Annotated in this window: 59 protein-coding genes, 1 tRNA gene, 2 pseudogenes and 1 riboswitch (2 of these 63 only partly in view); of the genes and pseudogenes, 31 read left to right on the top strand and 31 right to left on the bottom strand. The window is 63.8% G+C overall.

The window, feature by feature from the left end; genetic code table 11:
• From pcaF to J0I42_RS15425, 6 genes are all read right to left on the bottom strand, one after another.
• Positions 1-66, bottom strand: partial view of a 3-oxoadipyl-CoA thiolase gene (pcaF, locus tag J0I42_RS15450; RefSeq protein ID WP_291655991.1) — the 5' portion only. 1,143 nt of this gene lie to the left of the window's left edge; the window shows 66 of its 1,209 coding nt (coding positions 1-66); it begins with the start codon at positions 64-66; the stop codon falls past the left edge of the window.
• 68 nt (positions 67-134) lie between these two features.
• Positions 135-1,493 carry an aspartate aminotransferase family protein gene (locus tag J0I42_RS15445; protein ID WP_291655990.1) on the bottom strand — a complete coding sequence of 453 codons (1,359 nt, stop codon included), beginning with the start codon at positions 1,491-1,493 and terminating at the stop codon, positions 135-137.
• Between the two features lie 61 nt (positions 1,494-1,554).
• Positions 1,555-2,610, bottom strand: a complete 1,056-nt coding sequence (locus tag J0I42_RS15440) for an ABC transporter substrate-binding protein (protein WP_291655988.1) — start codon at positions 2,608-2,610, stop codon at positions 1,555-1,557.
• A gap of 39 nt (positions 2,611-2,649) precedes the next feature.
• On the bottom strand, positions 2,650-3,417 hold the full coding sequence (locus J0I42_RS15435) for an enoyl-CoA hydratase/isomerase family protein (protein WP_291655987.1): 768 nt from the start codon (positions 3,415-3,417) through the stop codon (positions 2,650-2,652).
• Between the two features lie 7 nt (positions 3,418-3,424).
• Positions 3,425-5,008 (bottom strand): aldehyde dehydrogenase family protein, encoded by a 1,584-nt coding sequence (locus J0I42_RS15430; RefSeq protein WP_291655985.1) that lies wholly within the window; start codon positions 5,006-5,008, stop codon positions 3,425-3,427.
• Between the two features lie 154 nt (positions 5,009-5,162).
• Positions 5,163-5,990: an IclR family transcriptional regulator gene (locus tag J0I42_RS15425; RefSeq protein ID WP_291655984.1), complete on the bottom strand. Its 828-nt coding sequence runs from the start codon at positions 5,988-5,990 to the stop codon at positions 5,163-5,165.
• A gap of 133 nt (positions 5,991-6,123) precedes the next feature.
• Between J0I42_RS15425 and J0I42_RS15420 the strand changes: the two genes are divergently transcribed.
• The 5 genes from J0I42_RS15420 to J0I42_RS15400 are packed head-to-tail and all read left to right on the top strand — an operon-like array spanning position 6,124 to position 12,757.
• Entirely contained in the window at positions 6,124-7,185 is a 1,062-nt protein-coding gene (locus tag J0I42_RS15420) for an ABC transporter ATP-binding protein (RefSeq protein ID WP_291655982.1), read from the top strand.
• A complete protein-coding gene (locus tag J0I42_RS15415; RefSeq protein WP_291655981.1) occupies positions 7,182-8,930 on the top strand; it encodes an ABC transporter permease subunit in 1,749 nt (582 codons plus the stop codon). Before J0I42_RS15420 ends, J0I42_RS15415 begins: the two co-directional genes overlap by 4 nt.
• Positions 8,931-8,944: 14 nt before the next feature.
• Complete coding sequence (locus tag J0I42_RS15410; RefSeq protein ID WP_291655979.1) at positions 8,945-10,507, top strand: class I adenylate-forming enzyme family protein; 1,563 nt, start codon at positions 8,945-8,947, stop codon at positions 10,505-10,507.
• Entirely contained in the window at positions 10,504-11,799 is a 1,296-nt protein-coding gene (locus J0I42_RS15405) for an NAD(P)/FAD-dependent oxidoreductase (RefSeq protein WP_291655977.1), read from the top strand. The genes J0I42_RS15410 and J0I42_RS15405 overlap by 4 nt, the downstream gene beginning before the upstream one ends.
• Before the next feature lie 13 nt (positions 11,800-11,812).
• The gene (locus J0I42_RS15400; protein ID WP_291655974.1) at positions 11,813-12,757 is read left to right on the top strand and encodes a hypothetical protein; all 945 of its coding nucleotides are present in this window, start codon (positions 11,813-11,815) and stop codon (positions 12,755-12,757) included.
• A 267-nt stretch (positions 12,758-13,024) separates the two neighbouring features.
• Here the strand turns inward: J0I42_RS15400 and J0I42_RS15395 are convergent, their stop codons facing one another.
• The 9 genes from J0I42_RS15395 to J0I42_RS15355 all read right to left on the bottom strand — a co-directional run bounded on the left by J0I42_RS15395 (position 13,025) and on the right by J0I42_RS15355 (position 23,682).
• The gene (locus J0I42_RS15395; protein WP_291655972.1) at positions 13,025-13,819 is read right to left on the bottom strand and encodes an ABC transporter ATP-binding protein; all 795 of its coding nucleotides are present in this window, start codon (positions 13,817-13,819) and stop codon (positions 13,025-13,027) included.
• Positions 13,816-14,859, bottom strand: a complete 1,044-nt coding sequence (locus tag J0I42_RS15390; RefSeq protein WP_291655970.1) for a FecCD family ABC transporter permease — start codon at positions 14,857-14,859, stop codon at positions 13,816-13,818. Before J0I42_RS15390 ends, J0I42_RS15395 begins: the two co-directional genes overlap by 4 nt.
• Positions 14,856-15,893 carry an ABC transporter substrate-binding protein gene (locus J0I42_RS15385; protein ID WP_291655968.1) on the bottom strand — a complete coding sequence of 346 codons (1,038 nt, stop codon included), beginning with the start codon at positions 15,891-15,893 and terminating at the stop codon, positions 14,856-14,858. Before J0I42_RS15385 ends, J0I42_RS15390 begins: the two co-directional genes overlap by 4 nt.
• Before the next feature lie 215 nt (positions 15,894-16,108).
• A riboswitch (cobalamin riboswitch) is annotated at positions 16,109-16,320 on the bottom strand.
• A 35-nt stretch (positions 16,321-16,355) separates the two neighbouring features.
• Positions 16,356-17,534 carry a mandelate racemase/muconate lactonizing enzyme family protein gene (locus J0I42_RS15380; RefSeq protein ID WP_291655967.1) on the bottom strand — a complete coding sequence of 393 codons (1,179 nt, stop codon included), beginning with the start codon at positions 17,532-17,534 and terminating at the stop codon, positions 16,356-16,358.
• Between the two features lie 11 nt (positions 17,535-17,545).
• Positions 17,546-19,033 carry a M81 family metallopeptidase gene (locus tag J0I42_RS15375; protein ID WP_291655966.1) on the bottom strand — a complete coding sequence of 496 codons (1,488 nt, stop codon included), beginning with the start codon at positions 19,031-19,033 and terminating at the stop codon, positions 17,546-17,548.
• A gap of 18 nt (positions 19,034-19,051) precedes the next feature.
• Entirely contained in the window at positions 19,052-19,900 is an 849-nt protein-coding gene (locus J0I42_RS15370; protein WP_291655964.1) for an ABC transporter permease, read from the bottom strand.
• Positions 19,900-20,844, bottom strand: coding sequence for an ABC transporter permease (locus tag J0I42_RS15365; protein ID WP_291655962.1), 945 nt, complete (start codon positions 20,842-20,844; stop codon positions 19,900-19,902). Before J0I42_RS15365 ends, J0I42_RS15370 begins: the two co-directional genes overlap by 1 nt.
• Positions 20,845-21,054: 210 nt before the next feature.
• Positions 21,055-22,593, bottom strand: a complete 1,539-nt coding sequence (locus tag J0I42_RS15360) for an ABC transporter substrate-binding protein (RefSeq protein WP_291655960.1) — start codon at positions 22,591-22,593, stop codon at positions 21,055-21,057.
• 57 nt (positions 22,594-22,650) lie between these two features.
• Positions 22,651-23,682, bottom strand: a complete 1,032-nt coding sequence (locus J0I42_RS15355) for a succinylglutamate desuccinylase/aspartoacylase family protein (protein WP_291655959.1) — start codon at positions 23,680-23,682, stop codon at positions 22,651-22,653.
• A 79-nt stretch (positions 23,683-23,761) separates the two neighbouring features.
• Here J0I42_RS15355 and J0I42_RS15350 point away from each other — a divergent pair, with 79 nt between their 5' ends.
• Positions 23,762-24,520: a GntR family transcriptional regulator gene (locus J0I42_RS15350; protein ID WP_291655958.1), complete on the top strand. Its 759-nt coding sequence runs from the start codon at positions 23,762-23,764 to the stop codon at positions 24,518-24,520.
• Positions 24,517-25,713: a mandelate racemase/muconate lactonizing enzyme family protein gene (locus tag J0I42_RS15345; protein ID WP_291655956.1), complete on the top strand. Its 1,197-nt coding sequence runs from the start codon at positions 24,517-24,519 to the stop codon at positions 25,711-25,713. Before J0I42_RS15350 ends, J0I42_RS15345 begins: the two co-directional genes overlap by 4 nt.
• Before the next feature lie 105 nt (positions 25,714-25,818).
• On the opposite strand, the gene J0I42_RS15340 is transcribed toward J0I42_RS15345, so the two are convergent.
• The gene (locus tag J0I42_RS15340) at positions 25,819-26,547 is read right to left on the bottom strand and encodes a class I SAM-dependent methyltransferase (protein ID WP_291655955.1); all 729 of its coding nucleotides are present in this window, start codon (positions 26,545-26,547) and stop codon (positions 25,819-25,821) included.
• A 541-nt stretch (positions 26,548-27,088) separates the two neighbouring features.
• On the opposite strand from J0I42_RS15340, the gene fdnG reads away from it, so the two are divergent.
• The 9 genes and pseudogenes from fdnG (at position 27,089) to J0I42_RS15295 (ending at position 37,404) form a co-directional block, all read left to right on the top strand.
• Positions 27,089-30,172 carry a formate dehydrogenase-N subunit alpha gene (gene fdnG / locus J0I42_RS15335; protein WP_291655954.1) on the top strand — a complete coding sequence of 1,028 codons (3,084 nt, stop codon included), beginning with the start codon at positions 27,089-27,091 and terminating at the stop codon, positions 30,170-30,172.
• A 10-nt stretch (positions 30,173-30,182) separates the two neighbouring features.
• Positions 30,183-31,103, top strand: coding sequence for a formate dehydrogenase subunit beta (gene fdxH / locus J0I42_RS15330; protein ID WP_291655953.1), 921 nt, complete (start codon positions 30,183-30,185; stop codon positions 31,101-31,103).
• Positions 31,087-31,782, top strand: coding sequence for a formate dehydrogenase subunit gamma (locus J0I42_RS15325; RefSeq protein ID WP_291655952.1), 696 nt, complete (start codon positions 31,087-31,089; stop codon positions 31,780-31,782). The genes fdxH and J0I42_RS15325 overlap by 17 nt, the downstream gene beginning before the upstream one ends.
• Before the next feature lie 64 nt (positions 31,783-31,846).
• Entirely contained in the window at positions 31,847-32,767 is a 921-nt protein-coding gene (gene fdhE, locus J0I42_RS15320; protein ID WP_291655951.1) for a formate dehydrogenase accessory protein FdhE, read from the top strand.
• Positions 32,768-32,792: 25 nt separating this feature from the next.
• Positions 32,793-34,196 (top strand): L-seryl-tRNA(Sec) selenium transferase, encoded by a 1,404-nt coding sequence (gene selA / locus J0I42_RS15315; RefSeq protein WP_291655950.1) that lies wholly within the window; start codon positions 32,793-32,795, stop codon positions 34,194-34,196.
• A complete protein-coding gene (locus J0I42_RS15310; protein WP_291655949.1) occupies positions 34,183-34,932 on the top strand; it encodes a tetratricopeptide repeat protein in 750 nt (249 codons plus the stop codon). The genes selA and J0I42_RS15310 overlap by 14 nt, the downstream gene beginning before the upstream one ends.
• Positions 34,929-36,743 (top strand): annotated as a pseudogene (selB, locus tag J0I42_RS15305) (selenocysteine-specific translation elongation factor); the annotation flags it as partial. The gene J0I42_RS15310 and the pseudogene selB, both read left to right, overlap by 4 nt.
• A 105-nt stretch (positions 36,744-36,848) precedes the next feature.
• A tRNA-Sec gene (locus J0I42_RS15300) sits at positions 36,849-36,944 on the top strand.
• Positions 36,945-37,020: 76 nt separating this feature from the next.
• On the top strand, positions 37,021-37,404 hold the full coding sequence (locus J0I42_RS15295) for a hypothetical protein (protein WP_291655948.1): 384 nt from the start codon (positions 37,021-37,023) through the stop codon (positions 37,402-37,404).
• Between the two features lie 6 nt (positions 37,405-37,410).
• On the opposite strand, the gene selD is transcribed toward J0I42_RS15295, so the two are convergent.
• Entirely contained in the window at positions 37,411-38,487 is a 1,077-nt protein-coding gene (gene selD, locus J0I42_RS15290; RefSeq protein WP_291655947.1) for a selenide, water dikinase SelD, read from the bottom strand.
• 511 nt (positions 38,488-38,998) lie between these two features.
• A pseudogene (locus tag J0I42_RS15285) lies at positions 38,999-39,542 on the bottom strand (IS3 family transposase); the annotation flags it as partial.
• 1,031 nt (positions 39,543-40,573) lie between these two features.
• Here J0I42_RS15285 and J0I42_RS15280 point away from each other — a divergent pair.
• From J0I42_RS15280 to J0I42_RS15230, 11 genes are all read left to right on the top strand, one after another.
• On the top strand, positions 40,574-41,008 hold the full coding sequence (locus J0I42_RS15280) for a DUF4326 domain-containing protein (protein ID WP_465247685.1): 435 nt from the start codon (positions 40,574-40,576) through the stop codon (positions 41,006-41,008).
• Positions 41,008-41,655 (top strand): hypothetical protein, encoded by a 648-nt coding sequence (locus tag J0I42_RS15275; RefSeq protein WP_291655945.1) that lies wholly within the window; start codon positions 41,008-41,010, stop codon positions 41,653-41,655. Before J0I42_RS15280 ends, J0I42_RS15275 begins: the two co-directional genes overlap by 1 nt.
• Positions 41,652-42,068, top strand: a complete 417-nt coding sequence (locus J0I42_RS15270) for a hypothetical protein (RefSeq protein ID WP_291655943.1) — start codon at positions 41,652-41,654, stop codon at positions 42,066-42,068. Before J0I42_RS15275 ends, J0I42_RS15270 begins: the two co-directional genes overlap by 4 nt.
• Entirely contained in the window at positions 42,061-42,990 is a 930-nt protein-coding gene (locus J0I42_RS15265; protein ID WP_291655942.1) for a hypothetical protein, read from the top strand. The genes J0I42_RS15270 and J0I42_RS15265 overlap by 8 nt, the downstream gene beginning before the upstream one ends.
• Complete coding sequence (locus tag J0I42_RS15260; protein WP_291655940.1) at positions 42,983-43,552, top strand: HD domain-containing protein; 570 nt, start codon at positions 42,983-42,985, stop codon at positions 43,550-43,552. The genes J0I42_RS15265 and J0I42_RS15260 overlap by 8 nt, the downstream gene beginning before the upstream one ends.
• Positions 43,549-44,241 (top strand): DNA-methyltransferase, encoded by a 693-nt coding sequence (locus tag J0I42_RS15255; RefSeq protein WP_291655939.1) that lies wholly within the window; start codon positions 43,549-43,551, stop codon positions 44,239-44,241. The genes J0I42_RS15260 and J0I42_RS15255 overlap by 4 nt, the downstream gene beginning before the upstream one ends.
• Entirely contained in the window at positions 44,238-45,026 is a 789-nt protein-coding gene (locus tag J0I42_RS15250) for a hypothetical protein (RefSeq protein ID WP_291655937.1), read from the top strand. Before J0I42_RS15255 ends, J0I42_RS15250 begins: the two co-directional genes overlap by 4 nt.
• A gap of 17 nt (positions 45,027-45,043) precedes the next feature.
• Complete coding sequence (locus tag J0I42_RS15245; protein WP_291656000.1) at positions 45,044-45,478, top strand: DUF4326 domain-containing protein; 435 nt, start codon at positions 45,044-45,046, stop codon at positions 45,476-45,478.
• Entirely contained in the window at positions 45,471-45,680 is a 210-nt protein-coding gene (locus J0I42_RS15240; RefSeq protein ID WP_291655936.1) for a hypothetical protein, read from the top strand. Before J0I42_RS15245 ends, J0I42_RS15240 begins: the two co-directional genes overlap by 8 nt.
• Entirely contained in the window at positions 45,673-46,137 is a 465-nt protein-coding gene (locus J0I42_RS15235) for a hypothetical protein (RefSeq protein ID WP_291655934.1), read from the top strand. The genes J0I42_RS15240 and J0I42_RS15235 overlap by 8 nt, the downstream gene beginning before the upstream one ends.
• A gap of 304 nt (positions 46,138-46,441) precedes the next feature.
• Complete coding sequence (locus tag J0I42_RS15230) at positions 46,442-46,726, top strand: hypothetical protein (RefSeq protein ID WP_291655933.1); 285 nt, start codon at positions 46,442-46,444, stop codon at positions 46,724-46,726.
• 36 nt (positions 46,727-46,762) lie between these two features.
• Here the strand turns inward: J0I42_RS15230 and J0I42_RS15225 are convergent, their stop codons facing one another.
• From J0I42_RS15225 to J0I42_RS15210, 4 genes are all read right to left on the bottom strand, one after another.
• Positions 46,763-47,494: an SOS response-associated peptidase gene (locus J0I42_RS15225; protein WP_291655932.1), complete on the bottom strand. Its 732-nt coding sequence runs from the start codon at positions 47,492-47,494 to the stop codon at positions 46,763-46,765.
• Between the two features lie 9 nt (positions 47,495-47,503).
• Positions 47,504-47,869, bottom strand: coding sequence for a hypothetical protein (locus J0I42_RS15220; RefSeq protein ID WP_291655931.1), 366 nt, complete (start codon positions 47,867-47,869; stop codon positions 47,504-47,506).
• Complete coding sequence (locus tag J0I42_RS15215) at positions 47,805-48,086, bottom strand: hypothetical protein (RefSeq protein ID WP_291655929.1); 282 nt, start codon at positions 48,084-48,086, stop codon at positions 47,805-47,807. Before J0I42_RS15215 ends, J0I42_RS15220 begins: the two co-directional genes overlap by 65 nt.
• A 99-nt stretch (positions 48,087-48,185) precedes the next feature.
• Complete coding sequence (locus tag J0I42_RS15210; protein ID WP_291655928.1) at positions 48,186-48,413, bottom strand: hypothetical protein; 228 nt, start codon at positions 48,411-48,413, stop codon at positions 48,186-48,188.
• 59 nt (positions 48,414-48,472) lie between these two features.
• Between J0I42_RS15210 and J0I42_RS15205 the strand changes: the two genes are divergently transcribed.
• Positions 48,473-48,727: a hypothetical protein gene (locus tag J0I42_RS15205; protein WP_291655926.1), complete on the top strand. Its 255-nt coding sequence runs from the start codon at positions 48,473-48,475 to the stop codon at positions 48,725-48,727.
• Between the two features lie 285 nt (positions 48,728-49,012).
• Here J0I42_RS15205 and J0I42_RS15200 read toward each other — a convergent pair whose 3' ends face one another.
• Positions 49,013-49,252, bottom strand: coding sequence for a hypothetical protein (locus J0I42_RS15200; RefSeq protein WP_291655925.1), 240 nt, complete (start codon positions 49,250-49,252; stop codon positions 49,013-49,015).
• A gap of 108 nt (positions 49,253-49,360) precedes the next feature.
• Between J0I42_RS15200 and J0I42_RS15195 the strand changes: the two genes are divergently transcribed.
• The 3 genes from J0I42_RS15195 (at position 49,361) to J0I42_RS15185 (ending at position 50,326) form a co-directional block, all read left to right on the top strand.
• Positions 49,361-49,606: a DUF7696 family protein gene (locus J0I42_RS15195; protein ID WP_291655923.1), complete on the top strand. Its 246-nt coding sequence runs from the start codon at positions 49,361-49,363 to the stop codon at positions 49,604-49,606.
• Positions 49,607-49,783: 177 nt separating this feature from the next.
• Positions 49,784-50,086, top strand: coding sequence for a hypothetical protein (locus J0I42_RS15190; RefSeq protein WP_291655921.1), 303 nt, complete (start codon positions 49,784-49,786; stop codon positions 50,084-50,086).
• 30 nt (positions 50,087-50,116) lie between these two features.
• Positions 50,117-50,326, top strand: a complete 210-nt coding sequence (locus J0I42_RS15185) for a hypothetical protein (protein ID WP_291655920.1) — start codon at positions 50,117-50,119, stop codon at positions 50,324-50,326.
• A 715-nt stretch (positions 50,327-51,041) separates the two neighbouring features.
• On the opposite strand, the gene J0I42_RS15180 is transcribed toward J0I42_RS15185, so the two are convergent.
• From J0I42_RS15180 to J0I42_RS15145, 8 genes are all read right to left on the bottom strand, one after another.
• On the bottom strand, positions 51,042-51,404 hold the full coding sequence (locus tag J0I42_RS15180; protein WP_291655919.1) for a hypothetical protein: 363 nt from the start codon (positions 51,402-51,404) through the stop codon (positions 51,042-51,044).
• Positions 51,394-51,873: a hypothetical protein gene (locus J0I42_RS15175; RefSeq protein ID WP_291655918.1), complete on the bottom strand. Its 480-nt coding sequence runs from the start codon at positions 51,871-51,873 to the stop codon at positions 51,394-51,396. The genes J0I42_RS15180 and J0I42_RS15175 overlap by 11 nt, the downstream gene beginning before the upstream one ends.
• A gap of 10 nt (positions 51,874-51,883) precedes the next feature.
• Positions 51,884-52,156 carry a Pam3-gp28 family putative phage holin gene (locus J0I42_RS15170; RefSeq protein WP_291655917.1) on the bottom strand — a complete coding sequence of 91 codons (273 nt, stop codon included), beginning with the start codon at positions 52,154-52,156 and terminating at the stop codon, positions 51,884-51,886.
• Between the two features lie 3 nt (positions 52,157-52,159).
• Positions 52,160-52,570: a hypothetical protein gene (locus tag J0I42_RS15165; RefSeq protein WP_291655915.1), complete on the bottom strand. Its 411-nt coding sequence runs from the start codon at positions 52,568-52,570 to the stop codon at positions 52,160-52,162.
• Positions 52,571-52,622: 52 nt separating this feature from the next.
• Complete coding sequence (locus J0I42_RS15160) at positions 52,623-53,264, bottom strand: peptidoglycan recognition protein family protein (RefSeq protein WP_291655913.1); 642 nt, start codon at positions 53,262-53,264, stop codon at positions 52,623-52,625.
• A 155-nt stretch (positions 53,265-53,419) separates the two neighbouring features.
• On the bottom strand, positions 53,420-53,635 hold the full coding sequence (locus J0I42_RS15155; RefSeq protein WP_291655912.1) for a hypothetical protein: 216 nt from the start codon (positions 53,633-53,635) through the stop codon (positions 53,420-53,422).
• A gap of 358 nt (positions 53,636-53,993) precedes the next feature.
• Entirely contained in the window at positions 53,994-54,647 is a 654-nt protein-coding gene (locus J0I42_RS15150) for a PEPxxWA-CTERM sorting domain-containing protein (protein ID WP_291655911.1), read from the bottom strand.
• A gap of 358 nt (positions 54,648-55,005) precedes the next feature.
• Positions 55,006-55,389, bottom strand: the final stretch of a protein-coding gene (locus tag J0I42_RS15145; protein WP_291655910.1) for a hypothetical protein. The gene runs 2,112 nt beyond the window's last position; 384 of the gene's 2,496 nt are visible here — the last part of the coding sequence; its start codon lies beyond the right edge, outside the window; it ends in the stop codon at positions 55,006-55,008.

The following is a 55,389-nucleotide window of genomic DNA, read 5'->3' as shown; positions in this document are numbered from 1 at the left end:
GGACAGCGAGCCGCCGAAGCGCCCGATCGGCGTGCGGACATAGGCGCAGATGAAGGCTTCGGTCATGAAATATCCTCGCGCGCAAAGGGGACCTTTGGCGATCCAGGTTTTCCGGGCGGCGTAATGCGGGCTGCCTAGTCTTTCGCCAATTGGGCGAGGGGAACGTCCGAAATCGCCAAGCGCAAACGCTCGACGATCTCGGCGACCTCATCGGCCGAGACCGTTAGTGCCGGTGCGAGAAGAATATGATCGCCACGCGTCCCGTCGATGCAGCCACCCCCTGGATAGACCAGAAGACCGCGTTCGATCGCCGCCTGTTTCAGCTTCGCGTGAACTGCATGTGCGGGATTGAAGGGGTTCTTTGACGCGCGGTCCGCAACGAGCTCCAGGCCAAGAAACAGTCCCCTGCCCCGAACATCACCGATATATGGATGGTCTTGAAACGCCTGCAGAAGCGCGGTTCGAAGCTCGCCTCCTCTGATCCGTGCAGCCGCCGTTAAGTCGTGTGCGGCGATGTACTGCTGGACAGCCAATCCCGCCGCGCAGGCAACGGGGTGAGCCATATAGGTGAAACCATGCTTCAGCTCGCCACTGCCGTCCGCCAGCGCTGCCTCAACACGGCTGCTAACGACCACAGCGCCCACCGGCTGAAATCCGCCGCCAAGGCCCTTCGCGATTGTGATCAGATCCGGGGAGACCCCATCCTCCGCGCAGGCGAAATGCCAGCCAGTCCGACTGACGCCACACATGATCTCGTCAAGGATCATGAGAATGCCGTAGTGATCGCAGATCGCTCGTATCTTCTTCAGATATCCGGGCGCTGCCGGCACGGCGCCAAGCGTCGCGCCCACGACCGGCTCGCAAATGAAGGCAGCGACATTCTCGGGGCCGAGTTCCAGAATTGCTGTTTCGAGTTCCGAAGCCGCCCGCTCGCCGTAACTTGTGATGTCCTCGCCGGGTTGGCGCAAACGATACTCGTAGCAAGGCTCGATGAAATGGGCGTTGAAAAGCAGCGGCGCATATACCTCACGCCGCTTCATGTTGCCGCCGACCGAAAGCGCGCCGAGGGTGGCGCCATGGTAGCTCTGGCGGCGCGAAATAATCCTGGAGCGGGAAGGCTCTCCTCGTTCCACCCAGTACTGGCGAGCCAGCTTCAAGGCAGCTTCAACAGCCTCGGAACCGCCCGAGCAGAACAACACCCGAGAGAGGCCTTCCGGTGCATTTTCCATCAATGCATCGGCGAGACGTTCTGCCGGCTCAGAGGTAAAAAAGGACGTGTGGTAGAAGGGTAATTCCGCCAACTGCGTCTTGATCGCGTCTTCTACTTCTTCGTTTCCATGCCCAAGGCATGAAACAGCGGCGCCTCCCGAAACCGCATCCAGAAACTCTCGACCGTCACCGGTCCAAACCCGCAGGCCTTTGCCACGGACAAGCGTAGGCGGCAGCGATCCCGGCTTACGGTGAAGGACGTGCCCGGTGTTGGAGGAAGCCATCTGATACCGCGAACTCTAGAGTAGAGAGAGGCCGCCAGCCATGCTGGCGGCCTTCAATGCGTCAGGTGAGAAGCCAGGTGTTGAAGCGCTCAAGAGCGTTAGCCCTATGCTGCCCCCACCACTTCTCATCCTGCTTGACCATGCTCTTCAAATTCTCCGGGCTGGACGGAAGCATGGCAGCTCGTTCCTTGGGAATGAACTTATAGGCGTCGGTGTTGGTCGGGCCATAGCTCAGGAACTGGGTGTAGGCCGCCTGCCTCTCGGCATTCGCGCAGAACTTGATGAACTGACGAACGGCCGCAACCCGAGGTCCACCCTTCGGAATGGAGAACCCCTCGACAGAGTAGATGCCCTGATTCCAAACGAGCTTGATCGGCGCGCCCCCGTCCAGCACAGACTGTGCCCGGCCATTCCAGATGGCGACCATGTCGACTTCGCCGGATTGAATGATCTGCGCCGACTGCGCGCCACCCGTCCACCAGACCGCCACATGCGACTTGATGCGATCGAGGCTCTTGAACGCGCGATCCAGATCGAGGGGATAGAGCTTGTCCACCGGAACCCCGTCGGCAAGGAGTGCCTGTTCCAGGGTATCGATCGGGCTCTTCGAAAGGCTTCTGCGGCCCGGGAACCGCTTGACGTCCCAGAAATCGGCCCAGCTCTGCGGGGCTTCACCTTTGAACTTGTCGGTGCGGTAGGCGAACAAGGTCGCGTACATGTCCGTCCCGAGCCAGTACGGCGTAACCGCCTCGGGAAGCATGCCGGCAGTGTCAGCGGGCGCGACATCGATCGTGTCGAGAAGATTCTGCCCTTGCAGGATGTCGCGAGCGGCCATCGTGAGAATGGAAGCGTCCCAAGTATAGGACTTCGTCTCGACGATCGCCTTGATCTGCGCGGTGGGCTCGGCCTCGCGCGCAACATTGATAACCCGAATGCCGGTCGCCTTTTCGAACGGATCGTAGAATGCCTTCCGGAAGGCTTCGCCATACGCTCCGCCTGGATCGGCCACGATGATCTGCTTGATCTGGGCATGACCTGTCCCGGGCACGAAAGCGGCTGGTCCTGCGACACCGACGGCGGCTGCTCCCTGCAGCACATTGCGACGTGATAAATTCATGTTCTTCCCCTTCTTGTAGAAATCACCAGCCCCTTCGGCTCAGGCGCGAGCGCGCCGCTGCCGGAAGAACTCTTCCATCATCCGAGCGGGCTCTCCTGAGCCGTAGGATTCCTTCTGCATGACCTCACCGGCCCGCAGCGCGTCGATGAATCCGGCTTCGGTCACCTCGCGGAACCGCGCCTTGTTCAGCCGCATCGCGACGGGAGGCTTGGCAGCAAGTTCACGCGCCAGTTCAAGAGCTCGCGGCAGCACACGCTGCTGATCGACGATCTCGGAGATCAGGCCGATGCGGTGACATTCGTCCGCATTCATCATTCGACCCGTGAGGGTGAGCTCGATGGTGCGCGACAGACCGAGCATCTCGCGCATGATCCAAGGACCGAGCGTGCTGGCGATGCCGGAATTGATCTCTGGCTGGCCCATCTTCACACCGGCGTGCGCGATCCGGATATCGGTCAGCAAGGAGAACTGGAATGCCGAACCCGCGGCCACGCCATTCAGTGCCGCAATGAAAGGCTTCGAAAGCGAGCGAACCAAGCCGTAGAGGGTCTCCCACTCTGCAATCCAGGCTTTCCCGTCATCGCCGGAGAATTTTTTTGTCTCGTTCAGATCCTGCCCGGCGCTGAAGGCGCGATCTCCAGCACCGGTGACAACGATTGCGCGAACCGTCTCGTCGCTTTCCAAACGACGCAACGTCGCAAGGAGAACCGAACGCATCGGTGCGTCCCAGGCATTGAGCACGTTGGGCCGGTTGAGAGTGATGAGACCTACACCATCATCGATCGAGGAAAGAACTGTATCGCTCATAGTCTTGTCACTCCGCCGCTGCGCTGGTGCGCATGATTGTGCGGCTCTGCTCGCGCATGAACTGCTGGACGTAGTACGGCCCGAGCGCGCCTTTGCCGGCTACACCTGAACCCTTCCAGCCGCAGAAGGTCTGGACTCCCGGCCAGGCGCCAGTGGTCGCACCGCTTGCGCGATTGGCGTAGAGAGCTCCCGCCTCGGCCTTGTCGAGGAAAAGATTGAGCTCGGCCTCGTCGCGTGCGTAGGCACCGGCGGTGAGGCCGTAGGCGATGTCATTGCCGTCCCGGATCGCCATCTCCAGATCATCGAAGACTTGGACGGAGAGAAACGGAAGGAACAGCTCGTCCTTGTTCAGTCGATGCTCGGCCGCCAGACCCTCCACAATGGTCGGCGCGACATAAAAGCCGCCGTCATATTCCCCGCCCTCGAGGCGCTCACCGCCGTGAACGATACGGCCATCCCGGCGAGCTTGATCGCAGGCCTGGGCGAAACGCTGGAACGCCGCTTCATTGATCAGCGGCCCCATGAAAGTCGCCGCCGACCGCGGGGCACCGATCTTGATCGCCCTGGACTTCGCGACCAGCTTGTCCATGAACTCCGCGTAGACCCGACGGTCGACATAGACCTTGGAGCAAGACGAGCACTTCTGCCCCTGCAGCCCGAATGCCGAGCGCATGACGCCCTCGGCGGCAACGTCGAGATCGGCGCTAGCCGTGACGTAGCAGGGGTTCTTTCCACCCATTTCGATGATGACCGGGCGATTGTAGCCGCCTGCTGCAACGCTGCGCAGGATGCGCGTCCCAACCGCGTGGGATCCGATGAAGGCGTAGCCGGCAACGCCTGAATGATCGACCAGAGCCTGCCCGACTTCGGCACCTCCACAAAGCAGGTTGACGACGCCTCCCGGGATACCCGCCTCCTCGCAAAGACGGGCCAGCCAGTGGCCGGTCAGGCCTGCCTGAGGGCTTGGCTTGAGCACGACGGCATTCCCGCCGAGAAGAGCGCCCGCAAGCATGCCGATCCCAAGAGCGACCGGGAAGTTGAACGGGACGATGACGGCGAAAACGCCATAAGGGCGTAGCACGTCCGAGGTTTCTTCGATCGGAACCGCTCGCGACAGGGGGCGATAGAAGCCATCATTGGCCTCAAGCTGGTCGCTGTAATAGCGCACCAGGTCGATCGCTTCCTCGACCTCGCCCATGGCTTCGCCGAAGGACTTACCGACCTCACGAATGCAAGCGGCGGCGACTTCGTATTTATGGTCCGAGAGGCGGTCGGCGACCCGACGCACGAGCGCCACGCGCTCCTTCCAGGGACGCGAGCCCCATTCCCGGAAAGCAGCACTCGCGGCCGAAATCGCACGATCGACCTCACCCTGCCCGGCTTCGAAAAATGAGCCGATCTCCGAACCATCGATCGGGCTTCTAGCGATATAGCGAGCGCCAGCCTCGTCAGGCTTGCCACCGATCAGATTGGGGAATGCGCGAGCCGGGGCAGCGGCGTCTTGCTCAAGCTGCTTTTGCAGCAGGCCGAATACACCTGAGAAATCGGTACCGATGTTTGAATAGGTGACCCGTGGCAATGCTTGATTCATGCGAACGCCGTCCCGTGCTCCGACTTAAACGCCCCTCAGTCTGGCGCGAGAGGCAACGGAGCACATGGCAATGGGGCATGTCAAACATAAAGAAACAAAGTATTACATTGTCATACTTGATCATGAAATTGATGCGCTGCAGCGATTCCGGTTTTTATCCACGAGAGATCGGAATTTGCGGTGTCGAGTTTGAGATTGATCGAGCAGCCGCAACGACGAGCGACGAGAAGCGCGCCTCCGCCTCCTGAGGCGTAAAGCGAACCCTCGAAACGGAGACCGTCACCGCTGCTAACGGCAGTCCAGCATCGAAGATCGGCGCCGATATTGACAGGTCGTCGTGGTAAAACTCCTCAAACGCCGTTGCGTAGCCGCGGGAGCCACTGACATCGAGTTTTGCTTCCAGCGCCTCCATTTCCCAGGTCGTATTCTCGGTGATCTTCCGCCGATCACACTGTTCCAGGAGTGAGATGGCTTCGGCACGGGGCAGTTTCGACAGCATCGCAATCCCCGGCGCCGTGCAGTAAACAGGCATGCGCGTACCGATGGTTACATCGGTATTGAACAAGTGTCTGCTCATGAAACGTGACACGAATACGATCTCTGCGCCATCTCGCATCGTGATGTTGATAGTCTCCTCCGTCTCGCGGCTGAGATGTATAAGATACGGCATCGCACGATTTAGCAAAGTATTCGCGTGAAGGAAACCGTAACCTAGATCAAGCACCTTTATTCCCAGATCAAAGTGCTTCGTCGCCGGATTTCTTTTAAGATAACCAAGCCGTTCAAGCGTATGAGAGAATCTTTGCGCAGTGCTTTTATCTACTCCGAGTTCGGCGGCGAGCGCCGTCAAGCTCAAGCTATGCCCGCATCGAACGAAGACATCGAGAACTTTAAGCGCCTTCTCGACTGATCTGACCATAAGCGGATTATCATCGACGCTCACCGTCTTCTTCGACACTTTCGCCGCCGCGGTCTTATTCATCAGTTTCGCTCTTTCTATCCGGCGCCTATGCGCCGCCTTGCCAACCTAGAGGCATTGACATGGGAATGGAAGGGACCGTAAGGTACTAAAAAGTATTATAATACAATACTCATTATGATCAAGGGAACAGCTGATGGGTGAGTGCGCAGACAAACTGCAAGTCCGGGGAATCGCCAAGCGATATGGCGAAATCGACGCACTGCTTCCCACCGACCTGACCATCTCCAGCGGTGAATTCCTCACGCTCCTGGGCCCCTCCGGCTCCGGCAAGACAACGTTGCTGCAGATGATCTGCGGCCTCGTTCCCCCGAGCCAAGGCCGGGTCATCATCGACGGGCAGGATCAAACAGACACGCCAGTTCACAAGCGGGACATTGGCCTGGTTTTTCAACATTACGCCCTGTTCCCGCATCTCACCGTCGCCGAAAACATCGCATTCCCACTGGAAATGCGGGGGCTGAGATCGGCCGACGTCCGTACGAAGGTCAACGACGCGCTTGAGCTGGTGCGGCTCAGCGAATTGGGCACCCGCTTTCCGCGAGAGCTGTCCGGTGGCCAGCAGCAACGCGTCGCGCTTGCTCGCTGCTTCGTCTACCAGCCCTCCGTCATTCTGATGGACGAGCCTCTCGGTGCTCTTGATCGCAAACTGCGCGAGCACCTTCAGGTCGAAATCAAGCAGCTGCATCGCAAAACCGGGGCGACGATCATCTATGTCACCCATGATCAGGAAGAGGCGCTGGCGATGTCCGATCGCATCTGCCTGATGAACCAGGCACGCGTGGAGCAGGTCGCCAGTCCGAGAGACATATATGCCCGGCCGGAGACTTCCTTCGCCGCTCGCTTCATCGGTACGTCGAACGTCCTGGCAGGCAAGGCCGAAGGGAAAGAGCAGGGACCAAGCGTTCGCTGTGGAAGCCGCTCCTTCGGCACGCAGGCCCATCGCTTCGTCGAGGGTGAGGACGTCGCTCTCGTCGTCCGTCCCGAGGCGATCAGCCTGCGGGGCGAAGGCGAGAACCGCCTCAAAGGCCGCGTGATCGAGACGATCTTTGGCGGCGCTGATGTCAGCGTCCTCGCCGAAATGGAAGAGTACGGAACGCTCATTTGCCGCGTGAATGCGACCTCAACCACACCAGCCCTTGGTGAGGTTGTCGAATTCAGCTGGCCCAGCTCGGCAGCTGTGGTGGTCCGGCGATGATGCACCTCACGCAACTGCCCGCCCAGAATCGGTTTCGACCGTCGGCAATCTGGATGATCGTGCCGGCGATCGGGCTGCTGGCCTTCTTCTTCCTTTGGCCCGTTCTGCAGCTGCTGACCCTTAGCATTTATGATCAGAATGGCGCGCTCAGCGGAGACAATTACGCTCGCATCGTCTCCACACCGCTCTACCTGCGGGTGCTGACGGTAACGTTGCGGATATCCGCCATCACGGCCTGCCTTTCGGTTCTGCTTGGATTTCCCCTCGCATACTGGATGGCCGGGCTTTCGCCCCGAGCTCGCAGCCGTGTTCTGATTTTTGTGCTTATCCCGTTCTGGACGAGCTATCTCGTGAAGACCTTCGCCTGGATGTTGGTGATGGGCCGAACGGGCGTCATCAATCAGATCGTGGGAGCGGCCGGAGGCGAACCACTTTCGATGCTCCAGGGTGAAGGCGCAGTCATCGTCGGAATGGTGCATGGCATGCTGCCTCTAGCAGTGCTGACCATGCTACCGGTCGTGACCTCGGTCGATATGCGTCTGCTCCAGGCTTCTCAGACATTGGGTGCTCACCCGGCGAAGGGCTTCTGGCTGACTTTCGTTCCGCTTTCCCTGCCAGGGCTCACTTCCGCTTGGCTACTGACCTTCATCACCTCATTGGGCTTCTTCATCGTGCCTGCGCTGCTCGGCGGGCCCCAGCAGACCTTCCTGGCCCAGCTGATCATTTCCCAAATTCAGCAGCTTCTGAACTTCGCCTTCGCCAGCACGCTTTCCGTGCTCCTTCTGGGCGCCACGTTCATAGCCTGGCTGGCTTATGACCGTCTTTTCGGAATGTCATCGCTTTCCGGAGGAGCAACCGTACCGCGGTCCCAGAGTAACGTGCTGCGCCTTGTTGGCCGAAAGATCCTCAGCGTCTGCGCAGCCGTTTCGCAAATGATCGCCTCTGCTGCCGAGTGGATCTTGCCCGCGGGTATCATGAGCCGGCTGGCTCCGATGTACTGTGGGCTCGTTCTCTTCTTCCTGGCGGCACCGACGCTGGTGGTCGTGCCGGTTGCGTTCACGAGCTCCAGCTTCCTCGACTTCCCGCCGGCAGGCTACAGCCTGCGATGGTTCGACCTCTATCTAAACTCTCCCCTCTGGATCAATGCGACGCTGAACTCGTTCGTCATCGGATTTGCGAGTGCCGCGATCGCCACGATCGTGGGCGGACTGGCCGCTCTGGGCCTCGCCAAGACCGATATGCGGTGGAAGGGCGCGATATTCGCTCTCATGCTGTCGCCGATGATCGTGCCTCGCATCGTCTATGGTGTCGGTCTCATGTATTTGTTCGCAGGACTGGGGCTGATCGGGACCCGGGCCGGCCTGATCATCGGTCACGTGATCCTGGCTTTGCCGTTCACATTCGTGACGATCGCCGCTGTCCTCAAAAACTACGACTGGCGCCTCGATCAGGCTGCCGCAACGCTCGGAGCTGCAAGGCTCAAAGTTCTCGCCCGAGTGACCGTTCCGCTAACCAAGGGCGCGCTCATCGCGGCTTTCCTCTTCGCCTTCATCACCTCCTTCGACGAGCTCACCTTGGCGATTTTCGTCTCCGGCGGGATCATGACGACGCTGCCCAAGCAGATGTGGGACGACATGTTCCTGCAACTGAACCCCACGATCGCAGCTGCGTCCGTCGTCGTGTTCGCACTCGCGCTTCTCCTCCTCCTCGTCGCCGAACGCGTCGGCGGGAAAAAGACCGCCTAGCTTTGGAACCTGAGATGACGATCGACAATCGGGGCTTCCTCGACCTTCTCCATGCGCGCTGCCAGGCAATGCCCGAAGCTGAGTTCATGAAATTCGGCGCGCAAACCCTTACATTCGCTGACCTGGAGCGAAGCTCTCGCGCCGTGGCCGTCGCCCTGAAACGCAAAGGCCTCGTATCCGGTGATCGCGTCGCGGTCATGATGGCCAATCGGCCGGAGGTTGCAGCACTGCTCTATGGGCTAGCTCGTTCTGGTCTGGTCTGGATCCCGGTAAATCCCCAGCAGCGCGGTGTAGGCCTGAAATACCTGGTTGAACATTCCAGCCCGAAGGTGATCCTCGTCGACGAGGACAAGATCTCCAGCCTCAAGGAATGCGGCGCCGATCTTGGACAGACCGATATCATCTCGTTCAGCGGCACAAACGAGACGATTGGTGATCTCCTCGGTGCACGGGGTGACTGGAGCGAACACCCGACGGACGCCGCGACGCTCTTTGCCATCATGTATACGTCGGGCACGACCGGGCATCCGAAGGGCGTGCTCGTAACGCACGGCATGATGCGCTTCGCTGCCGAGGCGGCCGCTCTTCTGGCCGACGCCCGAGATGGCGACCGCCTTCACATGTGGGAGCCGATGTATCACGTCGGCGGAGCTCAGGTGCTGCTGATGCCGCTGCTGCGCCGCATCTCCATCCAGCTCGTCGAGAAGCTTAGCGTGTCCAACTTCTGGGAACAGGTTCAGACGCTCGGCTGCACCCATGTCCATTACCTAGGCGGCATCCTGCAGATGCTGCTGAAGCGCCCCGCAAGCCAAATCGATCGCAGTCATGGCGCCCGTGTCGGCTGGGGAGCCGGTGCTCGCGCAGACAACTGGAACACGATCCAGGACCGTTTCGGCATCTCTCTACGCGAGGCCTACGGGATGACCGAAACAGCCAGCATAGCGACCTTCAACGGCGACGGCACACCGGGCAGCGTCGGACGCTCTGTACCGTGGTTCAAGGTCGAGGTTCTGGACGAGATGGGGGCTCCCGTCCCAGCCCATACACGAGGCGAAATCGTCGTTACTGCCAATGTGCCTCATGCGCTTTTCTCCGGCTACTTCCGGAATGAAGAAGCAACACGCAGTGCCCTCCGTGACGGCAAGATGTTCACTAACGACATCGGCTCGTTCGACGAGGCCGGCCGGCTGTTCTTCCACGGCAGAAAGACCGACAGCATACGGTGCCGGGGCGAGAACGTATCTGCGATGGAAGTCGAGCAAGTCGTGATCCTGCATCCTGCGGTAGCCGACAGTGCGGCAGTGGGTGTGGAGGCCGAGATCGGAGAGCAGGAGATCAAGCTCTTCGTCGAGCTCAAGCCGGGCTTTGTTGTTTCGGAAACCGAACTCTCTGCATGGCTCAGTAAGCGACTGGCCCCCTACCAGAACCCTCGATACGTCGCTTTCGTTTCGAGTTTTGAACGCACTCCCAGCGAGCGGATCATGAAGCACAAGCTCGACAAGTCGGTTGAGGCGACCTGGGACCGAAACCAAGGACCGGAGCGGCAGGCTTCCTTGAATGCAGGAGCCGCTCGATGACCGACGCCCTCTCCGAGCGCTTCTCAACCGAGCCTTACTGGACCGAGAGCCTCCCCCCTCTTCCGAGGACATCAAGGGAGCTGCCGAACAATGTCGACGTCATCGTCGTCGGCGGCGGCTACGCCGGTTTGTCGACGGCCTTGACGCTCGCCCGAGCCAACAAGTCCGTGATCGTCTTTGAGGCAGGCCGCGTTGGCGAGGGAGCATCCTCCCGCTCGGCCGGATCCCTCGGAAATTTGCCGAAGGCGAAGCTTGCCCAAATCACCGCCCGTTACGGCGCAGACGTCGCGCGAGAGGTTTATCGCGAGGCCCGGCTAGCGCGCGAATATGTCGAACGTATCATCGTCGACGAGAACATAGACTGTAACCTCCAGACCCGAGGACGGGTGGTGGCGGCGCACAGCGAACGCGCCTACGCCAAGCTCGAGGCCTCTCTTCCTACGTTCCGGCAAACAATGGGCGAAGTCGAGCTGCTGAACTCGGCGCGGCAGTCTGCCGAAATTGGCTCCGACGCCTTCCACGGCGTTCTCGTGGTCAAGTCGTCTGCAACCCTGCAGCCAGCTCTCTTTCATCGCGGATTGGCTCATGCCGCGCTGGGAGCGGGTGTATTCCTCGCTGAACAACGACGTGTCACCGACATCAGCCGAACGAACTACGGCTTCGAAGTTGTTGCTGGCGGGCACAGGTACACGAGTTCCGAGGTGATCGTCGCGACCAATGCCGAGACGGGTCGCGACACCTCGATCATGCGCACCCTTCGTCGGCGATTGACGATCGTCCCGGCCTTCGCGCTCGTGACGGAGGAAATGCCAGCGGATCAAATGAGGGCGGTTCTGCCGCACCTCAGGTCGTTCAGCGATACATTACAGATCCTGCATTACATGGCGCCAGCCGGCGACAAGCGCTTAGTCGTGAGCGGGCGCGCTGGACGATCGGATCGGGACTTGCGCACAAAGGCCCGTCGCCTTTTCGGCTTCTTTCAGACGCGTTTTCCGGCTTTACGCGATGCCCGTGTGAGCCACTGCTGGTCGGGGACCTTTGCCCTTACGGATGATTGGATCCCACATATCGGTGTCGAGGAAGGCGTTCACTATATGCTCGGTTGCTGCGGCGTCGGGGTCCCGATGTCCACCTATCTTGGCCATCGAATTGGCCTGAAGATACTGGGCGAGGAAACGCAGGCCAGCGCATACGATCGTCCCCTCCCCTCGATCCCCTATTGGCCTGCCAACAACATTTTCCTGCCCGCAGCTGTCCGCGCTCTTGCGCTGCGCGACCGCCTATTCCGTTGAGGCTGAACCGACAATGACGCGAACCATTAGCCGTGCCGAGGTGGAAGCTCTGGCAATCCCGTTGGACGACATTGCCCGGAACGTTGCGGATGCATTCTGTGCCGGCGCTACGGGGGACATCGTCTGGAAGCCCAAGACGATGCTCGCAAGCGAGGGCGGGGCCTTTCAGATGTCGACCTTCGCCGCTTGGCGGCGGCGCGATCTATCCCTGTTCCATATGCTGGTGGGGCCGACCTCGGAGGCCGTTGAAGGCGGAGCTCCGGGATATCTCAGCCGGCAGCTTGTCTTCGAACGAGCGTCGGGATCTCCGATCGCCCTTCTCGACGGAACCTACACCTCCAACGTGCTGCCAGTCGCAATCGGACGCACGCTGGCCAAGCTGTTGGCCCGCCCGAGAACCGGGGTCGCAACGATCATCGGGGCTGGAGTACAAGCGCGTATGAATCTCGAAGCCCTCGACGGCGTTCTGCCGATCGAAGAGGTTCGCATCATCACCCGAACTGCGAAATCCGCGGAATCTTTCTGCGAGTTCATTCGTCAGCGGGGTCAAAAGCCTGTGATCGTGGAGGTCGGCCCTCAGGCGCTGAAAGGCGCCGACATCGTCATATCGACCATCCCCGCAAGCCCAGGACTGAAGCCCTTCCTCGATCCCGAATGGGTCGAGCCAGGCACGTTCGTGAACGTGGTAGACCTCGGGCGAAGCTGGAAGAACAGCTTCTCGAAGTTCGATCGCGTCATCGTCGATGACCGGATTCAGGCTGAGCAACAGCACAAGGATGGCCGTCTACTGCACGGGGGCCCGTTCGATAGCGAGATCGCGGACGTTCTGACGGGGACAAAGCCGGGCCGCGTGGCGGAAAGCGAGCGTATCGTTCTTATCCATCCTGGCAATGTGGTTGGGGTCATGGGCGTGACGACAGCGGTTCTATCCGCCTTCCGAGCTTGCGGCGCGGTCTAGCTGTACCGCGCCAAGACGCTTCTGCCGCGGTACGTTCGTCAGTGCTAACCGGCACTATCGCATCGACGAGATCGCGGCGCGGCGCTTCTTCCAGACGGCGGACAGGGCCGGCATGCCGAAGGCGATCGCTCAGCTCGAAACCGAACTGCCCGCTGGGTTTCCACAGGGCTGCATGGAACCGCTAAAGCCGGCACTCTGTCCCGCCTGCGGGTCCTGGAAGCGGGCCTCGGTGCCTAGCAGGATCTCGCCGCTGCCAGCCATGCGATCTCAATCGCCGCCAGCCACGTCCTTCCGCGACTCGCCGTCGACCAGATACTCGATGTGTCGGCGCCCGGAAGCTCCCGGACGAATCGAGACCGCGACGCCGAAGATGCGCTGGATCGCCTCGGCGGTCAGGACCTCCTCCGGCGCACCGGCGGCCTGAAGGCGCCCGTCATGCAACAATGCGATCTCGTCGCAGAACATGGCGGCAAGGTTGAGATCGTGCAGCGCCATGATGCAGGTGATGCCGAGGCGGCGGACGAGGCTCAGGATCGAGAGCTGGTGCTGGATGTCGAGATGGTTGGTCGGCTCGTCCAGGATGAGCTCGCTCGGCTCCTGCGCGAGCGCACGGGCGATATGGACGCGCTGGCGTTCCCCTCCCGAAAGCGTGTGCCATAACTGATCGTGGCGCTCGGTGAGCCCGACCCGCGCCAGCGCCTCGTTCACGGCGCCCTCGTCGGCTTCGCTCCACGAGGCCAGCGCCGCACGATGCGGCGTACGGCCGAGGCGGACGACATCGCAGACGGAGAGCTGAATCTCGGTCGTCGCCTGCTGCTCGACGAAGGCGAGGCGGCGGGCGAGTTCGCGGCGGGGCACGCCGGCGATGTCGTTGCCGTCGAGCGTGACGACGCCGCTCGCGACATTGCGCAGGCGGCAGAGCAACCGAAGCAGGCTCGACTTGCCGGAGCCGTTGGGGCCGATCAGGCCGAGCACCCGGCCGGGCGCCGCTTCCAGCGTCACGCCATCGACGATCATCCGGCCGCCGGCACCCCAGCGGACCTCGCGGGTCGCGAGCGTCATGCCGGCCTCCGGGCTCGGTAGAGGATCAGGGCGAAGACCGGCGCGCCGAACAGGGCCGTCACCACGCCGATCGGCAGGATCTGCTGCGGGATCAGGACGCGGGAGAGGATATCGGCGAGGATCATGAAGATCGCGCCGACGACGAGGCATGCCGGCAGCAAACGAGCGTGGCCGGAGCCGACGAGGAAGCGCGCGGCATGGGGGATGATCAGCCCGACGAAACCGACCGTGCCGACGATCGAGACCATCACCGCCGTCATCACCGCCGTGGTCGCGAACAGAACGACCTTCACCCGCGTCACGGCGACACCCAGCGAAGCCGCGGCATCGACGCCGAAGGCGAAGGCGTCGAGCGCCTTGGCGTGCAGCATGCAGATGCCGAAGCCGATGAAGGCCACGGGCGCCGCCATCCAGATGTCGGGCCAGCGCACGCCGCCGAAATTGCCGAGCAGCCAGAACATGACGCCCCGCGCCTGCTCGGCACTGGCGAGCGTCGTGACGATCGTGGCGGTGGCGGCATTGAAGAGCTGCGAGGTGGCGACGCCGGCGAGGATGACGCGGTCGCTCGCCCCGCCCGCCCCTGCCGCCAGCAAGGCGACGACGACGAGCGCGGCGCAGGAGCCGATGAAGGCGCCGGCCGAAACGGAGAGCACCGCCCCGCCGATGCTGATGCCGAGGATCAGCACCGCGACGGCGCCGGTCGAGGCACCAGCCGAGATGCCGAGGATATAAGGCTCGGCCAGCGGATTGCGCAGCAGGGCCTGCAGGATCGCACCCGACAGGGCGAGTGCGCCGCCGCACAAGCCTGCCATCAGCGCGCGGCTCAGGCGATAATCGAAGATCACGCCCTGCTGGATCGCGCTGACCGGAAAGTCGAGATCGAACAACCCGTTGCCCAGCGCCTTCAGGGCCGTGTCCAGCGGGATGCGCATCTCGCCAATCGTCACCGCCAGCGCGACCGAAAAGGTCAGCGCCAGCAGCGAGGCCAGCGCGATGCCGATCCGCGCCGGCCAGTTCGGCCCATGGGCGGCGTGGCTCAACGCGAGATCCCGAAGCCGGCGATCGCCTTGGCGAGGGTCTCGATGCCGTCGACCGTGTCGAGCCCGGCGCGGGTCGCCCCGACATCCATGATCACGATGCGGTTGTTCTTGACCGCATCGAGCTTGCTGGCGACCGGATCGGTCTTCAGGAATTCCAGCTTCTTCTCGATATCGTCGGCCGGGAAGCGGCGGCGATCCATTTTCACGGTGACGATCACGGCCGGATTGGCGGCGGCGATGCTCTCCCAGCCGACCAGCGGCCATTCCTCATTGGTCGTGATGATGTTGCGGGCGCCGAGCTTGGACAGGATATAGGCGGGCACGCCGTTCTTGCCGGCCATGAAGCCGTCGCCCTTGATGTCCTTGCTGGAGAACCAGACCACGACCGGCACGTCCTGCGCCTTCAGCTTCGCGACCTGCTCGACCGCCTTGTTCTCGCGGGCCTTGAGCTCAGCGACGAGCTTCTCGGCGCGATCGGCAACGTGGAAGATCGCACCGAATTCGCGGATGTTGCGATAGACCAACTCCATCGTGAACATCTCAGTGCGCACGCCGTCACCGGCACCGGAATTATCCTTGCCGACGCAATCGGTCGGGGAGACATAGGACGGCACCTTGACCTTGGCGAACTGGTCGCGCTTGCCGACGATGCCGTTGGGGCCGACATGCCATTCGAACATTGCGGTGACGAGATCGGGCTCCTGCGCCAGCACCGCCTCGAAGCTCGGATCATTGTCGGCGAGGCGCTTCACCTTGGCGTTGACCGCCTCATAGGGCTTGGCCACCGGCGAGAACCAGACCGCCGTGCCGACGACGCGGTCGCCGAGGCCGAGCGCATAGAGGATTTCCGTCTGGGTTTGGCCGATCGCCACGACGCGCTTGGGCGCGGCGTTGAAGGTGATCGTCTCGCGGCAATTCTCAAGGGTCAGCGGATATTTGGTCGGCGCCGCATTGGCCGTGCCTGCGGCGAGCACGCCGAACAGCGCAGCAGCGGACAGGCGAAGCAGGGAATTGAACGGGCGCGCAGCCGGCATCGAGGTCATCCGAAGTGTAACAATGTTGCATTTCTGATAGGGTGCGCGGCGAGCAGCCGTCAAGCCGCCTTGAGCGACCTGTGCATTGGTTTTCGTGAACATGGGTTTCATCGCTCCCCGAGATGATCGTCGGGGCAGCTTTGGGCATGTGGGGCGGGAGGCCGGCCGCAAGGGTCGCCATCGTCACACAGGCTTCGGAACACCCCGTCCGAAAGACGTCTTCGACGACCGGGGCAGGTCTCCTGGCTCGCGGGTCGATGCCTGTTCCGCCCGGCCTTCCCGGCGCATCGGGCGCCAGTGGACGATGGGTGGAGAGCTCGCCGCTTACAGTTGCGGGGGCAGCCTCGGCTTTGGCACTGGGAGTGCCTCACCGAATTCCCTCTTAGCTCCGGGAGCAACCCGGAGAACCTCGATCGGCGCACACCCTATAAGGGCGTGGCGCTGCGTCAAGCGGACATCGCGTCAGAGGCTCGGCGTGCCGTAGAGCCGCTTGCCGCCGACGGATATCTCGACCTCCTGCAGATAGCCACGCAGCGCGGTCGTCGCGACCTCGATGCCGAGGCCCGGCGCATCGGGGGCCGCAACCTGCCCGTTCGCGTCACGCTCCAGATGATTGGCGGAGATCGCGGTGGCGAGCGGCTTCGGCATCGCCGGATACTCGCAGATCTCGTGCGCAGCGAGGCCAGCATAGGGCTGGAGCGAGGCCGAGAGCGCCAGATGCGAGGTGAAGGTGTGGTTGACGAAGGTCACGCCCTTGGCGACCGCATAATCCGCCACCGCCTTGGACGGGCCGATGCCGCCAATACGCCCGCAATCGATCTGGACATAGCCGATGCCGCCATAATCGATGAGCTGGCGGGCCATCGACTCGTTATGGGCACCCTCCCCGCCGGCGAGCCGGACCTTGGGACTGCGCCTCGCAAGGGCGGCATAGGCTTCGAGCGCGCTGGCGTGAAAGGGCTCCTCGAACCAGAGCACATTCGCCTTCTCCATCGCGGGCAAACGCCCGGCGGCGCGCTCGACATCCTCGATGAAGATCTGGCCGGTATCGACGAGCAGGATGCCGTCCTGCCCCAGCCCCTCGCGGGCTGCGACGAAATGCTCGGCATCGGCCTCGACGCTGCCCCGGCCGATCGGCCCCCAGCCGAACTTGGCGGCGCGGAAGCTGCGTTTGCGGGCATCGCGGGCGCGTTCGAGGGTTTCCTGCGCCGTGTCACCGAACAGGACCGAGGCATAGGGCGTCTTGGGATGGCTTTTCGCGTAGCCGAGCAGGCGCCAGACCGGTTCGGACCGCATCTTGCCGAGGATGTCCCAGAGCGCCATCTCGACGCCCGAGAAGGTATGCGGCGCCTGCAGCAGGTCCATCGAGTTATAAGCGACGACAGCGGCGATGCGGGCGATGTCCTCCGGGCTTTCCAGCACCTGTCCGAGCACGGAATCGGCGACCGGCCGGCAGACGCCATGCGACATCGGGCAGATGAAGGCGGCGATGGAGGGCAGCGGCGCCGCCTCGCATTCGCCCCAGCCGATATGGCCGCCGGCGGCGACCCTGACCAGCAGCGCATCCTGGCTGCCATCGGCCTCGTCGGTGACGACGGGCATGGCGAGATAGAAGAAATCGACGGCCTCGATCCTGGGCACGGGTCTTCTCCTCACAGTTCGTAGATCGTGGCGCGGGGCGCGAAGGTGACGCCCTCGTCGAGCGGATAGATCGGCCGGGCGCAGATGGTGTGGCCGAGGCTTTTCAGGTTGGCGGAGGTCGCACCGGGCGCGTCGATGTTGAAGTTCCGCGCGCACCACTGGTCGAACATATGGAATTCGGTGTGGGGCGACTTCACCACGATCAGGTCGAAATCGGTCGGGTCGATGCCGTTGGCGTAATACATCGCCCGATCGAACAGGCTGACCGAGCGGCTCATCACGACGACGGTGACGTTATCCCAGGTCAGCACGGCGGTCGGCCCGGCGCTCAAGGGCGCTTTCATGGTCTCCAGCGCGGCTTCGCCATCCGAGAGCAGCTTGACCTTGGCTTTCACCTTCATCGGCGGGAAGCGCGCGGGATCGATCGAGCCGCCGAGCGTGACCTCGATCGTAGCGCCGATGCCGGCCTTATGCGCGGCAGCCGCAGCCGGCGCATCGACGATCTGAGCAAGCACCCGCTTGCCGTAGCCGGCCTTGCGCAGGGCGGCGAGGATCAGGTTGCTGTCACCGGAAGCGCCGGACGAGGTAGCGTCGGCGGCATCGGTGAAGATCACCGGGCCGTCAATGCTGCGGGCCTGGGCGATGGCGCGGTCAAGCGGCACGAGCTTGCCCTGCATGCGGAAGCGCAAGGGCCAGAATTCCTCGGCCAGCCGGATCGCCTCGCGCTCGGCTGTCGCCCTGTCGCCATCGGTGAGGATCAGCACCTGCGAGCAGAGTTCCGGTACATCCGTGAAGGGGTTGCCGATCATGATGCCGGCCGCGAGCGCCCGCCCCTCCTCCTCCAGCCGGCGGCACTCGGCCAGAAGCTCGCCATAGCAGCCGGTCTTGGTGATGAGCTCGTCGCCGCGGACCAAGGCGGGGATGACGACGCGGGCGGCGACGGGCTTGATGCCGCCGGCCATCAGCTTCAGCAGGAGTTCGGCGGCGCGGCGGCCCGTGTCAGCGAAATCGACATGGGGATAGGTCCAGTAGATCGCGAAGCCGTCGACATTGCGCAGCATCCGGTCGGTCAGGATGCCGTGCAGGTCGAGCGAGATGACGATCGGCATGTCCGGCCCGACGCGCTCGCGCAATTTCTCCAGCAGGTAGCCTTCAGGATCGAACTCGCCATCGGCCCCCATCGCGCCATGCAGCGAGACATAGATGCCGTCGATGCGGTCGAGCCTGGAGAAGATCGCGGCGAGGATTTCCTCGGAGAGCTTCTTCCAGCCAGCCGCCGAGAGCGGCCCGGCGCTGCCGGAGCGCGCGCAGATCGTCGGCACGATCTCGATATCGGGCCTCGCCTCGAAGACCGCGAGTGCGCCGCCGAGTTCCTGGTTCTTGCCACGCTGGACGTAGAGGCCGTCACCATGGTGGATCAGAAAGTTCTCGTAATGCGACGGCAGCGGATTGAAGGAGGAGATCTCCTGCTTGCAGTCGGCGATCAGGATGCGCTTCATCTGGCGGCTCCAGCGGGTTCAGAATTTCAGGCGAGGGTCGAGCACGTCGCGCAGGCCGTCGCCGAGCAGGTTGAGGCCGAGCACGCAGGCGATGATGGCGAGGCCCGGAAACACCGTGATCCACGGGGCTTCGCGCATGAAGTCGCGCCCCTGGGCGATGATCGAGCCGAAGGAGGCGGCGGGCGGCGGCGGGCCGGCACCGACGAAGGAGAGCGCCGCCTCTGCCAGGACCGCAATGGCGAAGACATAGGTCAGGCGCACGATCAGCGGGCCGGCGACATTGCGCAGCACATGCTTGAACAGAATGGTCCATTCGCCGACGCCGATCGAGCGGGCGGCAGCGATGTATTCCTGCTCCTTCTCGAGCAGAACCGAGGCGCGCACGATGCGGGCGGTATGCGGCGTCGTGGCGATGGCGAGCGCGATCACGACATTGGTGAGCGAGGCGCCGAGCACCGCCGAGACGACCATAGCGAGCACGATCGACGGGAACGCCATCAGCGCGTCCATGATCCGCATGATCGGCTGGTCGAGATGATAGAAATAGCCGGCGATGGCGCCGCTCAGCGTGCCGGCGATGCCGGCCAGCACGACGGTGAAGGCGCCGATGGCGAGCGAGATGCGGGCGCCGATCATCACGCGCGAGAGGATGTCGCGACCGAAATGGTCGGTGCCGAACCAGTGCACCGCGCTGGGCGCGGCGAGCCGCGCGCGGACATTGCTCTTGAGCGGGTCGAAGGGTGTCAGCCAATCGGCGGCAAGCGCGACCGCGATCATGACGAGCACCAGCACGGCGCCGATCACGAAGGAGCGGTTGCGCAGCAGGCGCCCCCAGAGGGCGCGGCCGACGAGGGGCGTGCCCTGCATCAGGCCAGCCTCACGCGCGGGTCGACCACGGCGTAAAGAATGTCGACGACGAGATTGATCGCGAGATAGACGACCGCGAGGAAGAGCAGCCCACCCTGCAGCACCGGGAAATCGCGCGAGGCGATGGCGCCGACGATCAGGCGGCCGATGCCGGGGATCGAGAAGACCTGCTCGACGATGACCGCGCCGCCGAGCAGCGCACCGGAGACGATGCCGATCACTGTGAGGATCGGGATCATCGCGTTCGGCAACGCATGGCGCAGGACGACATGGAGCTTCGCCAGCCCCTTGGCGTCGGCGGTGCGGACATAATCCTGACTGAGCGTGTCCAGCATCGAGGCGCGCGCCATACGCGCGATGAAGCCGACCTGGACCAGCCCCAAGGTCAAGGCCGGCAGCACCATGCCACGCAGCCATTCGGCCGGCGACTGCAGGAAGGGCGTGAAGCCACCGCTCGGCAGCCAGCCGAGGGACACCGCGAAGACCAGCACCATGACGAGGCCGAGCCAGAAATCCGGCACCGACAGCCCGAGCAAGGCCGTGGTCATCACCGCCTGATCGGCCCAGCGGTTGTGATTGACGGCCGCGACGATGCCGGCGGCAACGCCGAAGAAGACGGCAAAGGCGAGCGCCAGCGCCGCCAGCGAGAGTGTGACCGGAAGGCGCTCGATCAGGGCCGCCGTCACCGAACGGTTGAGCAGGATCGACTGGCCGAGATCGCCGCTGAGGATGCGTCCGTACCAACCAAGCATCTGCTGCGGCAGCGAGAGGTCGAGCCCGAGCGCGCTGCGCAGCTTGGCGACCTGCTCGGGTGTCGCCGAGGCGTCGAGAAAGGCCGCCGCCGGATCGCCCGGCACCAGCCAGATCAGCGCGAAAGACATCAGCGAGACCAGGACGAGCACGAGAAAGGCGCCCGCGAGCCGGCGGATCAGGAAATGTCCCATGCCGCCCTCCTTTCGAGCGTCAACGCTTCATCGAGACAAAGCACCGGTCATCCCGGGCGACCGGAGGGAGACCCGGGATCCATTCCGGAGCGCTTCCGATGAAGGCTCAGGCATGGATCCCGGATCGGCGCCGCTCCGCGGCTTGTCCGGGATGACACGGCTATGATGGCGTCGGTCGATGCCCATGGAAACAGGCGTCGACCGTTGCGCTCAGGGCTCCAGCCAGACGCCCCACATGCGCGGGATGCGATAGGGCTTGAAGTTCTTGAGCTTCGCAGTCGAGGCCTGGAAGACCCCGTAATTGCCGGCCTTCATCGCCACAGCCGCATCGTACATGTGCTTCTGGAAGGCGTCGAAGAGGGCCTTGCGCTTGCCTTCGTCCATCTCGGCGTTGAAGGCGGCGGCGATGCGGTCGATCTCCGGATCCTTCGCCTGCTGCGAGAGGCCGTTGACCCAGGGCGCCATCACCGAACCCGGCCCCTCATAAGGCTCGATGCCGAAGCCATGCGTCCAGAAGGTCCAGCCCGTCGGGGTGAAGCCGATCTTCGAGACGGTCGGCCAGTCGGAGACCGCGATATCGACCTCGACGCCGATCTCCTTCAGCTTCTGCTGGACCAGCGTCGCGGTATCGACATTGGGGCGCAGGTTGTCGGTGATGAAGGTGATCTTGCCGCCCTTGTAGGAGGATTTGGCGAGCAGTTCCTTGGCGATCTTGATGTCGTTCTTATTGTATTTGTCGCTGCCGACCGTCGAGTGGAAGGCTGCGCCCGGATAGAGCCAGCTCGGGTCCATCTGGTAGATATCGGCGTAGGAGATCGCCATGATCTCCTCCATGTCGAGCGCCGCCTGGACGGCGAGCCGGAAATTCACGTCATTGGCCGGTTCCTGCGCCTGGTTGAACTTGATCACCTGCAGGCCGAACGGCATCACCTTGTGGATGGTGAAGCGGTTATCGGTGCCGAGCCGCTTGGCGGTCGGGCCGTCCACGGTCTCGTTGAACTGAATCTGTCCGGCTTCGAGCGCGGCGCTGCGGGCGCCGCCTTCCGGCATGAAGCGGAAGGTCACGGTATCGAGGAAGGCCTCCTTCTTGCCGGCGAAACCGTCGCGGCCCGTGCCCTTCGGGTTTGGCGCATAGCCGTCATAGCGCGTCAGCTTGACGTGGCTGTCCGGCTTGTACTCGACGAACTTGTAGGGACCGGTGCCGATGATCTCGATCTTGCCGGCCTCCTTGGCGGCCTCGCTCGCCGGATAGATCGCGATCGGGGCGCGCGGCGACGAGAGATTGTCGAGGAAGGTCGATTGCGCCTGCTTCAGCGTGACCGTGACCTCATGCTCGCCGCTCGCCTTGATCGTGTCGATGGCGGCGACCAGCGCCGGCGAGGCGCCGACCTTGCGGTAGCGCTCCAGCGAGGCGACGACATCCGCCGCATCGAGCTTCTTGCCGTTATGGAAGGTCACGTCCTTGCGGATCGGGAAGACATAGGTCTTGCCGTCGGGCGAGACCGTCACACCCTCGGCCAACTCCGGCACGGGCTTGGCGTTTTCGTCGCGGGCATAGAGCGTCTCGAAGATGTGGAGCGTGACGTTGCGCGAGGCCTGCGCGGAGGTGATCTGCGCATCGAGCGAGGGCGGCGCCTGGCTGATGCCGATGACGACGTCACCGCCCTTGCGCTGGGCCAGTGCGCCTTGAGCCCCTCCGAGCATAAGCGCCGCCGCGAGAGCCGCGCCGACGATGATGTGCTTTGCCATGTTCTTGTCCCCTCAGGATTGATGGTCAGGCACGTGGTGGTTCAGGCGTGAGCTTGGTCAGGCGGCGGCGCGCACCGCGTCATAATCCTCCATCAGCACGGCCACCGCATCGCCGCGCTGCACGCGGCCCGGGCCGGCGGACATCCACAGCACGCCGTCGCGGCGGTAGTGCACCTCCAGCGGGTCGCGGTCGATGTCCTCGATGAAATGCAGGTAGCCAGCTAGATCGCCGGCACGGCAGATGTCGCCGACAATGTTGCGTGGCTCGAACAGCCCGCCAGCCGGCGCGAAGGAATAGCCAGCGGCATCGCGCACCATCATGTGGCGGGTGCCGGGCGAACCGTCACGCTGCGTCGTGTCGGGCTTGCCGTCCATCAGGCCGAAATGCTTGAGAATATTGGTCAGGGCCCGGTCGGCGATGCGCACGCCCTCGACATTGACCCGGCCCCAGCCGCCGAGCTCGGTGCCGAGCGAGAGGATGCCGCGGCGCTCGACCGATGAGGTCAGCGTCGCGCCCTCGTCGACGCCCCAAAACACGACGTTGTAGGGCGCCCCGAAGGCCGCGGCCGCCGCCATGGTGCGCTCGCGCAATTTGGCGTCGGCGACATAGTGCATGTTGGTCGAGAGCGCCGAGTCGCCGGAATGGCCGGCGGTGTGGAGATCGACGGAGACATCGACCAGCGGCAGCACCACCGTGTCGACGAAATGCGCCAGCATCTCCGAGAAGGTGCCGCGCGGATTGCCGGGGAAACAGCGATTCATGTCGCGATTGTCGACCGGCGAGAGCCTGGTATCGTTGAGCACGGCCGGCATGTTGAGCGCCGGGATCATGATCACCCTGCCCTGCACCTTCGCCGGATCGAGACTGCGGGCGAGGCGCGACACCGCGATCTGGCCCTCGTATTCGTCGCCATGCACGCCGCCGGTGAACATGATGGTCGGGCCGGAGCCGTTCTTCACGCTGACGACGGGAATCTCGACGACTCCCCAGCCGGACGTATTGCGCGATAACGGCGCCCGCAGATATCCGGCCTGTCGCCCGGAAGCTTCAAAGTCGATCTCGCACCGAACCCGACTTTCCGACGCCATGGCGATCCCCTTCTCGCTCTTGCGTTTCGTATGATTGTATACGATCATACGACCTGTCAAGCGAAGGACAGAGTGCCGAATGACTGAAGCGGGCGAGCAAGTGCGGGCAGCCGGTACGGCTACGGAGGAGCGGGCTAAAAGCTCAGGCCCCGACTGGCAGCCATTGCAACCGCAGACGCTTGTCGACCACGCCATCGAGGCGATCATTGCCGGGGCCGCCGCCGGGCTGATCCTGCCGGGCGACCGGATCGTCGAAGTCGACCTCGCCCGCAAGCTCGGGGTCAGCCGCGTGCCCGTACGCGAGGCCCTGCGGCTGCTCGAAAGCCAGGGCGTCGTGGTCAGCGAGCCCTATAAGGGCATCCGCCTGCGCCCGGTGACGAACGAACGCGTCTCGGACCTGATCGAGGCACGCATCGCGCTTGAAGCCAGCGCCGTGGCCCGGGCGGTCGCCGCCGGCCGCAACCGCGGCGCCCATCTGAACGAGTTGCGTGCGGCCGTTGCCGAAATGGAGCTGATGGCGGCGCGCGGCAGCGCCTATGGCGTCGCTGTCGCCGATACCGGCTTTCACCGCGCGCTCTGCCGGCTCGGCGGCAACAGCGTCACCTTCGACCTGTGGGAAACGCTGGCGCCGCAATGCACGATCATTTTCGGCCTCGCCACCTTCGGCAAGCCGATGGCCGGCGTGGTCGAGGAGCATGTCGACCTGCTCGCCGCCTTCGAGGCCGGCGATATCGCGGTGATCACCCGCACGCTCGACGAGCACATCACCGTCATGAACCACGCGATGGATTACGAGGCCATCGTCGCCCAGCGCCGCAAGGAAAGGGATTTGCCGTGAACGACCAGTCTATCCAGACGCGCGCGGCCGGCCGGGCGGCGGGGCTCCCGCCCTTCCGCATCACCCGCATCGAGGCCGCCCCCCTCTTCGGCGAGAGCCCGAAGGGCGGCTGGTCGGCGGAGATCCGGCCGGAGGATTCGATCCATGCGCTGATCGCGGTGCATACCGACCAGGGCCTGACCGGCTATGGCAGCGTCTTCACCGATGGCCGCCTCGTGCAGGCAGGCCTGAAGGTGCTGGAGCCGCTCTTCCTCGGTGCCGACGCGCTTTCGCCCGATTTCGTCAGCGAGAAGCTGCACCAGAACACTTTCTGGATGGGCCGCGGCGGCACGCTGACCCATACGATCAGCGGCATCGACATCGCGCTGTGGGACATTCTCGGCCAGGCGACGGGGCTCAGCGTCGGGCGGCTGCTCGGCGGACGCTATCGCGAGCGGGTGCAGCCCTATTGCTCGCTCCTGATGGAGGAGCCGGAGGCGATGCGGGATGTCGTCGCGAGCTATCGCGACAAGGGTTTCAGCGCCTTCAAGATCGGCTGGGGGCCGTTCGGGCGGGCGCTCGACGTCAAGCTCGACGAGGCGATCGTGCGCGCCGCGCGCGAGGCGGCGGGCGATAAATCCAAGCTCTTCGTCGACGCCGGCGCCAGCGACGCGCTCTGGCCGCACGGGCTGAAATGGGCCAAGCGCACCGCGCAGATGCTGGCCGATTACGAAGTCGGCTGGTTCGAGGAGCCGGTACGCCCGGACGCCATCGACGACTATCGCGAGTTGCGACGCTCCTCGCCCGTGCCGATCGCCGGCTGCGAGGTGCTGACCCGGCGCCAGAGCTTCATTCCCTGGCTGACCACCGGCGCGCTCGACATCGTGCAGCCCGACGTCACCAAGGTCGGCGGCATCTCGGAGCAGCGCCGGATCGCCTGGATGGCCTATGATCTCGGCATCAAATATGTCGGCCATGGCTGGAACACGGCACTCGGCCTCGCCGCCGACCTGCAGATGGCTTCCGCCTTCCCCGATGCCGATCTCGTCGAGTTCATCGGCGGCAGCCCTTATGTCGACGGCATTCTGGCGAAGCCCTTCGCGCTCGACGCAGAGGGCTGGCTGACGATCCCCGACCTGCCGGGACTCGGCGTCACGATCGATCGCGACAAGCTCGGCCGGTACACGCCGGACCCGCAGGCGTTGTTCGGATGATGTTCCAGCGAGCCGGTTTAGCGGAGTGATCGGCACGGTCGGCGCGAAGACGGATCGCGGTTTCCAAAAGCCCTGATCCGTCACGCTCAAGCAGCGAGGACGCGGTCACTTCCGGCAGACGAAGATGCGGTCGAGCCCCTGCGGTTCGAACGCATGCTTCTCGGTCAGGCGGCTGCGCTCACCGTCTTCGGCCGAGAACCTGATCTCATCGACGTCGAAGCCGACGCCGGCAAGCTTGTCGGGGAAGTCTCGCCCATAGAGCCGGACATGGTCCCAGCCGCAGATGCGCTCGATCTCGGCTGCCGGCATGTCCGCCGGCGGCTCCCAGGTTTCCTCTCGCGACTGGTCGAGCGGTACCGAGAAGAAGGCGGTGCCGCCGGGCTTCAGGACGCGGAAGCACTCGCGCATGCCTTGGGCGTCGTCGGGGACGTGCTCCAAAATATGATGGCAGATCAGATAGTCGAAATGGCCGTCCTCGAACCGGATATCGGTGATGTCGACCACGGCATTCGCGACCTTGCTGATCTTGACGTCGCCGGCGACGTAGCGGGGATTGTTCTTCCACAAGCGGAAGAACGGCCTCTCCGGCGAGAAATGCAGCACTGCCTTGTCGGTCAGATCGAGATGGTGCGCCCGCAGATACAGCCCCATGATCCGGTCGCGCTCCTTGGAGGAGCAATTCGGGCAGCGCGCCTCCGGCCGGGGGCCGACGTCGAGGAAGCGTCCCTCGTAGCCGCAGATCGTGCAGAGCCGGGCCGGGCGCACCTGCAGGAACTGGCCCGGCTTGCGAACCCCGGCGCGCAGATATTCCTGCGCAAATACGCTGATGTTCATGCCAGAAACACAGTCAGGACACAGCATGCGGGCCGCAATCGGCAGCCCGGCACGACAGGTCGTGACGTCCCCACGAGAGATACGGACGATTGGAATATTCGAGCGTCTTTGAGAAAGCCACCGTTATTGTGCACCTCCCATTTGGGAGGTGCACACGGAATCGCTCCGGCATGTCGACGAGGTGCCGAACATGCTCCGGCGCCTTGATGTGGCGCCTCCCACTCGCCAAGTTCCGACCCGTGCCCGGGTGCTCCACAGCGTCGAGCGGTCAGGTCACCAGCCCGGTACAGATCGACGATCGCGGCTGGGGCGGCGGGCGCTCCAGCAGATCCCTCGCAGGGCCTCGCCCGCCTGGCGTCTCGCTGGCACGGTCGCGGGCATACGATCACGGGCGCGACGCCTTGCCGGAGCAAGACGGATCGTACACCCAAAGTCTAAGAGACCCCACTCCGGGCGACGAGGCACGCGCCTTGACGCCCTCGCTCCAGAGTTTCACTATTCCAAATTGAACAACGTCTTGTCGTTCGCCTGGGAGGTTGAGATGCTGCATGAGCTCTCGCGTCGCCAGTTTCTGAAAGCCGCAGGTGCGGGGGTCGCCGGTTCTGCCGTCGCCGCACTTGGGTTCGGGGGTGCCGAGGAGGCACTTGCCCAGGCCGTGCGGCCCTTCAAGCTGGCGCGCACCACGGAAACACGAAATACCTGTCCGTACTGCTCCGTCGCCTGCGGCGTGATCATGTACAGCCTCGGCGACAAGTCCAAGAACGCCCACCCGGCGATCATCCATATCGAAGGCGATCCGGACCACCCAACCAATCGCGGCACGCTCTGCCCGAAGGGCTCCGCCCTGCTCGACTTCGTCCATTCCGAAACGCGCACCAAGGTCCCGCAATATCGCGGCCCGGGCGAGAAGGCGTTCAAGCAGATCAGCTGGAACGAAGCGCTCGACCGCATCGCGCGATTGATGAAGGACGACCGCGACAAGAACTTCGTCGCCAAGAACCAGGACGGCGCCACGGTCAACCGCTGGCTGACCACGGGCTTCCTGGCGGCGTCGGCGACCACCAACGAGACGGCCTTCGTGACCTACAAGGTCGTGCGAAGCCTCGGAGTACTGGCGTTCGACAACCAGGCGCGCGTTTGACACGGACCGACGGTGGCCAGTCTGGCCCCAACATTCGGTCGCGGTGCGATGACCAACTCCTGGACGGACATCAAGAACACCGACCTCGTCATCATCATGGGCGGCAATGCCGCCGAAGCGCACCCTTGCGGCTTCAAATGGGTCACTGAGGCGAAAGCCCAGCGTGGCGCCAAGCTGATCGTCGTCGACCCGCGCTTCACGCGCTCGGCCTCGGTCGCGGATTTCTATGCGCCGATCCGGCAAGGCACCGACATCGCCTTCCTGCTCGGGGTGATGAAATACTGCATCGACAACGACAAGATCCAGCACGACTACGTGCGCGCCTTCACCAACGCGCCCTATATCGTCAAGGACGGCTTCAACTACGAGGACGGCCTCTTCACCGGCTATGACGAAGCCAAGCGCGACTACGACCGATCGAGCTGGGAATACGAGCTTGGGCCGGACGGCTATGTCCAGGTCGACGAGACGCTGCAGCATCCGCGCTGCGTCTACCAGCTCCTGAAGAAGCACGTCTCCGTCTACACCTCGGAGATGGTCGAGCGCATCTGCGGCACGCCCAAGGACAAGTATCTCGCGATCTGCAAGATGATCGCGGAGTGCTCGACGCGCGACAAGACGATGACGTCGATGTACGCGCTCGGCTGGACGCAGCATTCCAAGGGCTCGCAGAACATCCGCTCGATGGCGATGCTGCAGCTCCTGCTCGGCAATATCGGCGTGCGCGGCGGCGGCATGAATGCGCTGCGCGGGCACTCCAACATCCAGGGACTGACCGATATCGGCCTGATGTCGGATCTGATCCCCGGCTATCTGGCGATCCCGAAGGACAAGGAGGTCGACTTTTCGACCTATATGTCCACGCGCGGCTTCAAGCCGCTGCGGCCCAACCAGATGAGCTACTGGCAGAACTACAGGAAGTTCATGGTGAGCTTCCTGAAGTCGATGTGGGGACCGGCCGCAACGGCCGAGAACGAGTTCGCCTACCAGTGGCTGCCCAAGCTCGACGTCGCCGGCTACGACATGCTGCGGACCTTCGACCTGATGCATCAGGGCAAGGTCAACGGCTATTTCTGCCAGGGCTTCAATCCGCTGCTCTCCGCCCCCAACCGGGGCAAGATCACGGCGTCGCTGTCGAAGCTGAAGTTCCTGGTGGTGATGGACCCGCTGCAGACGGAGACATCCCGGTTCTGGAAGGACGAGGGCGTCCATAACGACGTCAAGCCTGAGTCGATCCAGACCGAGGTGTTCGAACTGCCGACGACCTGCTTCGCCGAGGACGAAGGCTCGCTGGTCTCGTCCAGCCGCTGGCTGCAATGGCACTGGCCGGGCCAGGAACCTCCGGGCGAGGCGAAGACCGACGCCTGGATCATGGCGCAGCTCCACCTGCGCCTGCGCGAGCTCTACGCCAAGGAGGGCGGCGCCTTCCCCGATCCGATCGTCAATCTGCACTGGCCCTATCGCGACCCGCAGGACCCGCAGCCCGACGAGATCGCGAGGGAGCTCAACGGCTACGTCGTCTCCACCGTCACCGATCCGGCCGACCCCACAAAGGTCGTGCTGGAAAAGGGCAAGCAGGTCGATACCTTCGGCCAGTTGCGCGACGACGGCTCGACCGCCTGCGGCTGCTGGATCTATTCGGGCAGCTGGACCGAGCGGGGCAACATGATGGCCCGGCGGGACACCAATGACCCCGGCAATACCGGCGCCTACCAGAACTGGGCCTTCTCCTGGCCGGCCAACCGGCGCATCCTCTACAACCGCGCCTCGGCCGATATCAACGGCAAGCCCTGGGATCCCAGGCGTAAGCTGATCGAGTGGAACGGCACGGCCTGGACCGGCTACGATGTCCCCGACATCGCAGTAAACGCCAAGCCGCAGGATGTCGGACCGTTCATCATGAACCCGGAAGGGTCGGCGCGGCTGTTCTCGCGCGGCCTGATGCGGGACGGCCCCTTCCCGGCCCATTACGAGCCGTTCGAAAGCCCGATCGCCAATGTCACGGCTCCAAAGATCCGCGGCAACCCGGTCGCGCGCATCTTCAAGGACGACCTCGCCGCACTCGGGACCTCGGAGAAGTTCCCCTATGCGGCGACCTCCTACCGCCTGACCGAGCATTTCCACTTCTGGACGAAGCATGTCTGGGTGAATGCGGTGCTCCAGCCGGAGTTCTTCGTCGAGATCAGCGAGCAGCTGGCCGCGGAGAAGAACATCCAGAAGGGCGGCTGGGTGAAGGTCTCCTCCGCCCGCGGCACGGTCTATGCCAAGGCGGTGGTGACCAAGCGCATCAAGCCGCTCGTCTGCGACGGCAAGACCGTCCATGTGGTCGGCATCCCGCTCCACTGGGGCTTTACCGGCGCGGCCAAGAAGGGCTTCGGCCCCAACAGCCTCACCCCGTTCGTCGGCGACGCCAACACCGATACGCCCGAGTTCAAGGCGTTCCTGGTGAATGTCGAGCCGTCCAACGGACCGGCGACGAGCTAGGGAGGGCGCAATGGCTGGATTGCAAAGTCAGGACTTCGCCCGCATCTCGGCGACCACCTTCAGGCCGCCGGATGTCCGCCACGATTTCGAGGTGGCCAAGCTCATCGACGTCTCCAAGTGCATCGGCTGCAAGGCGTGCCAGTCGGCCTGCCTCGAGTGGAACAATCTGCGCGAGGAGGTCGGGATCAACCGGGGCGTCTATGACAACCCGCACGATCTGACGGAAAATACCTGGACGCTGATGCGGTTCACCGAATGGGAGAACCCGGAGAGCGGCAATCTCGAATGGCTGATCCGCAAGGACGGCTGCATGCATTGCGCCGATCCGGGTTGCCTCAAGGCCTGCCCCTCCCCCGGCGCGATCGTGCAGTACAATAACGGCATCGTCGATTTCGTCTCGGAGAACTGCATCGGCTGCGGCTATTGCGTGAAGGGCTGCCCCTTCAACATCCCGCGCATCAGCCAGGCCGACCACAAGGCCTATAAGTGCACGCTCTGCTCGGACCGGGTCTCGGTCGGCCAGGCGCCGGCCTGCGCCAAGGCCTGCCCGACCGGCGCGATCGTGTTCGGCACCAAGAAGGCGATGCTCGACCATGCCAATGGCCGCATCTCCGACCTGAAGTCGCGCGGCTTCAAGAATGCCGGCATCTACGACCCGCCGGGTGTCGGCGGCACGCATGTGATGTATGTGCTGCATCATGCCGACAAGCCGCAGCTCTATGCCAACCTGCCGAACAACCCGCGGATCAGCCAGGTCGTCGAACTCTGGAAGGGGCTGACCAAATATGCCGGCATGGCGGCGGTCGGCTTTGCCGCCGCCTTCGCCTTCGTCCATGCGACGATCGCCCGACGCAACGATGTCAGCCGCGCCGAAGACCGCGAGGCCGAGCATCTGATCGACGAGGAGGCAGCCCGTGGCCGTAAGACGTGAAGAGGAGCGCACGACCGTCGACCGCTATCCCGGCCGCGTGCGCGTCAACCACTGGGTCACCGCGATCTCGCTGATCCTGCTCACGCTCAGCGGGGCAGCCCTGTTCCACCCGGCGCTATTCTTCCTGTCGAGCCTGTTCGGCGGCGGCTCGGCGGCGCGGATGCTGCATCCCTGGATCGGCGTCGTCCTGCTCGCGAGCTTCGCGATCCTGTTCGTCCAGATGGTCAAGTACAATTTCTGGACGAAAGCCGACACCAGATGGATGGGTCATATCGGCGAGGTGATGTCGGGCCGCGAAGAGAACCTGCCCGAGGTCGGCAAGTATAACGGCGCGCAGAAGATCGTCTTCTGGCTGATGACGCTGCTGATCATCGTCCTGTTCGGGACGGGCATCGTGATCTGGTACGAGTATTTCGGCGCGAGCTTCACCATCGAGCAGCAGCGCTTCGGCCATATCATCCATGCGCTGGCGGCGATTGCGATGCTGCTCGTCGTCATCGTCCATATCTATGCCGGCTTCTATGTCCGTGGCACGATCAGCGCCATGACGGAGGGCAAGGTGACGGGCGGCTGGGCCTTCCGCCACCATCGGCTCTGGCTGCGGCAGGAGGCGCGCGAGGGCGTGATCGACGAGCGTCAGGCGCCGCCACGCCGCCATAGTCCCGGCCCGGCCGAATGAATGCGACTGCGGGGCGGCACCCGCCGCTCCGCCTCCCGTGACCCGTGCGGTTCGAGAGGACTGAATGAGCGACGATCAGGATCTGGCAACCTTCGAAGATGTCGGCACGCCCGAACGTGACAAGCCGCCTTTCCTGCGCCTGCCGGAGCCCGCGACGCTCTTTGCCCGGAGAGCGGACCGGTTCGCCGCCCTGGCGCCGGGGCACCAGCTCGAGGCCTATCTCGCCTTTCTCGCCGACCTGAGCCGGGCGCAGGCGACGCTGGCAGGGACTGCAGGACCGCCCGGCATGCCCTCCCCCGATGAATTGCGGTTGCGAGCGGTCAACGCCATGCCGGTGCTGCCGCGCGAGGAGCTGGCGAGTAACCCGGCGGTGTCGGACACCTTCGACCGGCTCGCGGAACGCCTGACCGATGTCGCCATGCCGGACCTCGCCCGCGCCGCCCTCGCACGCGCCGTCGCGGCCGGGCCGGAAGCACGGCAGGCAATGTTCGCCGCCGTGCTGGCCGATGCAGTGCCGGTCGAGGCGGTCGCCGAGCATATCTTCGCCGCCGCCGCCCTGCAGGTCGTCGCGGCCCGGCGGAGCGCCCGGCTCGACCCCGCCCTACCCCAGCCGGTGGCAGACGGGGTCTGTCCGTGCTGCGGCGGCCCGCCGGTGGCGAGCACGGTCGTCGCCGATCTCAATGTCGAGGGCGTGCGCTATGTCCAGTGCTCGCTCTGCGCAGCGCAGTGGAACCATGTCCGGGTGAAATGCGTTTCGTGCGGCTCGACCAAGGGTATCGCCTATCAGGAGATCGAGGGCATCGCCGATACGATCAAGGCCGAAACCTGCGACGAGTGCCGGACCTATGTTAAGATCCTGAATCGCCGCAAGGACCCGAATCTGGAACCGGTCGCGGACGATGTCGCGAGCCTGGGGCTTGACCTGCTGGTGACCGAGGCCGGCTGGCACCGGGCAGGGGTGAACCCGCTTCTGCTCGGGTATTGATCAAGCGTCTCCCGGAGGGAGCCTGATGAACAAGCCACAAAGCTTCCGCCCGCCATCGGTCGATACGGTGCTGCGCAGTACCGCAGGCGATCTCGCGATCGCGCAGCACGGACGGATGGCCACGACCGATGCTGTCCGGCACATCATCGAGCGGTTGCGCGGCGGCGGGCCGGTAGCGGCATCGGCAGAGCAAGTCGGCCGCATGGCGCTGGACCGGCTCGAAGTGCAGAGTCGCCCCTCGCAACGACCTGTGATCAACCTCACCGGGACGGTACTTCACACCAATCTCGGCCGCGCGCTGCTGGCCGAGGAGGCGATCGAGGCCGTGGTGGCGGCCATGCGCGCTCCGACCAATCTCGAATACGAGATCGAGGCCGGACAACGCGGCGAGCGCGACGCGCATGTCCGCGGCCTCGTCAGGGAACTGACTGGCGCCGAGGATGCGATCCTCGTCAACAACAACGCTTCCGCCGTGCTGCTGGTGCTCAACACCCTTGCGAAAGACCGCGAAGCCATCGTCTCCCGCGGCGAACTGATCGAGATCGGCGGCGCCTTCCGCATGCCCGACATCATGGCGCGCGCCGGCGCGACCTTGCGCGAGGTCGGCACGACCAACCGCACGCATCTCAAGGACTATGCCGAGGCGATCGGGCCCGAAACCGGCCTGCTGATGAAGGTCCACACCTCGAACTATGTGGTGCAGGGCTTCACGGCCGAAGTCGAGCCGACCGAGCTCGCCAAGCTCGCCCGCCAGCACGAGCTGCCTTTCGTCGACGACCTCGGCTCGGGCACGTTGATCGATCTCTCGCGCTGGGGCCTGCGCCGCGAGAAGACGGTGCAGGATGCGCTGAAGGGCGGCGCCGATCTCGTCACCTTCTCCGGCGACAAGCTGCTCGGCGGGCCGCAGGCCGGCATCATCGCCGGCCGGAAGGACCTGATCGCGAAACTGGCGAAGAACCCGCTGAAGCGCGCGCTGCGCCTCGACAAGCTCAGGCTCGCCGCGCTGGAGGCGACGCTCAGGCTCTATCGCGACCCGGACCGGTTGGCGCGGCGCCTGCCGACGCTCAGGCTTTTCACGCGACACCCCGCCGAACTCCGCGGTCTCGCCGAGCGCCTTCAGCCGAAGGTCGCAGCCGCTATCGGCGCGAACTGGACTGTGGAAGCCACCGATTGCGCCAGCCAGATCGGTTCCGGCGCATTGCCATTGGAAACGTTGCCGAGTGCCGCGCTTGCGCTGCGGCCGGCCGGCAAGTCTGCGAGCTCAGCAGTCGAAAAGCTCGCGGCGGCCTTCCGCGCCGTTCCGGTGCCGGTGATCGGGCGGATCGCGCAAGGCACCCTGATCTTCGACCTGCGCTGTCTGGAGGATGAAGCGCTGTTCGCGGCGCAGCTCGACGCGCTGAAACCCGAGCTGTCCGATGCGCTGGCTTAAGTGCCTTTTCGGTCGCGACGAGGCCGCCGCCGACGATACCGCCGCGACGATGGCTGAGGCGGCAGCGGCCGTCGAGCGTGGCGACCATGCGGCTGCGCTCGCTATCTGGGGGCCGCTCGCCCATGCGGGCATCGGGCGGGCGCAGAACAATATCGGTGCCTGCTTCGCCGAGGGGCTCGGCGTCGAGCGCGATCCGGCCCTGGCCTTGCGCTGGCTGAACCTTTCGGCGGAGGGCGGCGATCCGGTCGGACAGCGCAATCTCGCGGCCCTGCATTTCAAGGGCGAAGGCGTTACCCAAAGCGATGCAGAGGCGATGCGGCTCTATCGGCTCGCAGCCGAGCAGGGCGACGCCCCGGCCCAGGACATGCTCTCCTGGATGCTGCTGGAAGGCGGGAACCCGGCCGACCGGGCCGAGGCCCTGCGCTGGGCGCAAGCCGCGGCAGAGGCCGGCATCGCCACCAGCATGACCCGGCTCGGCATGATGCATCACGATGCACTCGGCATGGATCGTGATGCCGGTGCCGCCGCGCAGTGGTGGCAGCGCGGCATGGCGGCCGGCGATCCGGATTCGGAGGCGATGCTTGGCGCCGCGACGCTGCTCGGCCAGGGCGTTCCGGCCGATGCGGAGCGGGCGCTAGCCCTGCTGCTCGCGGCCGAAGGCAAGGGCAGCCCGCTCGCGGCCCCCTTCATCAAGGCCGCACGCGCGGCTGCCGCTCCGGCGGAACCTGCGCCATGATCATCGGCACAGCCGGGCATATCGATCACGGCAAGACCTCGCTGGTCCGGCGCCTGACCGGCGTCGATACCGACCGTTTGAAGGAGGAGAAGGCGCGCGGCATCTCGATCGCGCTCGGCTTCGCCTATTGGCCGCAGGAAGACGGCTCGGTCGTCGGCTTCATCGACGTGCCCGGCCATGAGAAATTCGTCCACACGATGCTGGCCGGCGCCGCCGGCATCGACCTGCTGCTACTGGTCGTCGCGGCCGATGACGGCGTGATGCCGCAGACGCGCGAACATGTCGCCATCGCCCGGCTGCTCGGCATCCGCGAGGCTGTCGTCGCGATCACCAAGGCCGATCTGGTCGCGGCCGGCCGGACCGAAGCGGTCGAAGGCCAGATCGCGGCGCTGCTGGCGTCGGGGCCGTTTGCCGGGGCACCGGTGCTGCCCGTCTCGACGCTGACAGGAGAAGGTCTAGCGGAACTGGCCGTCCTGCTTGCATCGCGGGCACGCGAAAGCCATGCGCGCCAAGGCGACGGTGCTTTCCGGCTCGCGGTCGATCGCTGCTTTACCTTGCAGGGCGCCGGGACGGTGGTGACGGGCACCGTCCTGTCCGGGAGCGTCAACGTCGGCGACAGTGTCGTGGTTTCACCCTGCGGCCTGCCGGCGCGGGTGCGCTCGATCCATGCCCAGAACCGCCCGGCCGAGCGCGGGATGGCCGGTGAGCGTTGCGCCCTCAATCTGGCCGGCACCGGCATCACGAAGGATGCGATCCGGCACGGCGACATGGTGCTGGCGCCGGCGCTCCATGCCCCGACGACGCGGATCGATGCCGAGGTGACACTCCTGCCCGGCGAGAAGGCGCTGACGATGTGGCAGCCGGCCCGTCTGCACCATGCCGCGGCCGAAATCGGCGCCCGCATCGTGCTGCTGGACGATACGGCTGCGCCCGGCGAGGGAGACCTGATCCAGCTGGTGCTCGACGAGCCGCTTGCCGCTGCGGCGCTCGACCGGTTCGTCCTGCGCGATACCAGCGCCTCGCGCACGCTCGGCGGCGGCCGCTTCCTCGACCTGCGCGCGCCGGAACGCCGGCGCCGCAGTCCGGAGCGTCTGGCGCAGCTCGCCGCGCTGCGCCTGTCCGATCCGGCGAAGGCCTTGCAAGACCTGTTATCGGCACCGCCGCACCATGCCGATCCGGGCAGCTTCGTTCGCGACCGTGCGCTCGGCTTTGATGCGGAGAAAATCCTGACAAGCCAGCTCGGTCTTGTCAGGATCGGCCCGCTCGCGATGCTGCCCCGGCATTGGCAGACGCTCGCACAAGCCACCATCGAGCGGCTCGATACCTTCCACGCCGAGCATCCCGATCTGCCGGGCATGGGACTGGAGCGCCTGCGCTTCGCCGTCGCGCCCCGCTGGCCGGCGCCACTGTTCCGGCAAGCGCTCGCCCGGTTAGCGGAAGACGGCGTGCTGGTGCCCACCGGCTCCTGGATCCGGCGCCCCGGCCACGAGGCCAGGCTTTCGCCGGATGACGAGGCGCTCTGGGATCGGATCACGCCGTTGATCGCCGATAGCGAGCGTTTCCGTCCGCCCCGCGTGCGCGATCTCGGCCAGATGCTCGGGCGGCCCGAGGAGGCGATCAGGCGCCTGCTGCGGCTCATCAGCCGGCGCGGCGACGTCCATGAGGTGGCGCTCGACCATTTCTTCCTGCGCTCCACTCTCGGCGAGATGACCGGCATCGCAACCGAGCTTGCAGGGCTCCACCCGGCCGGCTTCAATGCGGCCCAGTTCCGAGACAGGCTCGACAACGGCCGAAAGGTCGCTATCCAGATTCTCGAGTTCTTCGATCGCCATGGCGTCACGATCCGCCGCGGCGACCTGAGACGCATCAACCGTCGGCGGCTCGACCTGTTCGGCCCGCTGCCCGGCTGGAGCGATGGAGGAGAAACGTCCCCGGTGGGGCGTCCGGACTTCAAATCCGGGAGGGGCCGTCAGACGGTCTCTGGTGGGTTCGACTCCCATTCTCTTCCGCCAGTTCACTGAGGGGCCATGACGGACGCCGCTACCTCTCCCTACGCCTTGGTCCCCTGCAGCCTGCCCGGCCCGTCGCATGTCGACCTCTAGAGGGCTCGGCACCGATTTCGACCGCTGGCTCGGCAAGCTCTTCCGCAAGGGCCCGTTCACGGCGCTGATCGTGCTGGTGAAGATCGCCGAGCCGAAGGTCGAACCGCTGCGCTCGACCTTCGTCCATGTCGTCGGCGACGAGATCGACTGGGGCGATATCGTGCTGATGCTGCGTGGCGCCGGCGTGAACTGGGACGGCGCCGCCTTCTTCCCGACGCGGGACGCTGATGGCGGGCTCGTCCCGGACGCGACCGCCCGCAATCGCCTGCGCGAGCTGGAGACCGCCCTGCGCGAGGACCGGCTCACCCTCAACAAGGGCGCCTTCTTCGACGTCTGGGGCCGGAACCTCGAAGTGCAGGAAGCGCGCTGAAGCCCGTCAGCTGATGACGACCTGCGCCGGCCCGTTCTCCACCACACCGATGATCCGCGCCGACGGGTAGCCGGCCGCCCTGATCTGCGCCAGCACGGCCTCGGCCCGCTCGCCGGCACAGGATACCAGCAGGCCGCCGGAGGTCTGCGGATCGGTGAGCAGGTGGCGCCGCCAGTCCGGCAGCCCCTCGGGCAGCACGGCGCCCTCGCCGTAGCTCGTCCAATTGCGATGGGATGCGCCGGTCACCCTGCCCTCCTGCGCCAGGCGCTCGGCCTGTGACAGGAAAGGCAGTTGGGAAAGCCGGAGCTTCAGCGTGACCCCGGAACCGCGCGCCATCTCGAGCCCGTGGCCGAGGATGCCGAAACCGGTAACGTCCGTGATGGCATGGACGGCCGCATCCTGTGCCAGATCGGCGCCGACACGGTTCAGCAGCGTCGTCGAGGCGATCATCTCGTCATAGGCCGCAGCCGAGAGCTCGCCCTTCTTGAAGGCAGCCGAGTAGATGCCGACACCCAGCGCCTTGGTCAGGATCAGCGCGTCGCCGGGCTTCGCGCCGCTGTTGCGGCGCAGGTTCGAAGGCTTGAGCAGGCCGATGACCGCCAGCCCGTAGATCGGCTCGGGCGCATCGATCGAATGGCCTCCGGCGACGGGAATGCCGGCCTCGGCGCAAATCGAGGCGCCGCCTTTCAGGATCTCGCGGGTCATCTCGATCGGCAGCTTGTCGAGCGGCATGCCGAGGATCGCGAGCGCCATGATCGGTCGGCCTCCCATCGCATAGACGTCGGAGATCGCATTGGTCGCGGCGATGCGGCCGAAATCGTGGGGATCGTCCACGACCGGCATGAAGAAGTCGGTGGTCGCGACGACACAGGTCTCGTCATCGACCTGCCAGACCGCCGCATCGTCTCCCGTCTCGGTACCGACTAGAAGCTGGCTGTACGGACCGGCGGCCGGATGTCCCGCCAGCAATTGCTGAAGCACGGCCGGCGCCAGCTTGCAGCCACAGCCGCCGCCATGGGCGAGGCTGGTAAGGCGCAGAGGCTGCACAGGCGCATTCGCCGCGAGCGAGCTCGTCTGGTTCATGGTCGGGAACTCCAGGGGATCGGGGCGTGACTGCTCTGCGGCAAGGTACGCGCCTTCGCGCGGACGCGTCGCGGTCGTCGACCAGGCCGATCAGCGCCCCGGCACGCGGGAGCCACAGCAGCAAGCATACCTCATCGTTTCCGCATCCGCCGGCCGCGTCAACGCTTCCTTGGGCGAATACGCGAGCTAGCGCATGACGATGCGGCTGCCGGAGACCACATGGGGATATCGGCTGCCATGAAGATAGCCGCCGCACAGGCGGTACCTGCGTGAGCGAACTCAGAATTGCAAGCGGAACGCCGTTAGGACGGGCGGCGGTAACAAAGGCTCATGAAATCGCTGAAGCGCTAGGCCTTAAGCCATTGAAAAGCGATGGTGCCCAGGGACGGAGATGCGTTTTCGATCTAACGCATTGAGAAATCAAGCAGCTCGATTCCGGATTGGCAACAGATCGGCCAACGCAACGGCCAACAAATCCGTTTGCGCACGTGGTTCGGTTCTTGATTTCTGGGTAGAACATCTCGATGTAGTTGAACACGTCCTGGGTTGCCTCTTCGCGCGTCCGGTAGATCTTGCGCCGGATTCGTTCACGCTTGAGCAGATTGAAGAAGCTCTCTGCCACGGCGTTGTCGTGGCAGTTCCCGCGTCGGCTCATCGAACGCTCAAGATTGTGGTGCTTTAGGAAGGCTGCCAAATCCATGCTGGTGAACTGGGAACCCTGATCCGAGTGGACCAGGACCGTGGCCTTCGGTTTCCGCCGCCATGAGCAATGCCTGCAGCACGATGTCGGTGACCTGCCGGCTCTAGAGTGACCGGCCAATGACGCGGCGGGAGAACAGGTCGATCACCACAGCCAAATAGGCGAAGCCCTCCGGGGTCCTAATGTAGGTGATGTCCGTTACCCACCACGCCTTCTCCTGCGCATCGACATCGAACTGTCGCGCCAAGGTGTTGTCGACCACGATAGACGGCTTGCCGCTATGAAATCTCGACCGGCGCCGATAGCTGATCTGGGCATTGATCCCGGCCAGTCTTGCAAGGAGATCGATGCGGTCTGGCCTGCTGCCGGTTTCATGAAACACCCAATCTCGGTGTCCACGAAACCGGCAGCAGGCCAAACGCCCTCGCCTACGCGCCGATCACTCGACGCGCAGCGAAGGTCATGGATGCCCATCTGGCTGATCGGAAGGTCGTGGACCTCGAGCGACCGTTGCTCAGGACGCGGCGAGATTCGGACTATCGGAAGAACAGCCTTGCCGAGGATTTCCGCGACGTCCGCAATCTCGTGTTCAAGAACGCCCCGCGGACCCTGATGGACATCCGCCGCTCGGGCGCTCTGGAGGCCTCCGCCGGTGAAGTCGACCCGAAGGCGCTCTCCGATGTGATGGGCAACACCCCCTCCGATTCGAAGACTCTACAGCGCACTTGCACGGCCGGCCCAGATCGTGACTGCGGCCAAGGTTCCGGAGGCTCGAAGGAAAGGCCGCCGAACTCGGGCAGCAAACGAAAGCGGCTCATAATTCCGAAATTGCCGGCCTGGCGATTCCGAAGTGAGACGTTCCGAGATTTTCGAGAGGAAGAAAAGACGAGTATCTTCAGAGAGATACATGGCGCGGGCGACGGGGCTCGAACCCGCGACCTCCGGCGTGACAGGCCGGAAATATGCTGCCCGTCTCAATAGCGCGTTACAATTTTCGACCTCGGTAAACTGCCGGTTTTCAGTCGGATTTGTAACGCGCCGCGCCCTCCCCCGGTGCCCTCATGTCTGAGCGGGCGCACACGAAGGGGCCACTCGCGATCCACCGGCAGGATAGCCCCTGCACAATCGACGGGTTCTACCATGTGACCGAGGTCGGCAAGGAGAGGCCAGCCGTAGCCTACGTGCATTCACGTGAGGATGCGACGCTCTACGCGGCGGCTCCCGACATGTTCGAGGCGCTGCAAGCCGTCGAACTGGCGCGCATGACAGACGAGCCGAAGCACTGGCGGCGCGCTACCGACTTGACGGACGCCGCCCTTCGCAAGGCCTCTCCCTCGGGAGATCCCTCACATGGGTAAGGGATTGGATGGAGTTGGCATCCGCGCGCTGTCCCAACCTACTCGGCTCCAGCTTTCGCGTCGGAAAGGTTTCGACCTTCAGGCGTGGTCGATGGAGACGAACGGGCTACCGGCCCTCAACGTCGCGCGCCCGTCGAGGTGGGGTAACCCGTTCACCAAGGAAGCCGCCATCGAAAGCGGCTATGCGACGGACGAGACATGGCCGGCATTCGTCGTTGGATGCTTCCGCGATTGGCTAGGCCCGTCGCAATCCGGCCGTGACTGGTGGCAAGGTCCGAAAAGCGATGCTGCCAAGAGCGGCATTTTCGGCTCTATCGAGGTCCTGCGCGGCAAGAACCTCGCCTGCTGGTGCAAGGTCGGCGCACCGTGCCATGCGGACGTTCTCCTTGAACTGGCAAACGCCCCCGCAAGTCTCGCGGATGCGCACTCTAAAAATCCCCCCTCATGCGGGGAGGACGCGTGATGGGCGCTTCCCTGAAAGTGCTCGTCGCCTGCGAGTTCAGCGGTACGGTTCGTCGTGCCTTTGCGGCTCGCGGTCACGATGCGTGGTCGTGCGATCTCCTGCCAGCGGAAGACCGAAGCAACCGCCATATCGTCGGGGATGCGAGAGACATCCTCAATGACGGCTGGGACCTGCTCATGGTCGCGCACCCGCCGTGCACGCGGCTGTGCAATTCCGGAGTTCGGTGGCTGTCCGTGCCGCCGCCCGGGCGCACGCTCGACGACATGCAGGAAGAGCTTCGCGAAGGCGCCGCTCTGTTCTCGACGTTCTGGAACGCGCCGATCGATCGCATCTGCGTCGAGAACCCGGTCATGCACCGGCACGCCAAGGCGCTGATCGAGAACTACCGCGAGCCGGCGCAGAGCGTTCAGCCGTGGCAGTTCGGTCATGGCGAATTGAAGCGAACCTGCTTCTGGCTGAAGGGACTGCCGGCGCTAAGGCCGACCAACATCGTCGATGGTCGCGAAGCTCGCGTTCATCGTCAGTCGCCGGGCCCGAACCGCTGGCGCGAACGATCCAGGTTCTTTTCTGGCATTGCCGAGGCGATGGCTGACCAGTGGGGCGGCCTCGATACTTCACCGGACCTTTTCGGGAGGGCCGCAGCATGACCGCGCCCCTAGACACCGCAGGGCTGGTCGAAGATTTGGTTCGTGCCGTTGCGCTCCGGTGCCATTCGCATCCTGGGCCGGAACGCCGCTCTGCAACCGAACGCACTGACTCCGCCAAGAAAGCGCTTCTCGACGCCCTCACCGCCAAGGATAGCGAGCTGGCGGAGGCAAGGGCGCGGGTGGAACTCCTTGAGGCTCTGACGGCGACGCCTCTTTGGAGCCATCGCGCGCTGACGGCCAAGCTTTTCGAGATCATCGCGACGCGGTTCGGCGTCCGGTTCCTAGACCCGCCGGACGGTGGCGACGTGCCGATCCACGAACAAGTCGAGCGGATGGCCGATGCTCTGCTCGATGCCGAATCCCGCGCTCGCACCGTCCTTTCCCGAGAGAAGGAGGCTTCCTCCAATGAGTGACGTGAAATGGAAGTTGGTGCCTGTCGAGCCGACACCGGAGATGCTGGAGGCGGCAAAGCCATTCCCCAAGCATCTACGATCCGAGCATCCTGACCCGCATGACCCATGGCATGCGGCCATGGCGGGGGCGGCCTTGGCTGACCAGATGTCGGCTGCCACCACCTACCGAGACATGCTCGCAGCCTCCCCCGCCTCCCCACCGGCAGAAGCCTTGCCTTCCCAGACGAGCGGGGCGGGGGATGGGGGTGAGGCCGCAATCCGCGCTGCTCTCGCTCCTTGGTGGAAGCAGGTCTGCGAGTTTACGAAAATGCCGGGCATTCCAGCGAGCGTTGCGGGTGACGAGCTTGTGGCGATCGTTCTTGCCCTCGCCAAGCCCGCCTCGGAGCCTGCGGGCGGCGGGGTGCGGGAGGCGCTGCGCGATCTTCTTGACCACGTCGACCGCGAGACTTGCGTTCACGAGGAGACGCACCGAGGCGGCTTCATTTGGACAATTTGCGATCAGTGCGGGAGGAAGTGGGCGGACGACGAAGGCGGCTTCGTGCCTTATTCCGACCCGCCGGCAGTAGCGCGCGCCCGAGTGGTTTGCGAAGCGGTCTCGTCCTCTCCCGCGTCGTCATCCCCTGCGGAGGCAGAAGCCTTGCAGGCTGGGGTGGAGGCGTGGAAGCGGCAGGACGGCGGCCTGAACGCCGATTGGGTGGCCATGGTCCTGTCGGACGACGCGCGGATCGAAGACGGCAAGCTGGCAAACCCGAGCTATCTGGCGGTCAAGATCGCAGATGCCGCCGATATGCCTGCCGAGGTCGCTCGCCTTCGCAAAGCCATCGGCCACATTCGGGACCATACCCGCGAGACGACAACGGCAACGATGGCTATCGGCGCGCTATCTTCTGCACCAGCGCAGGAGGATGGGTCCGATGTCTAAGATATTAGTTGGCATCCGCGAGGTTCGTGCGCCTCAGATTGAAGCCGCTCGCAAGCTGATTCGTGAGCTGTTCGACGGAATCACCGACAAAGGCGGGAAGCCGTACGCCGAGCACTGCGAGCGCGTAGAAGCTGCTTTGCCTGTGTGGGTGAGCGACGATGCGCGATGCGCGGCCCTGCTCCATGACGTGGTTGAGGACTGCGGCGTCACAGGCGGTGATCTGCGGAGGATGGGCTTTTCTGATCGGGCCGTCTGGCTCGTCCTGATGCTCAGCCGCATGTTCAAAGAGATCACTTACATAGACTGGATCAAGTCCATCGCTGCCACTGGCGACGCCGAGCTGATCGCGATCAAGCTCAGCGACAACCTGGACAATAGCGACCCAGTGCGCATTGCGGCGCTTCCCCCGGAGCAACGCGATATCGCGCGGCGCTACGAGCGTGCCCGGCGCATCTTGGGACCGGCTCTGGAGAACTGCAAAGCCCGTCTCGCGGATGCCACAAATAATCCTGTTCCCCTGACCCTCTCTGATGCGGGATCGGATGCGGAGGGGCGGGGATGAAGCACGTCGAGCACATGTCCGATTCAGTAGCCCTCTACCTCGGCGACTGCCGCGAGATACTGCCGCGGCTCGGGAAGATTGATGCCGTTGTCTCGGATCCTCCATATGGATTGGGGGACCTTCTTCGAAAGGGAGGTGCTACTGAATGGTCTTTGATGCGTTCGGACTGCGTCCTTTGGGATGAGACGACCGTGGGTGAACTGGAAAGCATCATTCGCGAGTTCGAGCACGCGATTATCTGGGGCGGCGCCTATTACGCCCTGCCACCACGCAGGGGCTGGCTGATCTGGGACAAGATCGTTCGAAATTTTTCGTCAGGCCATTGTGAGATGGCGTGGACGACGCTCGATCAACCAGTCCGTGCCTTCAATTTCGCAACAACCTCACTGATCAGCGGGAACAATCAGTTCGCAAAAGAGCACCCGACGCAGAAGCCGTTGCCGCTTATGGAGTGGTGCATAGGTTTTCTGCCGTCTGAGGCCTCCGTTGCTGACCCCTTCATGGGTTCAGGCACAACTGGCGTGGCATGCGTTCGAATGGGTCGACGCTTCTCCGGTATCGAGATCGAGCCGCGCTATTTCGACATAGCTTGCCGGCGCATTGCCGACGAATTGAAGCGCCCCCGACTCGACCTGACGCCAGCGCCGAAAGCCGAACAACAATCCCTTTTTAGGGGAGATTGCCCATGACCAACACCACATCAAAGCAGGCAAACGTGGAGGCATTGGCACGTCTGATCGCGCCTGAAGCTTTCAAGGCGTTCGATGACGACTACCGCCTCAACCAGTCTGCGCCATCGTTCATGCAGCTACAATCCATCGGCAGCATGAACGCCGCTCGTGCCAAGGCCGCAGAATTTCTATCGGCCCTCTCCCCGCCCATGACCAACGACGCACCAGCGCAGGCGAGCGTGGAGGCGGTGATCGACCAAGCTAGCCGATTGATGGCTGCTGGATGGCGCGGCAACCCGAACATGTCAGGCGATGACCGGGACTTCATGTCGCCGTCCATGCGCCGGAAGCACGACGACAAGGTAAGAGAAGTCGTCGAGTTTGTTCTCGCCGCCCTCTCCCCGCCCCCGACTGTAGGGGCGGAGGACGAGGCGGGCGCAGGCATGGCCGAGATGGCTGAAATCGCTCGCATCGTCAGCGAGTGGCGACACGGCCCGATGCTCAGCCCTGAAGCTCTGCGACAGATCGCGGCCTACACCCGGCCATCTCCCTCTGCGGTGGAGGTCAAGGGGCTGGTCTGGAACGAGTACGAGACGGAAGGCGAGATCGACCGCTGGGATGCGGAAACGGCGCTCGGCACGTTCTACGAGATCAGCACCGAGTTCGACGGATACCACATCGCGCATGATCACACGCACTGGACGGCGCGGCTCGATACGCCGGATGCCGCCAAAGCCGCAGCACAAGCCGATTACGAGCAGCGCGTCCGCTCCTGCATCTCCTCAGAGAAGGGGGGAGTGTGATGGGTGGCATCCGCGAAATATCCCCACCTACTCGTCTCCAGCTTTCGCGTCGGAAAGGTTTCGACCTTCAGGCGTGGTCGATGGAGACGAATGGCCTCCCGGCCGTCAACGTCGCGCGCCCGTCTCGGTTTGGGAACCCCTTCACCGTCATCAACGAAGAGGGATGGCCGCTGATCGAAGGGCCTGACGGCGAGGTCATGAACGGCATCGCCGAAGAGATCCTCGGTGAACAGCTCTATTGGGCCAACGAGCAACAAGCTCGCGTCGAGTTATTCCGTCTGCGCCACGTCGATCGGCTGCCAAACCTCGCCCCACTACGCGGCAAGAACCTCGCCTGCTGGTGCAAGCCCGGAGCGCCGTGCCACGCGGACGTTCTCTTGGAACTGGCAAACCGCCCTGCCGGTCTCGCGGATGCCAACCACAACCAAATCGATGAGGCAGAGCATGGCTGAGAAGACGGAAGAGGTCGACATCATCGCGGCCCTTCGCGATGTCGATGACAACAACGGGCACATGGAGGCACCGGGAACGGATGCGCAGATCCGCGAACGCTGGAAAGCGCTGAAGGCCGCTGGCTATGTGGGGCTTATTAATTTCCGCTACCGCCTGACCGAAGCCGGCCGCCGCGCCCTCGACGAGGCCAGCCATGGATAAGAAGGACCCGCGCGACGTCATGCAGGCCGAAGAAACCGCCAGGATCACGCAGATGTTTGCTGATCGCGCCGCCCCTGCCGAGATGCCGACAGACGAGCAGATCGAGGCCGAAATCCTCCCGATGACCTATGATGGCGCGGACCTCACCGAATGCGTCGCAAGGGTCAAAGCCCTCTTCGCCCCGATCCTGGCGGGGAAGGAGCGGAAGATTGTAGCGCTTCAGCAGCGTTTCGACGAGAAAAACGATGCGATCGGAAGCGCCTGCGTTCGACTTGCGGCCGCCGAAGCAGCGCTCGCTGCGGAGAGGGAGGTGAACGCGGTGCTGTCAAAGAAGCTTGAGATAGCACTGGCTGGGCTTCAGCGTGTCAGCGACATGGCACCGAAGGCTGCAGCAGCCATACGGGCTGCCGAGGACGACCTCGGTCTGGGCGAGGTCGTCGGATCGCGCACCTCATGATCCGCCCCAACGGCATCACCATCATGATGACCATCATGGCTCTGGTGTTCGTAGGGATATACGGGTGGGTGACAGGGGCTTGGCGATGAGAGACTCTCGCCCTTCGTTTATAGCCCGCTGGTGGCTGCTGTTTCCCTTGGTGGCAGGAGCCGTAATCTGGTGGGCCGTGTTCTTTGAGCAGGCACGGAAGCTATGGGCGGGCTTGTTCAAATATTAGCGAGGACTCCCGGAATGGCAGCCTTTCCTTGCTCGACCGGCTCAGGATTGCTATTATTTCCCTGCGTCGCTTCCCGGAAATCTCTTCATGACTGCGCGACAAGCATTTCAAATTCTTCTTGCCAATGGCGAGATCACTCAATCCGATTATGATCGGCTTGTCGCACGTCTTTCTCCTGAGCCTGCACCGATAGCTTCAGTACCAACTACGATTCCAGAAAGTCCGGCGGCTAAACCGAGCTTTTTCACTTGGATCACAATGGGCGTGAAAGCTGTCATTGGGATGATTGGCTTTGTAAAGCCAGGTGGCGGCAAGAGCACGGCGGCCATCGATGAGGACACGCAGCGGCGGGAAAACACCACTCCGAAGTGAGCGCCGATCGACGTTCGAAGCCCGTCAATTTTTCAATCAAGGTCGTTCAGTAATGTCGCCATCCTTCTTCCCACCGCGGGCGACGATATCGAGCGAGCCATCCGGCAGAGGGCGTTGAAGTGCCCTCGCCTGCTCCCATGGCGCCGTCATCCAGGTCTCGCACTCTTCCGGCGTCGTCAGGATTACCGGCATAGCCTTCGGGTGGATGGCGCCAACCTCGGCATTCGGATCGGTCGTCAGGAAGGCGTAGAGGTCGATCGTCTCCTCGCCGGTCTTCACCTTGCGGACGGACGTCCACTGGCGCGCCCAGATACCGGCGAAGAAGGCTGTAGGCCGTTCCTCCCCGAATGCAAACCAGACGTCTTGCTTGGTGCTCCAGTCGAACTCGCTGAAGCTGTTGAAGGGCACCAGGCATCGGCTTTCGACTCCGAGCCAACGCTTCCAGTGCGAGCTCGAGGTATTGCGGACGTTCGTGGTGCCGCCATCGGGCTCCATGCGGAGAAGGTGGTCGAAGTCGACATCCTTGTCCTTCGCGCGCAGCTTATCAGCGCGCTTCGTGGCGGCGTCGAGCAGCGCCTTCTTGGATGACGGCATGCCCCAGCGCGTCATCGCCAGCCGCGGCCCGCCTTCGTCGTTCCTGACGATCGGCGCGGCGTAGTCCGGGAAGATCCCCGGCAGAGGCGGCACGTTCACGCCGGCATCGTTGAACTTGGCGAAGAGCTTGCGCATCGCCTCGACGTTCCGGGTGTGGCTGTAGAGATTGCACATGGCCTGAGCCTATGCGGGTTCGGCGGGGGCGTATAGCTGAAGCTCGGTCCATTGGCCTTGAAGTTCCGGCCACTTCGCAGCCAATGCCTGATCTGCGGCATCGTGCGCCTCGCCCTTGACCATCAGGATGTCGAACCATTCTCCCGGCCCCGGCTCCGGGAAACCGGCGATGTCCCAACCCTCGACCTCCCATTCAGCGGTGGCGACGAGGTTCGGTGTGACGCCTGCAGCCGCGAACACAGCACCTACAGCGGCAGTCGCAACGGCTGCCTGCTCGTCAGTCAGCGGCAGGCGCTCCATGGTCTCCCGGTCAATCCGAAGAACCGACACGACGACGTCGGGGCTGCCGGCTTGGCTCTGCTGGTAGCTGCTCATCCTTGCCTCCCTCGATCAGGTTGAGCCCGATCATCGACGGCGGCAGATCGGGCGGGTCGGGCCTGCGCAGGTCCGGGCAGTAGCCGCCGCATCTCATTCCGTATTTTTGAGGCTTTCGGGCGGGGTTCCAGGGCCGCCACTCGCAGCCTTCCATGAAGGCAACGACGATCATGCCGATCGTAATCCGGCTGCCGTGCTTCGCGGCGATATCCGCCACGCGGTAGCTCCCGCCGCGTCTGCACCACGTGCACCGAAGCCGTACAACGACCCATGGGAAATCCCGCAGAGGTGTTTCTTCGTCCGGCGGCCCCATGGTTCATTCTGGCTCGCGGGCCGGCCGCGCTCCCTGCGAAAACAAACCACGCAGATAGCCGCGCGAGACTGACCGATCAGCGTCGGCCAGCAGCACGATAAAGTCATGCGCCAGCGCCCTGAGTGCGGCGTGCTCCGAGCCGTGCTCCTCCAAGAGCGTCGCGACGATTCCTGAGATTTCCGCGTCCAGCGACGTGTCTTCGACATACTGATCGGCTGGTTCGGGTGACATGGCTTGCGTCCTCGGATATGAGAACATTATGAGAACAAACCACTCAGAGGAGTCAACCCATGGCCACCGTCGACACGTTCTTCCTGCAGCCCTTCAAGACGCATCGAAAGCGGCTCGTGCCCGGTCAGCGTGTGCTGGCGAAGACCAAGCCCCACGCCTTGAACGAGGGCGAGCGCCTGAGCCGTTCCGCAGAGGGTGTAGCGGTCATCCACGTCACGGCCGATGACGAAACCGGCGAGGTCAGCGATCTCGAGGTGCTGGCGCGGCACGGTGCAATCCCGCAGGAATTCGAGGAGCAGATCAGGGCGCTATGAAACGCAATCCACGGCGCGCCTATGACAGAGACGGGCGTGAAATACAGCCGGCCACTGTGGGCAGCCACCTGGCTCTCGGGAGGCGCAAGATCGAAATTTTCTGCAACGATTGCCGGCGCTACGGGAATGGGATCGACGTCAGCGATCTCCCGCCCGAGACACCTATCCCCGACATCTGCCTGCGCTATCGATGCTCCGTCTGCGGTTCGAAGAACCTTATCTCACGGGGCGACACCCATGAGCACTACGCGTTGATCGACGCCGCGCGAAAGGGAAAGACCTGAGTCAGCGCCGGAGTTGCCGCTCTTGAAAGCGGCGGATCGCTCGATGCGCGAGGTCGGTCGGCTCGTCCGCTCGCTCAATCGCCAGCGACACGACCACGTAAACCATCCGCATGCGTTGCCGATCTCGCTCCGGAGACGGGATGCCAGCTTCGACATAGCTCCAAGCAATTTCCGTCGCGCGCTCTGCCCGAGCAATGTCCAGCGGGTCCCCAAGGATAGCGAACGGGTTGGATTCGGTCATCGATGGCCCTCTGGGTCGCTAAACTCGCGCACTCTGGACGCGCCGCGACAGGAAATGTTCCGGCCATGAAACGCTGTCCTCAATGCGCGAATCTGCGATAGCGGGCGTATGCCATACCCGCCCGATAACCCGCCGCACGTCTTCTCCGTCCTCGCTGGCCGGGAGGTCTCGACATGGTCGGAAGAGTGGAAGCACGAATGCGAGGTCCGGTACCTGGCCGGGTTGCCGCTGGCGCAGCGGAACGACGCGCTGGACGGCAGCTCGGGCAGCATGAAGTTGAAGCGCGGAGAGGCTGCCGTCGCCTACCTGCGCGCCGAGATCGAGCGCTATGGGATGCTCAAAGGCAAACCTTGACGGCAGCTCAGGGATCGTCTTCCGGCCTCCCTACCCTGCCGCGCTCAACCTGCGGTTTATGAGTAAGCGGCGGATTGACGTGCGGGGCTGGAGCGCATTCACTCTGACTTCGAAGTCAGCCATCTGCTGACACAAGCCCTCAGTTTTCGCGTCGCACGCGGACGATCGGCCCTTACAGTGAAACCTACCCTCGATGCGTACACGGTTGCCATGCCGTGGTACGAGCGCGATGACTTCCAGCAGATCTGGGAGCTCGCCCATGATCGTGATGAGATGCCCTCCGACTATGACACCTGGCATCGCAACGCGGTTGCAGTAATGAATGGCTGGCTTGCGCGGGGGCGAGCTCTGGAGATCGTCACGATCAAGCCGGCTGAATTCCTTGCTTGGCTGAAGCAGACCGGCTTGCCGAACACGGCAGCAGTGCGGCTCAAATTTGTAGAGCAGCGCGCCGACCACCAGGGCCACAACGTCGCTTGAGGCTTCGCCAAGCAATGCTATCTTTTCGGCATGCCTGACAAACCGACAGTAGTTCTTCCCGTCGTAAGGCCGGCCATCATCGCGCTGAGCAGTGACCCTCGCGGCGATGCGACAATCAAATTCGAGACAGGAGGAGATTCCGACCTGCTCCTGGTTCTGCCTATGACCGCGCTGATCGAACTCGAGGCGATGCTGGCGAAGGCCAGCCAGGAGCAGGCGAAGACCCAGCCGGTCCAGTGATCGGCCGCGAGCGAAGATCAACCCTGCGAAATTCGGTCCAGTGCTCGCTGCGCCAGATCATCCTCGTCGAGAGCGACGAGGGCGTACGACGCGACGATGCAGGCTAGCCGGATGTACTCGCGCTCGCGATCCTCTTCCCGAACCGTTGGTTTGATCTGTGTCCAGGCGATTTCCAAAGCGCCTTGAGCGCGGGCAAGATCGGCTGGGTCGTGCAGTGATGACAAAGGCATGATCAGACAAGCTATGCGCACGGACGCGCAGCGGGCAACGAAAAAGGCCCGGCCCCGCCTGAGCGGGACCGGGCCGGAGCACTGCCATTATGAATTTATCGACGGCACGCGACGGCAGGAGACTGCCCAAACGCCGGCCAGATCCCCGTTCGCTTGGCATCGGCGAAATAGCCATCGCAGGCCCCGGATCGTCCAGCGGAGCGATTGACGCAACGCTTGTGAATTTCCTCGCAGGCATAGACCCGCTGTCCCTGACTGCCGCTTTTTTGCTGAGCGGTCGCCGGCATAACGATAGCAAGCGTTGTGGCAACTCCCATGACAAGCCTCAACATCATCGTTCTCCTCGCAGGAAGTTTGACGCAACGGAAGGAACCATTAGTGCGTCGCTTCAGCAAGACATCGAACGAAAAAAAGCCCCGCCAGCCGAAGCCAGCGGGGCCAAGTAAGCCTTGCTAGGTGGAGCAGGAGGAACGGGCCTGCGGCGCTCAGGTTCCTCGCCTACGCCGCGCTGGCGTCGTGACCTGTAATTGCTTCAACATCTCTTGCGCGAGGATCTCGGCCCGACGCACGATCTCGGCGTCCTCGGCGCGCTCCTGGCTGATGGCCAGCATCTTTTCCAGCGCCGTCGCTGTGCGCTCTGCCGCATCCGCGCTACGCCCCTGCGCCAGGGCCAGGTCCCGAATCGGCTGCATGTCGGCGATCGTCAGGCCGGGGATGATCCGGTCGCCACTGGCCGTCGTCGGGCTCTTGAGCTCCTTCAGGTACTTCCAGATGCCGAGGATGCCGATCCCGAAGCCGGCGACGACCGTGGCGACGATGTTCTCGGTGGTGAGTGGGCTAGCGTCCATCCGATACGGCCTTGTCCATGCCCGCGGCATCCTTCATCGCCGCCACGATGTTCATCGCGTCGAGCACAAGCAGGCCGGGGTACACAGCAAGGCCAGTCGTCGCCGCATCGGAAGCCCAGAGGCCGAAGCTGATCTGGAACCATAGAAAGCAGGTCAGGAAAGACGCGAGGGCCCGAACGTGCGGCGACCAGCGCCCGTACCATGTGCCGGCGAAGGTGCCGTTGATGATCAGCGCGAGCAGTCGGAACGCCCCTACGCCGATCGCTAGCCAGCCCCAGGTCGCCTCGTTCATCATGGCCGCCATCTGCGACCATGCCTTGGATTGAGCGAAGACCGGCGCGGGCCCGACCAGGAGCCAGCCCCAGACGACCATGATCCCCGCAAGCACCCACTCTGAGCGCCGAGCAGGGAAGTGATCGGCAATGCCGAGATAGAGCCGCGTCGGAAGCGGATGATTGCGGGAGGGCATTGGCCAGCCCTCAGAAGCGTGTGGTAACGGTCGGGTCCTCGACCTTGCGGGCGATCTCCGGTGTGGTGACGATCTGCGCCACCTCCGGGAGCGCGGCCGCCGACGCGACGATGCCGGCCTTGCGGCGGATGTAGAGGCTGTAGCCGGTCGTGATGAGGGTCATCAGCGCGCCAACGACGATCTGCATCGAGCCGTCGTCGAGATAGCCGCGGGTGACCAGCGCGGCGCCGGCGGTCTGAAGGAGGGTGCGGACCAGGCTCCAGAATTGCTCCATGGTGAACATCGTTCAGGCTCCTGCGGCGGCGGTGACGGGGATGTTGGTTGCGCGGCCGGCGGCGAGAACGGCGTCGTAAGCCTTGGCTGCAGCGGCGAGCGCGGAGGCGACATCGGCCGGCGGATTATCGCAGACCGAGTTGACGGCGGCTGCGGCTTGCCTGGCGAGTGCCTGATGCTTCTCCGGCGCGAAGATGCTGGCCCCCATCGCCACGGCCCGGAGCGCGCCGCAGTAGCGCGAGAGCTGCTCTGAGGCCTGGGCGACCTTCTCGTCGTATTTGGTCGGGCCGATGACCTGACCAGCGCCAGCCGCGATCTGACGCCAGCCTTCGGCAGAGGTGCCCGGCCCCGAACCATCCTTCGGAACGCAGGCGGAGACAGCGAGGGCGCAGGCGAGCGCCAGCGCCGCGAAGATGCGGTTCATGATGATCTCCATGATGATGAGCAGGTTGGCGGCTGGCCCGGCCGCTGCGGGGTCAGATGAGGTGGCCGAGCTCGTCCTTGCGGACGTCGAAGCTGGGACAGGCTTTGTTGGCGTACTGGTTGTGCCCGGTGACCCTCTTGATGGTCGGATAGCGGGCGATCAGCGCCTTGACGTGCGACAGGAGCGCCGCGCGCTGCGCCGGCGTGCGGGTGTCCTTGGCGGTCTTCCCGTCGGCCGCCACACCGCCGACGTAGACGACGCCGAGGGTGCCGGTGTTGTGCCCGGCGACATGAGATCCGATCTCAGCCTCAGGCCTGCCAGGTTTCACCGTGCCGTCGAGCAGCACGACCCAGTGATAGCCGATGTCCTTCCAACCCTGAGCCTTGTGCCAGCCACGGATCGTCTCGACAGAGACGCCGCGACCTTCGGGCGTCGCAGTGCAGTGGATTATGATCTCGTCGATCCGGCGCTTCGTCCGCGGCAAGGTGAAGATGGCTGAAGCGGGGGCCGACTTCCTCGCCAAGGCCGCATCGAGTGCCGAGATTGTCAGCGGCCCAACCACGCCATCAGCAGCCAGCCCTGACCCGCGCTGGAACGTCTGCAACGCAGCACGCGTCTTCGGCCCCATCACGTCGTCGACGGCAAGCGAATAGCCGAGCGCGACCAGCGCCCGCTGAATTGCGGTCGTGTCCATGAATTGCTCCGGATGTGAAAAAGCCCGCGCGCGGCGGGCGGGTCAGTCGATGACGGGCGATCTGTCCGCGAGTTCGAGGAACACCGCCGCGCAGACCATCCAGACGATGGCGAGGCTCAGCATGGACTTAGCTGCCTTGTAGATGGGTGAGGGGTTCAGGCGACTTCGATGAAGCCCAGCACGCGCCGCTCGTGATCTGCCTGCGCAGCGGCCTTCGCCTCTGCCACGGTGTTGAAGTTGCCGACAACCTGAGTGCCGCGCGACAGGAAATAGTCGGTCGGTCCCTGTCCGAAATATTCCTTCACCGAGTAAATATCGGCACGGTTATGCTCGCTCCAGACAAGCTGCTTCACCTTGACGCTCACGCTCATCGCTATCTCCGATGCGTTGTAATGGGTGATGGATTCAGCGCATCGAATTAACGCCGTCGATCGTTTGAATGACGGAACGTCAATGTCATCTGATAGTTTAAGGGCGGGTACTGGCCATACCTTCACGACCGTCTTTGGCTGGCCCGGCCGGTGGCCGCACCGCCGGCCGGGTCGCTGCTCACAATCAAATAGTCGATGAAAAAGCTGATAGCTCCAATCTACCTTGCACTTGCAGCTCTCGTGATGACCCTTTGGCTAGGGTCGTTCGCGTGGGCCGCATGGCGCCTGTTCTTCGGCTGATGCTCATGAAAAAGCCCGCCATAAAGGCGGGCTCTGAATTCCAGATCTGTGCCTAAGTTCAGGCCGCGATCGGAGTAGCCTTGCGCTTCCGATAACCCGCGTAGCCCAGGCCAGCAAAACCAACCAGCATCATCGCCCAGGTGGAGGGTTCGGGGACGGCAGCAGCAAAATCTGTCACCGTCCCATAACGGTGCGAGGAGCCAACGGGAGTATGATTGTATTGAGTCGAGAAATCATTCGACCCACCAAATGTGGCCAAGCTGAATGTGGTTGGGAGAGATTGGCTTGAGAGGGCGACGCCTGTGTAATCTCGAAGCGCGACATAAGAGATAAAGGGATTTGCTCCATTGAAGCTCGGCCCGTTCGCAAACAGAACGAAAAATAGAGCATCAGCTCCACCGCCGGACGGGCTGTTATGGACGTCAATATAGCCACTTACTGCAGTATACACATCTGCCCCGTAGGTGAAGGCACCCGAAGTGATAGCATTGTATCGCGTGCCTTGCGAAGAATACGGCACGCCAAGCGTGGATGACTCGTAGGTGATTGATCCAGAGAAGGGCGTGGCATCTGCCACATAGCCGCCGCCAGATAAAAGAGCTGCCCAATTTTGCCCTGAGAACTGGACGGTAACCATTGCTGCCTGCGTAGGCAACGCTCCAGCGAATGCCATTGCGGCACTGGCCAGCAAAGCGCGAAAAATCATTGCCATGCCCACTAACACCTCCCCCGCTAGAATTTGCTAACCATTCCAATAACGCAGCGTAACGATCGAGTCCATGGATCTGCCCGCTAAACGAGCAGACTGCGTTAATCGCGCAAGTACGTGGACTAAAAAGACCCGACTGAAGCCGCACCTCAGCCGGGTCTAATTGACGGTCTTTTACGCAACGCGACCGTGAGCCTCCAGCTTCGACCGGAAATCAGGCGATCGAAAGCCGAGTTGCGTGAGTATGATGGCGCAACGTTAGCGTTCGCTTACCAATCAATGCAATCGATCGTTGGAGCCCTGTCCGCCATCTCAAGAAAGACGGCGAGGCAGGCGAGCCAGATGATGCCGAGCAAGAGGATCATGCCACCCTCTCGTATGCGCCAGCAGCCGACGCCGTAGCACTTCGAGCATTGCCAGCGAGGTCGAAGGCCAGAACAGGAGCCTTCACCCTGCCGATGCATGGAGACCCGGCTTGCAGCGTGTAATCTCCACCACCAGCCCCGGTCGATGGCCCCGAAGCGGTCGCGGCCGGGGCTGTGAACAACGGGTCGTTGCGGACGCTATTGCTTGTGCCGAGCGAGGCGTTGAGCCCGCCGAAGTCAGGCGCGAAGCCGGGCGCCCCGGCCGAGAAGAACTGCGAAAATTCACCAGCGCAGCCGACGCCGAAGGCATAGGGCCACGACTGGATGCGCGTGCCATCAGCCTTGAAGACATCGTGCTTGGTGTTGATCTGGACGTGGAT

It is taken from the genome of Allobosea sp. (assembly GCF_017308015.1).
Lineage (GTDB): Bacteria > Pseudomonadota > Alphaproteobacteria > Rhizobiales > Beijerinckiaceae > Allobosea.
Note: the sequence above shows the minus strand (reverse complement) of the source record. Positions and strands in the feature narration are given on the sequence as shown.

Coding starts and splice junctions, on each gene's coding strand:
- J0I42_RS15445 (WP_291655990.1), bottom strand. CDS start 1,493: ATGGCTTCCTCCAACACCGGGCACGTCCTTCACCGTAAGCCGGGATCG.
- J0I42_RS15440 (WP_291655988.1), bottom strand. CDS start 2,610: ATGAATTTATCACGTCGCAATGTGCTGCAGGGAGCAGCCGCCGTCGGT.
- J0I42_RS15435 (WP_291655987.1), bottom strand. CDS start 3,417: ATGAGCGATACAGTTCTTTCCTCGATCGATGATGGTGTAGGTCTCATC.
- J0I42_RS15430 (WP_291655985.1), bottom strand. CDS start 5,008: ATGAATCAAGCATTGCCACGGGTCACCTATTCAAACATCGGTACCGAT.
- J0I42_RS15425 (WP_291655984.1), bottom strand. CDS start 5,990: ATGAATAAGACCGCGGCGGCGAAAGTGTCGAAGAAGACGGTGAGCGTC.
- J0I42_RS15420 (WP_291655982.1), top strand. CDS start 6,124: ATGGGTGAGTGCGCAGACAAACTGCAAGTCCGGGGAATCGCCAAGCGA.
- J0I42_RS15415 (WP_291655981.1), top strand. CDS start 7,182: ATGATGCACCTCACGCAACTGCCCGCCCAGAATCGGTTTCGACCGTCG.
- J0I42_RS15410 (WP_291655979.1), top strand. CDS start 8,945: ATGACGATCGACAATCGGGGCTTCCTCGACCTTCTCCATGCGCGCTGC.
- J0I42_RS15405 (WP_291655977.1), top strand. CDS start 10,504: ATGACCGACGCCCTCTCCGAGCGCTTCTCAACCGAGCCTTACTGGACC.
- J0I42_RS15400 (WP_291655974.1), top strand. CDS start 11,813: ATGACGCGAACCATTAGCCGTGCCGAGGTGGAAGCTCTGGCAATCCCG.
- J0I42_RS15395 (WP_291655972.1), bottom strand. CDS start 13,819: ATGACGCTCGCGACCCGCGAGGTCCGCTGGGGTGCCGGCGGCCGGATG.
- J0I42_RS15385 (WP_291655968.1), bottom strand. CDS start 15,893: ATGCCGGCTGCGCGCCCGTTCAATTCCCTGCTTCGCCTGTCCGCTGCT.
- J0I42_RS15375 (WP_291655966.1), bottom strand. CDS start 19,033: ATGAAGCGCATCCTGATCGCCGACTGCAAGCAGGAGATCTCCTCCTTC.
- J0I42_RS15370 (WP_291655964.1), bottom strand. CDS start 19,900: ATGCAGGGCACGCCCCTCGTCGGCCGCGCCCTCTGGGGGCGCCTGCTG.
- J0I42_RS15365 (WP_291655962.1), bottom strand. CDS start 20,844: ATGGGACATTTCCTGATCCGCCGGCTCGCGGGCGCCTTTCTCGTGCTC.
- J0I42_RS15360 (WP_291655960.1), bottom strand. CDS start 22,593: ATGGCAAAGCACATCATCGTCGGCGCGGCTCTCGCGGCGGCGCTTATG.
- J0I42_RS15355 (WP_291655959.1), bottom strand. CDS start 23,682: ATGGCGTCGGAAAGTCGGGTTCGGTGCGAGATCGACTTTGAAGCTTCC.
- J0I42_RS15350 (WP_291655958.1), top strand. CDS start 23,762: ATGACTGAAGCGGGCGAGCAAGTGCGGGCAGCCGGTACGGCTACGGAG.
- J0I42_RS15340 (WP_291655955.1), bottom strand. CDS start 26,547: ATGAACATCAGCGTATTTGCGCAGGAATATCTGCGCGCCGGGGTTCGC.
- fdxH (WP_291655953.1), top strand. CDS start 30,183: ATGGCTGGATTGCAAAGTCAGGACTTCGCCCGCATCTCGGCGACCACC.
- fdhE (WP_291655951.1), top strand. CDS start 31,847: ATGAGCGACGATCAGGATCTGGCAACCTTCGAAGATGTCGGCACGCCC.
- selA (WP_291655950.1), top strand. CDS start 32,793: ATGAACAAGCCACAAAGCTTCCGCCCGCCATCGGTCGATACGGTGCTG.
- J0I42_RS15310 (WP_291655949.1), top strand. CDS start 34,183: ATGCGCTGGCTTAAGTGCCTTTTCGGTCGCGACGAGGCCGCCGCCGAC.
- J0I42_RS15295 (WP_291655948.1), top strand. CDS start 37,021: ATGTCGACCTCTAGAGGGCTCGGCACCGATTTCGACCGCTGGCTCGGC.
- selD (WP_291655947.1), bottom strand. CDS start 38,487: ATGAACCAGACGAGCTCGCTCGCGGCGAATGCGCCTGTGCAGCCTCTG.
- J0I42_RS15275 (WP_291655945.1), top strand. CDS start 41,008: ATGGGCGCTTCCCTGAAAGTGCTCGTCGCCTGCGAGTTCAGCGGTACG.
- J0I42_RS15270 (WP_291655943.1), top strand. CDS start 41,652: ATGACCGCGCCCCTAGACACCGCAGGGCTGGTCGAAGATTTGGTTCGT.
- J0I42_RS15265 (WP_291655942.1), top strand. CDS start 42,061: ATGAGTGACGTGAAATGGAAGTTGGTGCCTGTCGAGCCGACACCGGAG.
- J0I42_RS15260 (WP_291655940.1), top strand. CDS start 42,983: ATGTCTAAGATATTAGTTGGCATCCGCGAGGTTCGTGCGCCTCAGATT.
- J0I42_RS15255 (WP_291655939.1), top strand. CDS start 43,549: ATGAAGCACGTCGAGCACATGTCCGATTCAGTAGCCCTCTACCTCGGC.
- J0I42_RS15250 (WP_291655937.1), top strand. CDS start 44,238: ATGACCAACACCACATCAAAGCAGGCAAACGTGGAGGCATTGGCACGT.
- J0I42_RS15240 (WP_291655936.1), top strand. CDS start 45,471: ATGGCTGAGAAGACGGAAGAGGTCGACATCATCGCGGCCCTTCGCGAT.
- J0I42_RS15235 (WP_291655934.1), top strand. CDS start 45,673: ATGGATAAGAAGGACCCGCGCGACGTCATGCAGGCCGAAGAAACCGCC.
- J0I42_RS15230 (WP_291655933.1), top strand. CDS start 46,442: ATGACTGCGCGACAAGCATTTCAAATTCTTCTTGCCAATGGCGAGATC.
- J0I42_RS15225 (WP_291655932.1), bottom strand. CDS start 47,494: ATGTGCAATCTCTACAGCCACACCCGGAACGTCGAGGCGATGCGCAAG.
- J0I42_RS15220 (WP_291655931.1), bottom strand. CDS start 47,869: ATGAGCAGCTACCAGCAGAGCCAAGCCGGCAGCCCCGACGTCGTCGTG.
- J0I42_RS15210 (WP_291655928.1), bottom strand. CDS start 48,413: ATGTCACCCGAACCAGCCGATCAGTATGTCGAAGACACGTCGCTGGAC.
- J0I42_RS15205 (WP_291655926.1), top strand. CDS start 48,473: ATGGCCACCGTCGACACGTTCTTCCTGCAGCCCTTCAAGACGCATCGA.
- J0I42_RS15200 (WP_291655925.1), bottom strand. CDS start 49,252: ATGACCGAATCCAACCCGTTCGCTATCCTTGGGGACCCGCTGGACATT.
- J0I42_RS15195 (WP_291655923.1), top strand. CDS start 49,361: ATGCCATACCCGCCCGATAACCCGCCGCACGTCTTCTCCGTCCTCGCT.
- J0I42_RS15185 (WP_291655920.1), top strand. CDS start 50,117: ATGCCTGACAAACCGACAGTAGTTCTTCCCGTCGTAAGGCCGGCCATC.
- J0I42_RS15180 (WP_291655919.1), bottom strand. CDS start 51,404: ATGGACGCTAGCCCACTCACCACCGAGAACATCGTCGCCACGGTCGTC.
- J0I42_RS15175 (WP_291655918.1), bottom strand. CDS start 51,873: ATGCCCTCCCGCAATCATCCGCTTCCGACGCGGCTCTATCTCGGCATT.
- J0I42_RS15170 (WP_291655917.1), bottom strand. CDS start 52,156: ATGTTCACCATGGAGCAATTCTGGAGCCTGGTCCGCACCCTCCTTCAG.
- J0I42_RS15165 (WP_291655915.1), bottom strand. CDS start 52,570: ATGAACCGCATCTTCGCGGCGCTGGCGCTCGCCTGCGCCCTCGCTGTC.
- J0I42_RS15160 (WP_291655913.1), bottom strand. CDS start 53,264: ATGGACACGACCGCAATTCAGCGGGCGCTGGTCGCGCTCGGCTATTCG.
- J0I42_RS15155 (WP_291655912.1), bottom strand. CDS start 53,635: ATGAGCGTGAGCGTCAAGGTGAAGCAGCTTGTCTGGAGCGAGCATAAC.
- J0I42_RS15150 (WP_291655911.1), bottom strand. CDS start 54,647: ATGGCAATGATTTTTCGCGCTTTGCTGGCCAGTGCCGCAATGGCATTC.